The sequence below is a fragment of the Mycobacterium sp. NGS24 genome (assembly GCF_059813065.1).
On the sequence record NZ_JCALDW010000011.1, the window covers coordinates 1 to 57,671 of the forward strand.

Below are 57,671 nucleotides of genomic sequence, written 5' to 3' on the forward strand. Positions count from 1 at the left end.
GCCGTCGGTGTTGCGCCACGGCCTGCCCGCCCAACTCGACGCCGTGGTGGCCAAAGGGATGGCCAAAAACCCCGACGACCGCTACGACACCACCAAGGAATTGACCGCCGCAGCCCGCGCGGCCATCACCGGCCCTCCTACCGGACCGCAACCCGTGATGACTCCGCAACCGATTCCGCCCGGGCCGGGCGGGGTGGATCCGAGATTCGCCCCCGCTGCCGGGCCGTGGCACGGCGCCCCCGCGGCCGCGCCGTGGCCACCACCCGGGCCCCGACAGCAACCCGTGGCGTTCGCCGCCGGCGGTCAGGTTGGTCGGTGGCAGCGGCACGCGGTCGCTGTCACCGCGGGTTGCGCCGTTGTCGCCGTCGCGATCGCGGTGCCGATCATCTTCGTGGCCACCGGGTCCTCCGAAGCGGCGGGACCGGCGTTGCTGTCGGTGCAGCAGGTCAACAACGTCATGGGTGAAAAGAACTATCGGCTCATCGACTCGGCACGCAAACTCACCGAGCCCGGCTTCACCGTCACGCCGCAACAGTGCGGAGCAATTCAGTCGATCGATATGAAAGCGGCATTCGCTGCCGTCGGCATCAACACGGCCGATTCCCAGACGTTGCACGCCACCGGAAACGACATCCGGGGCAGCGTGGATCAATATCTGGCGAACGCGCCATCGGTGTCGGCGGCGAATCGCTTTCTGCAACAACGACTGCAGGCCTGGCGCAGCTGCAACAACCTCGATTACTCGGCCGGTGGCGTCAAGATGAAAGCGACGATCGTCGCGGACGGACGCACCAAAATATCCGCGCAATACCATTTCGTCGACGACAGCAGCTTCCTGTGTCAACAGAACGTGGCCACGTCCGACACCGCCATTGCGACCGTCATCGTCTGTGACAACCGGGCCGGCGTCGAGTCGAAGGCAGACACCCTCGTTTCCAAAATCCTGGCGGCATCATGAATCGCAAACTGCTGACATGCGCGCTGATCGCGGTCGCCGCTGTCGCGATCATCGTCACCACCGTCGTCCTGCGGGCCGGTAACAGCCGGGCCAAGCCATCGACCGAGCAACCGTTGGCCCCGGCGCTCACCGTCTCAACGCTGACCGAGGCAGAGATCCGGTCGGCGGTCGGCGACAACTCGTTCGTGACCTCGAGTCGGTTCAGCCGGCTGTCGAAGGATCCGGTCCGGGTGAATCCCGCCACCTGTATCGGAATTTCCATGATCGTGCCGCCCGATTCCCTGACCGGCATCGACTGGGTGGCGCTCAGGGGCGCGGTGGGATCGTCCCCGCAAGGTGAACGGACGCATTACGTCGCGCAGGGAATGGTCGCCCTCGGCACCGAAGACAAGGCCAAGACATATCTCCGGACGGCGACGCAGTCGTGGCAGAAATGCAACGGCCAGTCATACACCGTCGACGCCAGCGGCACCGTCGGCCATTGGCTGATGAAGTCGATGAAACAGACCGACACCACCCTGACCGCGGCCATTTCGCAGGAGAATTCGCGATACACCTGCCAGCACGTGCTGACATACCAAACGCAGTATGTCGTCGACGTGGTGGCGTGCGGTTACGACACCGTCGACCAGGCTCAGGTTGTCGCCAACCGCATCACGAGCAAATTGAGCAGCAATCTCGCCAACCCGTGACGGCTAGCGGTTCTGGAATTGCGGCTTGCGCTTCTCGGCGAATGCGCGCGGGCCCTCTTTCGCGTCGTCGGAGAGAAACACCGAGACCCCGATCTGGGTGTCGATCTTGAAGGCTTCGTTTTCGTGCATGCCTTCGGTTTCGCGAATGGTGCGCAGGATTGCCTGGACCGCCAGCGGCCCGTTGTTCTCGATGATCTCGGCGAGTTCGAGGGCCTTGGTCAGCGCCTGGCCGTCCGGGACGACATGCCCGATCAGCCCCATCTCCCTGGCCTCGGCGGCGGTGATGTGCCGACCGGTCAGCAGCAGGTCGCAGGCCACCGTGTAGGGAATCTGGCGCACCAGTCGCACGGCCGAACCGCCCATCGGGTACAGACTCCACTTCGCCTCGGAGATGCCGAACTTCGCGCTCTCGCCGGCGATACGTATATCGGTGCCCTGCAAGATCTCGGTGCCGCCGGCGATCGCGGGTCCTTCGACGGCGGCGATCAACGGTTTGGTGAGTCGGCGCCCCTTGAGTAGCGCATCGATGCGCGACGGGTCGTAGCTGCCGTCCTTGAACGAATCCCCCGGCGGCTTCTGCGTCGCCGTTTTGAGGTCCATGCCTGCGCAGAAGTAGCCACCGGCGCCGGTCAGGATGGCGCACCGAATGTCGGGGTCGTTGTCCACCCGGTCCCAGGCCTCGACCATGATCCGCATCATTTCGGTGCTCAGAGCGTTGCGACGGGCCGGCCGATTCATCGTGACGATCAGCGTGTGACCGCGCTGCTCGACCAGCGCGTCGGCTTCCGAAGAACCGGATTCGTTTGCTGGGCTCTCGCTCACCGGGACCGCCTTTCGCGCGACATCGGGCATCAGCTTGTCAAGAAATGTAACACGTTCTAATTTGGTGGCCGTGGCCCTGAATATTGCTGACCTCGCCGAGCACGCCATCGACGCTGTGCCGGACCGCGTAGCGCTCATCTCCGGTGACGAGCAGTTGACCTACGCCGAACTGGAAGAGAAGGCCAACCGCCTCGGGCACTACCTGATCGACCAGGGTGTGCAGAAGGGCGACAAGGTGGGCCTGTACTGCCGCAACCGCATCGAGATCGTCATCGCGATGCTGGGCATCATCAAGGCGGGCGCGATCCTGGTCAACGTCAACTTCCGCTATGTCGAGGGCGAACTACGCTACCTGTTCGAGAACTCCGACATGGTGGCGCTGGTGCACGAGCGGCAGTACGCCGACCGGGTCGCCAACGTGCTGCCCGACACCCCCGACGTCAAGACGATCCTGGTGGTCGAGGACGGCTCCGACAACGACTATCAGCGCTACGGCGGCGTCGAGTTCTACGCCGCGCTGGAGCAGGGGTCCCCCGAGCGCGACTTCGACGAGCGCAGCGCCGACGACATCTACCTGCTCTACACCGGCGGCACCACCGGCTTCCCCAAGGGCGTGATGTGGCGGCACGAGGACATCTACCGCGTGCTGTTCGGCGGCACCGACTTCGCCACCGGCGAATTCATCAAGGACGAGTACGACCTGGCCAAAGCGGCCGCCGCGAACCCGCCGATGGTCCGCTACCCGATCCCGCCGATGATTCACGGCGCCACCCAGTCGGCCACCTGGATGTCGCTGTTCTCGGGCCAAACCACCGTGCTGGCACCGGAATTCAACGCCGACGAGGTATGGCGGACGATCCACCAGCACAAAGTCAACCTGCTGTTCTTCACCGGTGACGCGATGGCGCGCCCGTTGCTCGACGCGCTGTTGGCACACCAGGACGCCGGCAACGAGTACGACCTGTCGTCGCTGTTCCTGCTCGCGTCGACGGCCGCGCTGTTCTCACCGAGCATCAAGGAGAAGTTCCTCGAGCTGCTGCCCAATCGCGTCATCACCGACTCCATCGGGTCGTCGGAGACCGGTTTCGGCGGCACCAGCATCGTCGCCAAGGACGCGCCGCACAGCGGCGGTCCCCGGGTCACCATCGACCACCGCACGGTGGTCCTGGACGAGGACGGCAACGAGGTCAAGCCCGGCTCGGGCGTGCGCGGCTTCCTCGCCAAGAGAGGCAACATCCCGCTCGGCTACTACAAGGACGAGAAGAAGACCGCCGAGACGTTCCGGACCATCAACGGGGTCCGCTACGCGATCCCCGGCGACTGGGCGCTGGTCGAGGAGGACGGCAGCGTCACCATGCTGGGACGCGGTTCGGTGTCGATCAACAGTGGCGGGGAGAAGATCTACCCCGAGGAGGTCGAGGCCGCCTTGAAAGGCCACCCCGACGTGTTCGACGCGCTGGTGGTCGGGGTGCCCGACCCGCGCTACGGCCAGCACGTCGCCGCCGTGGTGCAGGCCCGGCAGGGGGCGCGGCCGACCCTGGCGGAGCTGGACAGCTTCGTGCGGTCGGAGATCGCGGGATACAAAGTGCCGCGCAGCCTTTGGTTCGTCGACGAGGTGAAGCGCTCGCCCGCGGGCAAGCCGGACTACCGCTGGGCCAAGGAGCAGACCGAGGCCCGGCCGGCCGACGACGTGCATGCCGCGCACGTAACCGCCTGACCAGCCGGCGATCAGCCCGGGGCGCCCACCGTGCCCCGGGGGCCGGTGTTCCCGGCGTCGCCGTCGATGCCGTCGACTCCCGGCGCACCCAGATGAGCAGGATTGGCGGCGGTGCCCGGGGCATTGCCCGCGCCGCCGTCCCCGCCCGCTCCGCCGAGCCCACCGAAGCCGGCGCCGCCGCCCGAGCCGCCGGCGGCCTGACCGTTGGGACCGATTCCGCCGGCCCCGCCCTGCCCGCCGTTCCCGCCCCGGCCGCCGTCGGCGCCGTTTCCGCCATCGCCGCCGTTTCCGCCGTTGCCGCTGTAGGCATTGGATGCGGCGGGACCACCCTTGCCGCCGTCACCGCCGGCGCCACCGGCCGCGCCTACTCCTCCGGTGCCGCCGTCGCCGCCCAGGCCGCCGACGCCACCGACCGCGCCGGTGAGATCGCCGACGGTGCCGGCGTTGCCCCCGGTGCCGCCCGCGCCGCCGTCGCCGCCGGTGCCGCCGGTGCTGGTCAGTCCGCCGGCGTCGCCGCCGCGGCCACCGGTTCCGCCGTTACCGCCGGGCTCGTAGGCGCTGTAGCTGAGCCCGCCGTTTCCACCGTTTCCGCCGCGTCCGCCCGTCCCCCCGGCGCCACCGTCGCCGCCGTCGCCCGCGTGGTAGTAGAAGTCGATATCCCAGGCGTTCGGACTGAGGACTTCTCCGCCGTCGCCGCCGTTTCCACCGTTTCCGCCGGCACCGCCCCGGCCGCCGTCGCCGCCCTGGCCGCCCTGGCTGGGAAAGTTGTTGTTGACGGTACGGTCGGCGTCGCCGCCGCGCCCGCCGTTTCCGCCGTTCGCGCCGGTGCCGCCGTCGCCGCCGTTGCCGCCGTCGCCACCGACGGCAACGATCATGTTGCCACTGGTGCCGGTGCCGCCACTGCCACCGTTGCCGCCTTGCTGGCCGGTCGTCACGCCGTTTGCGCCACTCTCACCGTTCGCCCCCCAGGGGATGCCGTCGGCACCGTCGGCACCGTCGGCGGCGTTGTCGATGTGTATCGGCGGGGGATTGGTGCCCTCACCGCCGGTACCGCCCGACCCGCCCTGGCCGCCGGCCCCGCCGTTGCCGACGGTGCCGGCCTTGCCTTCGACGCCGCCGCCGGCGCCGCCCGCGCCGGCCAAGCCACCGTTGCCGCCGTCCCCGCCGATCCCGCCGCGGCCGCCGTCACCGCCGGTGACGTGCACCGCCGCTCCGGTGCTGGTTCCGCCGGTGCCGCCGGTGCCGCCATCGCCGGCCTTGCCGCCGTTGCCTCCGGTGCCGCCACCCACACCGCCGACACCGTCGCCACCGTCGCCGCCATCACCACCGTTACCGCCCTGGCCGCCGGTGCCACCGGTGCCGCCGGTGCCGCCGTCAGTGCTGTCGGTACCGCGGTAGCCGACAGCGCCCCGACCCCCGTTTCCGCCGTTTCCGCCGAGACCACCCTTGCCAACAGCCCCGGCGGTGCCGTCCGGGCCTGCGTCACCGCCGGCGCCGGCGTCGCCGCCGCGGCCGCCGTCGCCACCGTCGCCGCCGTGCGCGCCGTCGGTGGTGCCGGCCCCGGCCCGGGCGCCTGCACCGCCCTTGCCACCCGAACCGCCCTCCCCGCCGCGGCCGCCGCCGGAGCCGGCAGCGCCGCCCTTGCCAGCGTTGCCACCGTCACCCCCGTCGCCGCCGTCGCCGCCGGGCTGACCGCCGGCGCCGCCGTTGTTGCCGCCGACACCGTCACCGCCTTGGCCGCCGTTGCCGCCGGCCCCGCCGTTGCCGCCGCCCGCGCCACCCCGGCCGCCGGTTCCGCCGTCGCCCCCGGCAAACCCGGAGGCACCCGCTGCGCCCGGCGTGCTGGTCGACGTGCCGCCGAGGCCGCCGCCGCCGCCGTCGCCACCCCTGCCGCCGTCGGCGCCGCCGCCTCGTAGTCCGTGTTCGCCGGTGTCGCCGCCGGTTCCGCCGCTGCCGACTGTGCCGCCGCTCCCGCCGTCGCCCGCATCGCCGCCTGCGCCCCCGTTGCCGGCGTCACCCCCGATGCCCGTGTCGTTGGCGACGCCCGACCCGCCGTTGCCGCCATAGCCGCCGTTGCCGCCCTGACCGCCTTTACCGCCGCTGCCGTTCGTACCCCCGGCGCCCGAGTTGCCGCCCTGGCCACCTCCACCGCCCTTGCCGCCGGCGAAGCCGTCGGTGCCGTCTGCGCCGGTATTCGACGCCGCGCTGATGCCGTTGCCGCCGGTCCCGCCCGTGCCCCCGGTCCCGCCGGTACCACCGGTGCCGGCATCGCCTCGGGCGCCGTCGGCACCCCCGTGCCCGCCGCTGCCCGCGCCACCGCCTGCACCGCCTTGACCAGCGTCTCCGCCGGTGCCACCGGTGCCACCCTGGTGGCCGACCCCGCTGGAGTTGTCGGCGCCCGATCCGCCCTGTCCACCGGTGCCGCCCTGCCCGCCGGTGCCGCCCTGGCCGCCGCTGCCGTTGGTTCCGCCCGCGCCGGTCTTACCGCCTGCCCCGCCCTCACCACCGGTACCGCCGACGAAACCGGTGTCGCCCGTGGCGCCGCTGCCCGCAGCCGCGTCGGCACCCTTGCTGCCGGTGCCGCCGTCCCCGCCCCGACCACCGGTGCCGCCGGTGCCGGCGTTGCCGGCCACCCCGCCCTGCCCGCCGGTTCCCGCCGCACCACCGAGCCCGGCATCGCCGCCCGCCCCGCCCTTTCCTCCGGTGGCGCCGTCGTTGCCGGCGACGGTCGCACCACCGGTGCCACCCTTGCCACCCGTGCCACCGTTTCCGCCGACGCCACCCGAACCGTTGATTCCGCCGTCGACCGCGTTGCCACCCTGGCCACCGTCGCCCCCGGGGCCCCCGGCGAACCCGTCGCCGCCGGTGAGCCCGGCGGCGGATTTGGTACCGGCTAAGCCGCTGCCACCAGCACCCCCGGCGCCTCCGGTGCCACCGGTGCCGGTGCTGCCTGCGTGGCCGGCCACACCGAACAATCCGCCTGCCTCCCCGCCGGCACCGCCGTGACCGGACACCCCGCCCACACCGCCCTGGCCTCCGGTGCCCCCGATGCCACCCAGACCGGCGACCGCGCCGTCCGCACCAGTTCCGCCGGCGCCCCCGGTGCCGCCCGCTCCGGCCGCCCCGCCGGTACCGCCCGGGCCCAGCAGCAGGGCGCCGTGACCGCCGGCGCCGCCGTCTCCGCCGATACCACCGGTGCCGCCGACCGCTGCGGTGGCGCCGGCACCGCCGGTGCCACCCACACCTCCAGCACCGCCGGCACCACCGCGGGCCAGCAGTCCGCCCGCACCGCCGACTCCACCACGCCCGCCGTCGCCACCGGTACCACCACCCTCGGATCCCGGGTCGCCCGCGCCGCCGGTCCCGCCGGCCCCGCCGGCGCCGAACAGCCATTCCGCGCGCCCGCCTGCCCCGCCCGTGCCGCCACCGGAACCACCGGTGCCACCGGCGCCGCCACCACCCCACAGCAGTCCGCCGTTGCCGCCGGCGCCACCCGTGCCACCGCCGGATCCACCGGTGCCGCCGGCACCTCCGACGCCGAGCAGCCAGCCCCCGCTGCCACCGGCGCCGCCGTGGCTGCCGGCACCGCCGGTACCGCCCGTACCGCCCCGGCCCAGTAGTCCAGCCGACCCGCCGTTGCCGCCGGCCTGCCCGGCGGCCCCGGCCGCACCGTTACCGCCGTCACCGAACAACCAGCCGCCGTCGCCGCCGCTGCCACCGGGCGTGGTGGCGTCGGCCCCGTTGCCGAACAGCGGCCGGCCGAAGATGGCCGGCGGGGTGATCGCGGCAGCCGATGCGGACTCGGTGCCCGAGTAGGCCACGGCCGCCGCGCTGAGCGCACCGGCGAATTCCTGCTGGAACGCGGCCACCTGCGTGCTGACCGCCTGGTAGGCGGTGCCGTGCGCACCGAACAACGCACCGATCTGCGCCGACACCTCGTCGGCCGCCGCTGCGGCCAGCTGGGTGGTGGCCTGCGCGGCGGCAGCGTTCGCGTGCTGCAGGGCCGACCGGATCTCGGCCAAGTTTTCTGTCGCAGTGGCGATCAGATCGGGTGCGGCGGAAAGGAACGTCATCACGCGACTCCGGCATTGTGCACGACTATTCGAGAATCGACGTTTCCGTCAATTGTCTCGGAAATCTATCGCGATTTCGCCGGGCACGTAGTGGTTTCGGCGAGAGAACCAGTTCGTCGGACTCAACTCCGGGCCGGTGTCTACAGTCGCGTCGTGAGCGACTTCGTCAAGAGCCGGGTGGGCGCGCCGGACCGTTTCTTCGCGTGGGAGGCCGCCGGTCTGGGTTGGCTCGCCGACGTCGACGGCGGCGTGCCGTGCGCGCGGGTGGTGTCCGTGGACGCGACCAGCCTCACCCTGCAACGACTCGAATCGGTGCGGCCCAGCGGCGCGGCGGCGCGGGAGTTCGGCAGCAGGCTGGCCGTCACCCACGACGCCGGAGCGGCGGCCTTCGGCGTCGGGCCCGACGGCTGGGACGGCCCGGGATTTTTCGGGCCACTGTCCCAGCCGCTGCCGATGTCGCTGCGCGGGCACCGCAGTTGGGGTCTTTGCTACGCCGACGAACGGCTGGCCCCGATGGCCGAGCTGGCCGGCGGCCAACTCGATGGCAGCACCCGTGACGCCGTCGATGCGGTCGTGCGGCGTTGTCGTGCAGGCGACTTCGACGACGACGACCCGCCCGCCCGGCTGCACGGCGATCTGTGGAGTGGCAACGTGATGTGGACACCGGCCGGTGTGGTGTTGATCGACCCCGCCGCGCACGGCGGCCACCGTGAGACCGACCTGGCGATGCTTGCGCTGTTCGGCTGTCCGCATCTGGACGCGGTGATCGCCGGGTACCAGCACGTGCGACCGCTGCGACCCGGATGGCGCAGTCGAGTGCGGCTGCATCAACTGTTCCCGCTGCTGGCGCACGTGGTGCTGTTCGGCGGCGGTTATCTGAGTCAAACGCACGCGGCTGCACGCGAGGCGTTGCAGGCGTGACCTGTTGCCGCTCCGCGGCCGGCATCGTCAGCGAGTTAGAGTCAACGCGCGATGGCGATCGACGTGTGGATGCAGCATCCGACTCAGCGGTTCCTGCGCAACGAGATGCTGGCCTCGCTGCGACGCTGGACCGGGGGGTCGATCCCAGATGCCGAGATACCCATCGCGGCCACGGTGGCCTCGATGGACGCCGGCGGCGTGCAGCTCGGCCTGCTGAGCGCGTGGACCGGACCGGGTGGGTTAGATCTGGTCTCCAATGACGAGGTAGCCCAATGGGTTTCGCTGTACCCGGATAGGCTGGCCGGGTTGGCGGCGGTGGACCTGGACCGTCCGATGCGGGCCGTACGAGAACTGCGTCGCCGCGTCGCCGACGGCTTCGTCGGGCTGCGGGTGGTGCCGTGGCTGTGGAACGCACCGCCCACCGACCGGCGCTACTATCCACTGTTCGCCCAGTGCGTCGAGTCCGGCGTGCCGTTCTGCACCCAGGTCGGACACACGGGTCCGTTGCAGCCGTCGGAGACCGGTCGACCCATTCCATATGTCGACCAGGTGGCACTGGACTTCCCGGAACTGGTCATCGTGTGCGGCCACGTCGGCTATCCGTGGACCGAGGAAATGGTCGCCGTGGCCCGCAAGCACGAGAACGTCTACATCGACACCTCCGCCTACACGGTGCGTCGCCTTCCCGACGAACTCGTCCGATTCATGAAAACCGGTACGGGGCAACGCAAAGTGTTGTTCGGCACCAACTATCCGATGATCTCCCATTCGCACGCCCTCGCCGGCATCGACCAACTCGGACTCAGCGACGAGGCGCGGCGCGACTTCCTGCACGGCAATGCCGAGCGGGTCTTCAGGCTGCAACGAAAGGCGGACAGATGAACGGAGCCCAGGCACTGATCAACACCCTGGTCGACGGTGGCGTCGACGTGTGCTTCTCGAACCCGGGCACCTCGGAGATGCACTTCGTCGCCGCCCTGGACACCGTGGACCGAATGCGGGGCGTACTAACCCTTTTCGAGGGTGTGGCCACCGGCGCCGCCGACGGTTACGCGCGCATCACCGGTCGGCCCGCCGCCGTACTGCTGCATCTGGGACCCGGACTGGGCAACGGGTTGGCCAACCTGCACAACGCGCGGCGCGCCCGCGTCCCGATGGTGGTGGTCGTCGGCGACCACGCCACGTACCACAAGAAGTACGACGCCCCACTGGAATCCGACATCGACGCCGTCGCCGGCACCGTCTCGGGCTGGGTGCGCCGCACCACCGACGTCGCCGAAGTGGGGGCCGACACCGCCGATGCCATCGCCGCCTGCGTGTCCGGCTCGATGTCCTCGGCGCTGATCCTGCCCGCCGACGTGTCCTGGTCCGACGGCGGCCGGCCGGCCAAGACGGTCGCTTCCTCGTTCTCCGGCGGGCACGTCGACAACGGTTCGGTGGCTGAGGTTCTGCGCTCGGATGAACCCACCACCATCCTGATCGGCGGCGACGCCACCCGCGGGCCGGGGCTGGCCGCGGCCGCGCGGATCGCCGCAGCCACCGGTGCCCGCCTGCTGTGCGAGACCTTCCCCACGCGGCTCGAACGCGGTGCCGGCGTTCCGGCCGTCGAACGTCTGGGGTACTTCGCCGAAGCCGCGGCCGCCCAACTCGAGGGCAGCAAGCATCTGATACTGGCCGGGGCCAGGTCGCCGGTCTCGTTCTTCGCTTACCCGGACCTGCCCAGCGACCTCGTGCCGCCGGGTTGTCAAGTCCATCGGCTCGCTGAATTCGGTTGCGCTGGAATAGCTTTGGTTGCCCTGGCCGAGGAGTTGGCGCCGGGAACCGAGGTGCCGGTGGCGGTGGCGTCGCGTCCGGAGCTACCGTGCGGGCCGTTGACGGCGGCATCGGCGGCCGACGTGATCGGAGCGCTGCTGCCCGAGCGCGCGATCGTCGTCGACGAATCCAACACCTCAGGTCTGTTGCTGCCCGCCGCCACCGCCGGCGCCCCGGCGCATGACTGGCTCACACTGACCGGCGGCGCGATCGGCTACGGCATCCCGACCGCGGTGGGCGCCGCCGTCGCGGCACCGGACCGTCCGGTGCTGTGTCTGGAGTCGGATGGTTCTGCGATGTACACGATTTCGGGATTGTGGACCCAGGCCCGGGAGAACCTCGACGTCACCACCGTCATCTACAACAACGGCAAGTACGACATCCTGCGCCTGGAACTGCAACGTGTCGGCGCCGGGTCGGCGCCCGGCCCCAAAGCCCTCGACCTGCTCGACATATCACGTCCCACAATGGATTTCGTGCAGATCGCGCAAGGCATGGGCGTGCCGGCGCGACGGGCCGGCACCGCCGAAGAACTGGCTGACGCGCTGCGCGACGCCTTCGCCGAACCCGGGCCACACCTGATCGACGCCGTGGTGCCGTCGCTGCTGGGATAGCCGTGCTCAGGTGACCTGACCGTCCTGGCCCGGGTTGCCGGGCGACCCGCCCGAGCCGTTGATGTTGCCACCGCTGATACCGCCGTCGCCACCCTCGCCGCCGTCGCCACCGTTGCCGCCGGGCGAGCCGACGCCGTTGCCGCCGTCGCCCCCTCTGCCGCCGTCGCCGCCGTCGCCGCCTCGGTCGTACTGCGAACCACCGCCCTCGCCGCCCTCGCCGCCGGTGCCACCGGGGCCTCCCCTTCCGCCGGTGCCGCCCGGGCTGGGGTTGCCGCCGTTTCCACCCCGGCCGCCCTGGCCGCCCGTGCCCCCGTCGCCACCGTCATACCCATTCGCCCCGTAGCCGCCCGTGCCACCGGTCCCACCGAGGCCGCCTTTACCCGCGTCGCCACCATCGCCGGGCGCCCCGCTGCCCAGGCCGGCGTCACCGCCGTCGCCGCCATCGCCGCCGTAGCCGCCGGGCGAGGCTGATCCACCCGTGCCATCGGCACCTGGGAAGCCGATCCCACCGGTCCCGCCTGCACCGCCTACCCCACCGTTGCCGTTGGTGCCGCCCAGCGCGGCCGATCCCCCGCCGCCGCCGTCTCCACCGCGACCACCCACGTCGGCGTCATGACCGTTGCCGCCTCTACCTCCGGTCCCGCCTTCTCCGCCGACACCGGCGTTGCCGTTGGTGCCGCCGGTATTGGCCAGCCCGCCGGCACCGGCGTCGCCGCCTTCGCCGCCCCGACCACCCGCGGCAGCCACGCCGGCACCCGCGTCACCGCCGCGGCCGCCTTCCCCGCCCTTGCCACCGTTGCCACCGAGACCGCTGGCCGCGCTACCCTGCGCGCCGGTGTTCAGGCCACCGATGCCGCCATTCCCGCCGCCACCGCCGTCGCCACCGACTCCGCCCGGAATGGTCGGGAAGCCGTTACTGCCGCGACCGCCGTCGCCACCGTCACCGCCAGTGCCCGCGCCGCCACCGAGAGCGGCCGCACCGACGCCGGTACCGGCATTGCCGCCCTGGCCACCTTCCCCGCCGCTCCCACCGTTTCCGCCGGGAACACCGATCGGGGCCTCCGGCGCGTCACCCCCGTCGCCTCCGTCACCGCCGCGCCCGCCCTCGCCGCCGTTACCGTTGGCGCCGCCGATACCGGCCCGGCCGCCGTCGCCGCCGCGCCCCCCGGTACCGCCGTTCTGGCCGCCGTCACCGTTGCCGTCGGCTGCGTTCGCTCCGTTGCCGCCGTCGCCGCCGCGGCCGCCGTCACCGGCGGTTCCGTCGTAACCCTGCGCTCCGCCGACATTGGCGTCCCCGCCCGCTCCCGCATTCCCGCCGGTCCCGCCCGTGCCACCGGACCCGGCGGCACCCAGGGGCCCCGATCCGCCCTTGCCACCGGTACCGCCCAGGCCACCGTCGCCGCCGTTGCCACTGTTGACACTGCTGACACCGTCGGTGTTGAGGCCGCCTCGACCGCCCTGGCCGCCGTCGCCGCCGTTGCCGCCGAAGCCACCTTCGGAGTAGGCGTCTCCGGCTCCGCCCCGGGCGCCGCCACCACCGTTGCCGCCCTCGCCGCCTAGTCCGCCGCTGCCGCTGGCGCCGTTGCCGGTGCCGGCGTTCCCGCCGTCGCCACCATTGCCGCCGTTGCCGCCATACCCTCCGACGCCGCCCGAAGTGACGACTCCATCCGCGCCGATTCTGCCGTCGCCGCCGTCGCCGCCATGGCCACCGGCGCCGCCGTCGCCGTTGGTGCCGCCGACGCCGGCGTTGCCGCCGTTGCCGCCCAGGCCGCCGTTCCCGCCGTAAAAGCCGCTCTAGCCCAGGTTGGGACCGTCGTTGCCTTCTCCGCCCTTCCCCCCGCTGCCTCCGTTGCCTCCCGTGCCGGCGTTACCCTCAGTACCGCCGAGGTTGGCGACGCCGCCCGCGCCTGCGTCGCCGCCATACCCGCCATCACCACCCGAACCCCCGTTAGTGGTGCTGCCGGCCCCACCCGTGCCGCCGTCACCGCCGCGGCCACCGTTACCGCCGGTTCCGCTTGCGACACTGGTCGGGCTGCCGGACGCGGGGTTGTTCAAGCCGCCGACTCCACCTCGGCCGCCCTGACCGCCGTTGCCGCCCAACCCGCCGGATTGAGTCGGGGCACCGTTGCCACCCCGGCCACCCTCGCCACCGTCGCCGCCGGTTCCGGCTGCGCCGCCACTGGCGACCGCGCCGAGTCCCGAGCCGGCATTTCCGCCGTAGCCCCCTTCTCCGCCGTTGCCACCCTGACCGCCGGTACCGCTGAATCCGTTGGCAGCCGCTTTGCCGGCACCACCGTGGCCGCCGTCGCCGCCGCTGCCGCCGGCACCATTGGTACCGCCTGCGCCGGCATAACCGCCATTACCCCCCAGGCCGCCGCCACCGCCCCCGTAGCCCGCCTGGCCCGCAGCAGAGCCCGCAGCACCGACTCCACCATCGCCACCGTCGCCACCCTTGCCCCCGATCCCGGCGCTGCCTTCGGCACCGCCGACATTGGCGAAGCCGCCCTGCCCGGCGTCACCGCCGTTACCGCCGGTTCCACCCAACCCCGCGGTGTCGAGGGTGCCGGTGCCGCCGGTACCGCCCTCGCCGCCTTGACCGCCGTTCCCACCGGTTCCGCTGCCGGTGCTGCTGAGGGCACCGGTGTCGAGGCCGCCCCGGCCGCCCTGACCGCCCTGGCCGCCGTCGCCGCCTTGGCCGCCACCCTGGTTGAGGCTGCCGTTACCACCGCGGCCGCCACCGCCACCGTTGCCGCCGGTGCCGGCCGCGCCGCCGACCGCCCCTGCACCCACTCCGTCGCCACCGTCGCCACCGTCGCCGCCGGCACCGCCGTCGCCGCCTTCGCCGCCCTGTCCGCCGAAGCCGGCGGCTGCGGCCTTCCCGGCACCGCCATTACCGCCGGTGCCGCCGGTGCCGCCAACTCCATTGGTGCCACCGGCACCCGCAGCACCGCCGTCGCCACCCCGGCCGCCCTCTCCGCCCTGGTAGCCGGCCTGACCGGCACCGCTGCCGCCGACTCCGACGCCACCGTTACCGCCGCCGCCGCCTTTGCCGCCGGTCCCTGCTTTGCCCTCGATGCCGCCGACGTTGGCCGCACCGCCCGCGCCGGCGTCGCCACCCTCGCCACCGACGCCGCCCGAGCCCGCGGTGCCGATGGTGCCGGTCCCGCCGGTCCCACCGTCTCCGCCCTGTCCGCCGGTGCCGCCGGTTCCGCTGACGGCGCTGCTGGCAGAGCCGGTATCCAGGCCACCGGTGCCACCCTGTCCGCCGCGGCCGCCCGCGCCACCCTGGCCGCCACCCTGGTTGAGGCTGCCGTTACCACCGCGGCCACCTTCGCCGGCGTCGCCGCCGGCACCTGCCGCGCCCCCGCGTGCGGCCGCGCCGGTGCCGTCACCCGCGTTCCCGCCATCGCCTCCGTCACCGCCGTCGCCCCCTTGGCCGCCGGTGCCGCCGAACCCGTTGGGGGCAGCCTTCCCAGCACCGCCTCCTCCGCCGCGACCGCCTTCTCCGCCGGCGCCGTTGACACCGCCCGCGCCCGCCGCGCCGCCGTCCCCGCCCTGTCCACCTTCGCCGCCGGTGAAGCCGCCCTGACTGGCGCCGAGGCCTGCGGCGCCGGCACCGCCGTCACCACCCCGACCGCCCTTGCCGCCGGTGCCGTCGTTGCCGACGGTGCCACCCGTGCCGCCGGATCCGGCGTTACCGCCTGCACCTGCATCACCACCGTCACCACCGGTGCCACCATCGCCACCGATCGTGGTCAAGCTGGCCGCGCCCTTGCCCCCCGTGCCGCCGGTACCACCGGTACCGCCCTTGCCGCCGGAACCATTGACGCCGCCCGGGCCGGAATCGCCGCCCACACCGCCGGCGCCACCCGCACCACCGGCAAAGCCCGCGACACCGTTGGCGCCGGTGCCCGCAACCGCGGACGCGCCGGTGCTGCCGTCGCCGCCGTTGCCGCCCTCGCCACCCAGACCACCGACACCGGCGGCACCTGCTGCACCCGAGGCACTGAACAACTGGCCGGCACCACCGGCCCCGCCCTGGCCGGCGTTTCCGCCGGTCCCGCCGGTCCCGCCGGTGCCGCCGATCCCGCCGAGACCGGCCACACTGCCGGCGCCCCCGTCACCGCCGTGCCCTCCGATACCACCGGAACCGCCGAGACCGCCGTGGCCACCCGCGCCGAGGAACAGCGCACCCTGGCCACCGGCGCCCCCGCTGCCGCCGGCGCCGCCGGTGCCACCGCTGTTCCCGACCGCCGCACCCGTGCTGCCCGCACCGCCGGCCCCACCGCTGCCGCCGTTGCCGCCGGCCCCACCGCCGGCGAACAGGCCACCGGCGCCGCCGGCACCGCCGGTGCCACCGGCGCCACCGCTGCCGCTGCCGGTCGCATCGGTGCCGGCACCACCGTCGCCGCCGGCTCCACCGGCACCCCACAGCAACTCGGCGCGGCCACCCGCCCCGCCGGTGCCGCCGCCGAACCCGCCGGTGCCGCCGGTGCCACCGCCACCCCAGATCCAGCCGCCGCTGCCGCCCGCTCCGCCGGTGCCACCCCCGCTGCCCCCGAGGCCACCCGCGCCGCCCACACCGAACAGCAGCCCGGCCGCGCCGCCGGCGCCACCGGTCGCGCCGCCCGCTCCGCCGGCACCCCCGACCCCGCCGTTGCCCCAGAGTCCCGCCGCGCCCCCGGCGCCGCCGGCCTGCCCGGCGGCCCCGGCGGCCCCGTTGCCACCGTTGCCGTAGAGGATCCCACCGGCGCCGCCGGACCCACCCGGCGTTGTGGCGTTGGCGCCGTTGCCGATCAACGACCGTCCCAGCAGGGTTTGGGTCGGTGAGTTGATGACTGCCCACACGGCTTGCTCGGCGTTGAACGTCTCGGCCGTCGCATAGCTCCCGGAGCCGGCGCTGAGCGCAGCGACGAATTGTGCGTGAAAGGCACCCAACTGGTCGCTGATCGCCAGGTAGTCCCGGCCGTAAGCGCCGAACAGCGCTGCGATGCGGGTGGACACCTCGTCGGTGGCCGCGGCCAGGATCTGCGTGGTGGACGACGCGGCCGCCAGGTTGGCGGCTTCGAGCGTGGACCCGACCTTGGTCAGTTCGCCGGCAGCCGCAGCCACCATGTCCGGCGCAATGGAGACGAATGGCATGCGGCGGTTCCCCTTGACTCGACGCGCCGCCAGCAACGCCTGGATACGGCGCACACATTTACGCGGGGGATGGTATTACGCGCCTGCCCAAAAAGGATGAAGTTCGGAACATTTGAAGTTCCAGTGGATTTGGAGCAGATGCTCAACGAAGCCGAATTGTCGAAAGTTATTTCGCACCGCATCACTACTCTGTTTCAGTAAACCCAGCCAGCGGCCGGCCGGCCAGGCCATTGCGGTGCGACTGCCGGGTGCGGGTCAAGCCGCCGAGCTCAGGTGCCCGCGCCATGGCACCGGAGCTCAGTGACGGATCGGGAAGACCGGATCGCCGCAGTCGACGCCCTCGGCCGAGAGCTGTCGTTTGAGCACCTTGAAGGTGACCGTGCCCGGCAACCCGGCGCTGATCCGCACGTACGACGGCCACTGCTTGGGTCCGAGGTCGGGTTGGTCGGCCAGGAAGGCGCGGAACGCGGCCGTGTCGAACTGTGCACCGTCGACCAGCACCAGCGCGGCCATCACCCGGTCGCCGACCACCGGATCGGGCACCGGGTACACCGCGGCTTCGCGTACCTGCGGGTGTCGCAGCAGGACCCGTTCGATCGGCGCGGTGCCCAGGTTTTCGCCGTCCACCCGCATCCAGTCGCCGAGTCGGCCGGCGAAGTAGGCGTAGCCGGCCTCGTCACGGTAGGCGAGGTCGCCGCTGTGGTAGATGCCGCCGGCCATCCGTTCGGCCTCGGCGGCCGCGTCGTTGTAGTAGCCCTCGAAGCGTCCCGGCCCGGCGGTGTTGACCACCTCGCCGACCACGCCCGGCGGGCACGGCTCGCCGGTCTCGGGATCGACGATCTCGATACCGGCCGGCAGCGGGCCCAGCGATCCGGCGGGGGTGTCGGGTGTCCGGGCGATCGCCACGCCACCCTCGGTGGAACCGAACCCGTCCTGCACCCGGCAACCGAACCGGGCGGCGAAGCGGTCGATGTCGGAGGGGACACCCTCGTTGCCGTACACCGCCCGCAACGGATTGTCGGCGTCGTCGGGTTGCTCGGGCGTGGCGAGCACGTAGGACAGGGGCTTGCCCACATAGTTGGCGTAGGTCGCGCCGTAGCGGCGGACGTCCGGCAGGAACTGCGACGCGGAGAACTTGCGCCGCAACGCCAGCGAGCCCCGGCAGGCCGCGGCCACCGCCCAGCCGACCAGCACCGCGTTGGAGTGGAACAACGGCATCGACACGTAGCAGACGTCGTCGCGGCCCAGGCCGAAGCGCTGCGCCATCGTCGAACCGGCAACCGCCACCTTGCCGTGGCTGCACTTCACCGCCTTTGGCTCGCCGCTGGTTCCCGAGGTGAAGATCAGCATGAAAAGGTCTGTGGGACAAGCAGATTGGAAATCAGACTGGGCGTCCCGGTGTGCGGCCAGCTCGGCGGCCCACGAATCGGAGTCGACGTCGACGTAATCGATGTCGTCGAGGGTGTGCGCCGATCCGGAGTCGGCCAGCACCAGCTGACAGTCGGCGTGGTCGATGTCGCGGGCCAGTGCGGCACCGCGGCGTACCGGGTTCAGTCCCACCGGGACGATGCCCGACATCCCCGCGGCCACCAGCATCGCGGAGAAGAACGGGGTGTTCTGCAGCAGCACACCGACGTGCGGCGGCCGGGCCGGATCCAGCCGGGCCCGCACCGCGGCCGCGATCGCCGCGCCGTGCCGCAGGTGATCGCGCCAACTGGTGAAGGAATCCTCGAAGTAGACGCCGCGGTCGCCGATCTCGGTCAGCGGCACCAGCAGGTCGGTGACGGTGGGATCGCTCACGGCACTAGGCCGGCGTCTCCGCCAGCTCACGGCCGATCAGACGCAGCTGCCCGGTCGCCCCACCCAGCGCGAACTCGGCCTCCTTGGCGGCCAGGAAGTAACGATGGACGGGGTGGTCGGTGTCCACCCCGACACCGCCGTGCACGTGCACGATGGTGTGCGCCACCCGGTGTCCGGCGTCGGCGGCCCAGAACGCGGCGGACGCCACGTCGATCTCGGCCGGAATGTCCTCGGCCACCTTCCACGCGGCCTGGGTCAACGTCAGTCGCAGTCCCTTGACGTCGATGTAACCGTCGGCCAGGCGCTGACCGACAGCCTGGAAGCTGCCGATCGGGCGGTCGAACTGCTCTCGGGTCCGGGCGTATTCGGCCGTCAGCTGCAGGCCGCGCTCCAGCACCCCGAGCTGGTAGGCGCTGCGGCCCAGGGCCGCGATGGTGCGCAACCAGGCCACCACGACACCGTCGCCCACTTTGCGGTCCGCCGGCACCTCGGTGCCGTCCAGGGACAGCTGCCCGACGCTGCCCAGGCCCGTGGTCTGCAACGGTGTCACCGTCACCCCCGGATCATCCGCGGCAACCAGGAATACCGCTGTGCCGGAATCGGTTTCGGCGGGCACCAGGAAGGCGTCGGCGACCGGCGCGAAACCGACCTGGGTGCGGGTGCCGGTCAATCGGTACCCCTCGCCGGACCCGGCGGCGCGCACCGGTCCCTCGCCCATCTCACCGGCCAGCGCCACCGTCAGGATCTTCTCGCCGCGCACCGCGGCAGCGCCCCAACTGCGCTGCAGCTCCTCGGAACCGAAGCGGGCCAGCGCACCGGACGCCAGCACGATCGAGTCCAGGTATGGCACGGCGGCCAGCTGGTGTCCGAGCGCGACCAGGATCGCGACCTGCTCGAGCACCCCGAACCCGTCGCCACCCACCTGGGTGGCGGCCGCGCTGGTCAGAATGTCGCTGTCGATCAGCTTGCGCCACAGCTCGCGGTCGAAGCGTTGCTCGAGGCCGTCGAGTTCCCGCTGACGTGCCGGCGTGCACACCGCGTCCACAATGCTGTCGACCAGGCCTCCGAGGTCCTGGGCCGCTTCGGTCGTCGAGAAATCCATGAAAAGGTCCGTCCTGTCAGAGGATTCAGCGGTTGGCCCGGGGCAGGCCGAGAGCGACCATGCCGATGATGTCGCGCTGGACTTCGTTGGTGCCGCCGCCGAAGGTCAGGATCAGGCAGGCCCGGTGCATGCGCTCGACTCGGCCCCGCAGCAGCGCTCCGGGGGAGTCCTGACGCAGGGTGGCCCCGGTGCCCAGCACCTCCATCAGCAGCCGGTAGGCCTCGGTCGCCAGCTCGGTCCCGTACACCTTGGCCGCCGACGCGTCCGCCGGATTCAGCGACTCGGCATCGGCCGAGGCCAGCTCCCAGTTGATCAGCTTGAGCACCTCGGCCTTGGCGTGCACCCGGGCCAGGTTGATCTGCACCCACTCCGAATCGATCAGCCGCGCGCCGCCGTCGTCCTTGGTGTTCTGCGCCCATTCACGAACCTCGCGCAGGGCCACGATGATCGGTTGTGCCGACACCAGTGCGACGCGCTCGTGATTGAGCTGATTGGTCACCAGCTTCCAGCCGGCGTTCTCCTCGCCGACCAGGTTGGTCACCGGCACCCGCACGTCGGTGTAGTAGGTGGCGCTGGTGTCGGGGCCGGCCATGGTGTGCACCGGCGTCCAGGAGAAACCCTCGGCTGTGGTCGGCACCACCACCATCGAGATGCCGCGGTGCTTCTTGGCTTCGGGATTGGTGCGCACCGCAAGCCAGACCCAGTCCGCGTAGGCGATCAGGCTGGTCCACATCTTTTGACCGTTGATCACGTAGTCGTCGCCGTCGCGCACCGCGGTGGTGCGCAGGTTGGCCAGGTCGGTGCCGGCGCCGGGCTCGGAGTAGCCGATCGAGAAGTGCAGCTCACCGGCGGCGATCTTGGGCAGGAAGAATTTCTTCTGCTCGTCGGTGCCGAACGCCATGATCGTCGGCGCCACGCTGTTGATCGTCAGGAACGGCACCGGGGCACCCGCGATGGCGGCTTCGTCGGTGAAGATCAACGAGTCCATCGGCGCGCGGTCCTGACCGCCGTACTCCCTGGGCCAGTTCAGCGTGAGCCAGCCGTCCTTGCCCATCTGCGCCACGGTCTCGCGGTACACATTGCCGGTGCCGTATTCGCCCTGCACCGAACTCAGTGCCTCGCGGCGCTCCGGGGTCATCAGCCCAGCGAAGTACGAGCGCAGCTCGCGACGCAGCTCCTCCTGTTCAGGGGTGTAACTGATCTGCATTCCCGCTGCCTCCGATCGAGCGACCGTGCCCAAAGAAAGTCTCAGTGCAGCCGCCGTCTTCGACACCAGCGGATACCCATCCGTCATCCCGGTTGTAACACGTTCTAGTCTGGGAATCCAGCGACCTTTCTGCAGATGTGCCGGGGCCTTATGGTGGTGCAAGATGAAGACCGAGTTCGGATTTACGCGTATTCCCTAACTCCCAGCCCAGGTTCAAGGAGGATGCCGTGCGAGTGAAAGTTGACCGTGACCGGTGCGAAGGTAATGCCGTGTGCTTAGGGATAGCACCGGACATCTTCGACCTGGACGACGAGGACTACGCCGTGGTGAAGACCGATCCCATCCCCGACGGCCAGGAGGATCTGGCCGAGCAGTCGATCGCCGAATGTCCGCGCGCCGCCCTGGTACGAGAAGACTAGAGGTATTCATAAATTGAGTAGCAGCACGAATGCGACCGATCTCTCCGGAAAGGTCGCGGTGGTCACCGGTGCCGCCGCCGGCCTGGGCCGCGCCGAGGCGATAGGTTTGGCTCGGTTGGGCGCCACCGTCGTCGTCAACGACATCGCCGCCGCCCTGGATGCCTCCGACGTCCTCGACGAGATCGGCACCGCCGGATCCAAGGCGGTGGCCGTAGCCGGTGACGTCAGTGCGCGCTCGACCGCCGACGAACTCGTCACCACCGCAGACGGACTGGGCGGGCTCGACATCGTCGTCAACAACGCCGGCATCACCCGCGACCGGATGCTGTTCAACATGACCGACGAGGATTGGGACCAGGTCATCGCCGTGCACCTGCGCGGCCACTTCCTGCTCACCCGCAACGCGGCCACCTACTGGCGGGCCAAGGCCAAGGAAGCGGGCGGCTCGGTCTACGGCCGGATCGTCAACACCTCCTCCGAGGCGGGCCTGGTCGGACCGGTCGGGCAGGCCAACTACGGCGCCGCCAAGGCGGGCATCATCGCGCTGACGTTGAGCGCGGCGCGCGCGCTGGGCCGCTACGGGGTGTGCGCCAACGCGATCGCCCCCCGCGCTCGCACCGCGATGACGGCCGACGTGTTCGGCGCGGCGCCCGACGACGGCGAGGTCGACCCTCTCTCACCCGACCACGTGGTGACCCTGGTCGGGTTCCTGTCGTCGCCGGCGGCCGCCGAAGTCAACGGCCAGGTCTTCATCGTCTACGGCCCGCGGGTGACGCTGGTCGCCGCCCCGACCGTCGAGCACCAGTTCGACGCCGGGGCCGACGCCTGGGATCCCGCCGAACTCAGTGCCGCGATGCAGGGCTACTTCTCCGGTCGTGACCCGGAACTCAACTTCGCCGCCACCGCGCTGATGGACTGACCACCGGTCATCTCCCGGCAACCGCGTGACGGGCCGTAGCCAGACGTCGAAATCACGCGTTTTCGCTGATGGAGGTGGAGTACCAGCTGTGCATCTTCGCCGCAAAATATTTGGGGGTTAATCGACACTCGGAACTTGTTCTAGTTAGTATGAGCCCGCTCACACCAGGCAACGAGTCATCCAACGGTGTGTTCCGGTCAAGAAAATGTCGCCGCGAGCCGCAGATTGGGGGACCCGTTTTTGTTGCAGCGAATTGCCGTACCAGCCCGGGCCGTCGGTGGCTTTTTCGAGATGTCGATAGAGACCGCACGGGCCGCCTTCCGGCGGCCGTTTCAGTTTCGGGAGTTCCTGGATCAGACCTGGATGGTCGCGCGCGTCTCCCTGGTGCCGACGTTGCTGGTGTCCATCCCGTTCACCGTGCTGGTCGCCTTCACCCTGAACATTCTGTTGCGTGAGATCGGCGCCGCCGACTTGTCCGGTGCCGGAACGGCTTTCGGCACCATCACCCAGCTGGGACCGGTCGTCACGGTGCTGGTGGTGGCGGGTGCCGGCGCCACCGCGATCTGCGCGGACCTGGGCGCACGCACCATCCGCGAAGAGATCGACGCGATGCGGGTGCTCGGCATCGACCCGATCCAGCGCCTCGTGGTTCCCCGGGTGTTGGCCTCGACGCTGGTTGCGCTGCTGCTCAACGGCCTGGTGTGCATCATCGGGCTGTCCGGCGGCTATGCCTTCTCCGTCTTCCTGCAGGGGGTCAATCCGGGCGCGTTCATCAATGGACTGACCGTGCTGACCGGCCTGCGCGAATTGATCCTGGCCGAAGTCAAAGCGTTGCTGTTCGGCGTGATGGCCGGGTTGGTCGGGTGCTATCGCGGCCTGACCGTCAAAGGCGGCCCCAAGGGCGTCGGCAACGCCGTCAACGAAACCGTCGTCTACGCATTCATCTGCCTGTTCGTCATCAACGTGGTCATGACGGCCATCGGTGTCCGAATCTCAGCGAAATAGGGACGAGGTAACGGTGGGGGTCAGGCGAGCGATGGTGAGTATGCGATGAGCTACGACGTCACCTTTCGCCTGCGCAATTTCTTCTCGAGGTTCGCCGAACCGGTCGACAACTTCGGCGAGCAGGCGTTGTTCTACGGCGAAACCTTCCGCTACGTGCCCAACGCGCTCACCCGCTACCGCAAGGAGACCATCCGCCTGGTCGCCGAGATGACGCTGGGGGCGGGCGCACTGGTGATGATCGGCGGCACGGTCGGCGTCGCGGCCTTCCTCACCCTGGCCTCCGGCGGGGTGATCGCGGTGCAGGGTTATTCATCGCTGGGCAACATCGGCATCGAGGCGCTCACCGGGTTCCTCTCGGCCTTCCTCAACGTGCGCGTCGTCGCGCCGGTCATCGCCGGAATCGCGCTGGCGGCCACCATCGGTGCCGGGGCGACGGCTCAACTCGGTGCCATGCGGGTGTCCGAGGAGATCGACGCCGTCGAGTGCATGGCGGTGCACTCGGTGTCCTACCTGGTGTCCACCCGGCTGATCGCCGGTCTGGTCGCGATCGTCCCGCTGTACTCGTTGTCGGTGCTGGCCGCGTTCTTCGCGGCCCGGTTCACCACGGTGTTCGTCAACGGCCAGTCCGCCGGCCTGTACGACCACTACTTCAATACCTTCCTGATCCCGTCCGACCTGCTGTGGTCGTTCCTGCAGGCGATCGTGATGTCGATCGCGGTGATGCTGGTGCACACCTATTACGGGTACAACGCCAGCGGCGGATCGGTCGGCGTCGGCATCGCCGTCGGGCAGGCGGTGCGTACCTCGCTGATCGTCGTCGTGGTGATCACCCTGTTCATCTCACTCGCCGTGTACGGTGCGTCCGGCAACTTCAATCTGTCGGGGTAACGGGCATGTCAGACACTGGATCGCGACGCACAGCCGGCCGGGTGGCCGCAGCGGTGCTGGGCGGGTTGCTGGTGGCCTCGGCGGTGTTGACCTATCTGTCCTATTCAGCCGCCTTCACCTCCACCGACACGGTCACCGTCTCGTCCAAGCGGGCCGGGCTGGTGATGGAGCCCGGGGCCAAGGTCAAGTTCCGCGGGATCCAGATCGGCAAGGTCGAGGACATCACCTACAGCGGTGAGCAGGCGCGGTTGAAGCTGGCCATCTACAGCGACGACATGCACTACATTCCGTCCAACTCGACGGTGCAGATCGCCGGCAACACGATCTTCGGCGCGAAGTCGGTGGAATTCATTCCGCCCGCCGGCGACAAAGCCGGGCCCCCGTTGCGCAACGGTGCGCAGGTGGAGGCCTCGGCGGTGCAGCTGGAAGTCAACACGCTGTTCCAATCGCTGCTCAACCTGCTGCGCAAGGTCGACCCGATCGAGTTGAACGGAACGTTGAGCGCGCTCTCCGAGGGCCTGCGCGGCCACGGCGATGACTTCGGGGCATTGCTCACCGGGCTCAACACCCTCACCCGCCAAGCGAATCCGAAACTGCCCGCATTGCAGGAGGATTTCCGCCAGGCGTCCGTCGCGCTGGGCTACTACGGTGACGCGGCACCCGACCTGGACACCGTCGTCGGCAACCTGCCGACGATCAACCGGACCGTGGTGGATCAGCAGCAAAACCTCAACACCACGTTGCTGGCCACGATCGGGCTGGCCAACAACGGCTACGACACGCTGGCCCCGGCCGAACAGAACCTGATCGACACGGTCAACCGGCTGCGCGCCCCGCTCAAAGTGGCCGCCGACTACTCGCCGGAGTTCGGCTGCCTGCTGGCCGGAATCGACCGCGGCATCAAGGAATTCGCACCGCTGATCGGGGTGCGTAAGGCGGGCCTGTTCACCTCGTCGAGCTTCGTGATCGGCGCCCCCGCTTACACGTACCCGGAGAGCCTGCCGCTGGTGAACGCCTCCGGCGGCCCGAACTGCCGCGGCCTGCCCAACATCCCGACCAAACAGACCGGCGGCTCGTTCTACCGGGCGCCGTTCCTGGTCACCGACAACGCGCTGATCCCCTACGAGCCCTACACCGAGTTCCAGTTCGACGCGCCCTCTACGCTGCAGTTCCTCTTCCACGGCGCCTTCGCGGAACGGGACGACTTCTGATGGCCAGCGGGGCAATGCCGTCGCACCGGTCGATGGTGATCAAGGTCAGCATCTTCACGGTGGTCATGTTGCTGGTCAGTGCGGCGCTGGTGGTGGTGTTCGGTGACTTCCGGTTCGGTTCGGAGAGCACGTATCACGCCACCTTCATCGACGCGTCGAAGCTCAAGGGTGGTCAGAAGGTCCGCATCGCCGGTGTTCCGGTCGGCGCGGTCTCGGGGGTCAAACTCAACCGCGACAACACCGTCGACGTGGAGTTCGGCGTCGACTCGCGCTACACGCTGTACTCGTCCAGCCGTGCGGTGATCCGGTACGAGAACCTGGTCGGCGACAGGTTCTTGGAGATCACCTCCGGGCCCGGCGAGCTGCGCAAGCTACCGGCCGGCGGAACCATCAACTCTGCGCACACCCAGCCCGCCCTGGATCTCGACGCACTGCTCGGCGGACTCAAGCCGGTGCTCAAAGGGTTGGACGCGGACAAGATCAACGCGATCAGCGGCGCGGTCATCGAACTGCTGCAGGGGCAGGGCGGAGCATTGTCCAGCGTGCTCGCCGACACCAGTGCCTTCTCTTCGACGCTGGGCAAGCGCGACCAGCTGATCGGCGACGTGATCACCAACCTGAACACCGTGCTGGGCACCATCGACCAGCGCAGCGCCCAGTTCTCGACCAGCGTCGACCAACTGCAGCAGCTGATCGACGGACTCGCCAAGAACCGGGACCCGATAGCCGGTGCGATCCCGCCGTTGTCGTCGACGGTGACGGATTTGACCGACCTGCTGCGGAATTCGCGCCGGCCGCTGCAGGGCGTACTGGAAAACGCCCGGCCGTTCGCCACCGAGTTGGACACCCGCAAAGCCGAAATCAACAACGACATCGAGCAATTGGGCGAGGACTACCTGCGGCTGGCCGCACTCGGCACGTACGGTTCGTTCTTCAACATCTATTTCTGCTCGGTCACCATCAAGATCAACGGGCCGGCCGGTTCGGACATCCGGCTCGGCCTGGGCGGCCAGGTCGATTCGAGCAAGGGGAGGTGCGCCTTTGCCAAGTAGCAAGCCGAGCAGCCAACGTGACCGTGATCCGCTGCGTACCGGCGTCATCGGCCTCACGGTGGTGATCTGCGTCGTCCTGATCGCCTTCGGCTACGCCGGGTTGCCCTTCTGGCCGCAAGGCAAGACCTACGCCGCTTATTTCAGCGACGCGGCCGGTATCACCTCAGGCAACAATGTGCTGGTTTCGGGCGTCAAGGTGGGCAAGGTCTCCGACGTCAGCCTGGCCGGGGACACCGCCAAGGTCACCTTCACCGTGGACCGGCACGTCGAAGTCGGCGACCAGTCGCTGGCCGCCATCCGCACCGACACCATCCTCGGTGAGCGGTCGATCTCGGTGAGCCCGGGCGGCCGCGGCCACGCGACGGTCATCCCGCTGAGCCGCACCACCACGCCCTACACGTTGGCCGGCGCGCTGGAGGATCTCGGCCAGAACGCCACCAATCTGAACAAGCCGCAGTTCGAGCACGCGTTGCAGGTGCTGACGAACACCCTGCACGACGCGACGCCGGGCCTGCGCGGCGCTCTGGACGGCGTCACCACGCTGTCCCGCACGCTGAATTCCCGCGACGAGGCGCTGCAAGGTTTGCTCACCCACGCCAAGTCGGTGACCGCGGTGCTGTCCGATCGCGCCGGGCAGGTCAGGCAGCTGGTCGACGACGGCAACCAACTGTTCGCGGCCCTCGACGAACGCCGTGCCGCGCTGGGTTCGCTGATCTCCGGTATCCAGGGCGTTTCCGCGCAGCTCTCCGGCTTCGTCAACGACAACCGCAGGGAGTTCGGCCCGGCGTTGTCCAAGATCAACGATGTGATGGCCAACCTCAACGAGCGGCGGGACTACATCACCGAGGCCCTCAAACGACTGCCCACCTACGCCACCACGCTGGGGGAGGTGGTGGGCTCCGGACCCGGCTTCAACGTCAACGTCTTCGGCGCGATCCCCGCGCCACTGGTCGCGGCGATGTTCGACTTCGTCTTCCAGCCGGGCAAGCTGCCCGACAGCCTCGCCGACTACCTGCGCGGCATGATCCAGGAGCGCTGGACGATCAGGCCGAAGTCGCCATGACCACCGCGAAGCGATTCGGCAGCAAAGGCCTGCGGACCGTCACCGTCGTGGCCCTGGTGGCGGCGCTGTTGGGCGGCGCCTACGTGCTGTTCTCTGCCGGCGGCGGTGGGCGCAAGCTGACCGCCCACTTCACCTCCGCCGTCGGGCTTTACCCCGGGGACCAGGTACGCATCCTGGGCGTTCCGGTCGGCGAGATCGAGTCGATCGAGCCGCGGGCCTCCGACGTGCTGATCACGATGACCGTCGGCGACGACGTCAAGATCCCCAAGGACGCCAAGGCCCTGATCATGTCGCCGAACCTGGTGGCGGCGCGGTTCATCCAGCTCACCCCGGCCTACACCGGCGGCGCGGTGCTGCCCGACGGCGCGAGCATCGACTTGTCGCGCACCGGGGTCCCGGTGGAGTGGGATGAGGTGAAGAAGTCGCTGACCGACCTGTCGGTGTCGCTCAGCCCGGCGGCGGGCGAAATGCAGGGCCCGCTGGGCGCGGCGATCAACCAGGCGGCCAACACCCTCGACGGCAACGGGCAGTCGTTCCACAGCGCGCTGCTCGAGCTCGCACAGGTGGCCGGGCGCCTGGGGGATTCGCGCAGCGACATCTTCGGCACCGTCAAGAACCTGCAGATCCTGGTCGACGCGCTCTCGCAGAGCAACGAGCAGATCGTGCAATTCGCCGGCCATGTGGCGTCGGTGTCGCAGGTGCTGGCTGACAGTACCCGCGATCTCGACCAGACCCTGGGCACTCTCAACCAGGCGCTCACCGACGTCCGCGGTTTCCTGCAGGAGAACAATTCGACACTGATCGAAACGGTCGATCAGCTCAAGGACTTCACCCAGACCCTGAACGACCAGAGCGACAACATCGAGCAGGTGCTGCACGTCGCGGGTCCCGGCATCACCAACTTCTACAACATCTACGACCCTGCGCAGGGCACCCTGAACGGGCTGCTCTCGCTGCCGAACTTCATGAACCCGGTGCAGTTCATCTGCGGTGGTTCCTTCGACACCGCGGGCGGCCCGTCGGCTCCCGACTACTACCGGCGCGCCGAGATCTGCCGCGAGCGGCTGGGACCGGTGCTTCGCCGGCTGACCGTCAACTACCCGCCGATCATGTTCCACCCGATCAATACCATCACCGCCTACAAGGGCCAGATGATCTACGACACCCCGGCGACGCAGGCTAAAGCCCAGATGCCGATTCCGGAGCTGACCTGGATTCCGGCCAAGGGTGCCGGGCAGCAACCCGCGCCCGGCAATACCACCGACCTGCAGGGCCTGTTCGTCCCGACGGCTCCGGGGCCGGCCTCGCCGCCGGGATACGGCCCGGCGCCGGGTCCCGCCACAGCGCCCGCCCCGGGTCCGTTGCCCGGTCCCGCCGGGCCGCTGCCCGCCGAGCAGGGAGCCGGCAGATGAGGCGAATCTGGTTGCGCGCGGGTGTTTGTGCGCTCGGTAGCACGCTGCTCGCCGGCTGTTCCTTCGGCGGACTGAACTCGCTGTCGATGCCCGGGACCGCGGGCCACGGCGGTGGTGCGTACTCCATTACCGTCGAACTCAAGGATGTGGCGACACTGCCGCAGAACTCGCCGGTGATGGTCGACGACGTCACCGTCGGCAGTGTGGCCGGCATCGCCGCCGAGCAACGTGCCGACGGATCCTTCTATGCCGCAGTGAAACTGGCGCTGGACAAGAACGTGGTGTTGCCCGCCAACGCCATTGCGCGGGTCTCCCAGACGTCGCTGCTGGGTTCGCTGCACATCGAACTCGCCCCGCCGGTCGGTAAGCCCGCCTCGCCGAACAAGCTGCGGGACGGGTCGCGCATCATCGAGGCCAACACCGGCCGCTTCCCCACCACCGAGGAGGTCTTCTCGGCGCTGGGCGTGGTGGTCAACAAGGGCAATGTGGGTGCGCTGGAAGAGATCACCGACGAGACGTATCAGGCGGTGGCCGGTCGGCAGGGACAGTTCGTCGACCTGGTGCCGCGCCTGGCCGAGTTGACGTCCGGGCTCAACCGGCAGGTCAACGACATCATCGGCGCCATGGAGGGGTTGGACCGGTTCTCGGCGATCCTGGCGCGCGACAAGGACAATCTGGGCCGGGCGCTGGACACGCTGCCCGAAGCGGTCCGGGTGCTCAACAAGAATCGCGACCACATCGTCGAAGCGTTCAGTTCGCTGCGTCGGCTGGCCAACGTCACCTCGCACGTGCTGTCCCAGACCAAGGTCGACTTCGCCGCCGACCTCAAGGATCTGTATTCGGCGCTCAAGGCGCTCAACGACAACCGCAAGAACTTCGTGACGTCGCTGCAGATCATGCTGACGTTCCCGTTCCCGAACTTCGGCATCAAGCAGGCGGTGCGCGGTGACTACCTCAACGTGTTCACCACGTTCGACCTGACCCTGCGCCGGCTGGGGGAGACGTTCTTCACCACCAGCTACGCGCTCGACCCGAACATGATGCACATGGACGAGGTGCTCACTCCGCCCGACTTCCTGATGGGCTCGCTGGCCAACCTGTCCGGACAGGCGGCCGACCCGTTCAAGATTCCGCCCGGCACGGCAGCACAGTAGAGGCGGGACGATGATAGACAGACTCACCAAGATCCAGCTGTCGATTTTCGCGATCATCACGGTCATCACCCTGGCCGTGATGGCGATCTTCTATCTGCGGTTGCCGGCCACCTTCGGCATCGGAACCTACCGTGTGAGTGCCGATTTCGTGGCCGGCGGGGGTCTGTACAAGAACGCCAACGTCACCTTCCGCGGCGTGGCGGTCGGCCGGGTCGAATCCGTCGGGCTGAACAAGAGTGGCGTCACCGCCCAGATGCGGCTCAACAGCGGAACCCCGATTCCGGCGAACGTCACCGCCACCGTGAAAAGCGTGTCGGCGATCGGCGAGCAGTACATCGACCTGGTGCCGCCGGCGAACCCGTCGCCGGGCAAGCTGCGCAACGGCGCCAAGATCGACCGGGCCAACACCCAGATCGGGCAGGACGTCGCCGATTTGCTGAAGCGGGCGGAGACACTGGTCAACAGCCTGGGTGACACCCGGTTGCGCGAAGTCCTGCACGAGGCGTTCGTGGCGACCAACGGCACCGGCCCGGAATTGGCCCGGTTGGTCGAGTCGGCACGGTTGCTGGTGGACGAGGCCAACGCCGACTACCCGCAGGTCTCGCAGCTGATCGACCAGGCCGGGCCGTTCCTGCAAGCCCAGGTCCGCGCCGGCGCCGACATCAGGACCCTGGCCGACGGGCTGGCACGGGTGACCTCCCAGGTGCGGGTCGCCGACCCTCGGCTGCGCGACACGCTGGCCACCGCCCCGGGCGCGATCGACCAGGCCAACGAGACGTTCAGCGGCATCCGCCCGTCGTTCCCGGCGCTGGCGGCCAACATGGCGAATCTCGGCCGGGTCGGCGTGATCTACCACAAGTCGATCGAGCAACTCCTGGTGGTCTTCCCGGCGCTGTTCGCGGCCATCACCACCGCGGCTGGTGGCGCGCCGCAGGACGAGGGCGCGAAGCTGGACTTCAAGCTCGACCTCAACGACCCGCCGCCGTGCAGCACCGGTTTCATCCCCGCGCCGCTGATGCGCACCCCGGCCGACGAGACGGTGCGCGAGGTCCCGCGCGACATGTACTGCAAGGCAGCGCAGAACGACCCCACCACCGTGCGCGGCGCCCGCAACTACCCGTGCCAGGAGTTCCCCGGCAAGCGGGCACCCACGGTCCAGTTGTGCCGTGACCCGCAAGGGTTCGTGCCGATCGGCAGCAACCCGTGGCGCGGCCCGCCGGTCCCGTACGGCACTCCGGTCACCAACGGGTTGAACATCCTGCCGCCCAACCACTTCCCGTACATTCCGCCGGGAGCGGACCCCGATCCGGGCATCCCGATCGCGGGCCCACCGCCGCCCGGGGTGGTGCCGGGCCCGGGTCCGGCTCCGCATCAGCCGGCGTTCAACCATCCGCCGCCCAATGACAGCGGGCCACCGCCGGGCAACCCGTCGTACATGCCGCCGGGTGTGCCGCCGGTGCCGCCGCAGCTGCCGTACCCGAAGTACCTCGAGCCGCCGGGTCCGCCGCTGGGCACCGGCCCGGCGCCCGGTCCCGAGCCGCAGGCCGCCGGTCCGGCGTACACGACGTACGACCCGGCTACCGGACGGTTCGCCGACCCGGCCGGTGGCACTGGTATCTTCGCGTCCGGCGTGAGCGGCACGTCCACCGCCGAGAATTGGGTGGACCTGATGCTGGCGCCCAAAGCGTTCTGACGAGCAAGATTCAGTGGTTCCGGTGGTGACAGAAACACAGTCGACGACCCCGCGCGTACGCCGCAAGGCGTCGCGGGCGGCGGGACCGCCCACGGCCGAAACGAACGGCAAGAGCCCCGCCCGAGCGATGCCGCGGTTGAGGCGACGACACCGCGGACGGTCCAACTCGACAAACGCACCGCAAAGGCCAGACCGCCGCGGCGACGGCAGCCGCACCGGCGGTTGGTCGGCTGGATTTCGCTGGCGGCCGCGATGGTGACAATCGCCGGGCTGACGGCGGTGGTCACCGTCCTGCTGCTCCAGCACCGGCACGCCGACGCACGTCAGGCCCGCGAGCAGCGTTTCGTCGACGCCGGCAAGCAGACCGTGGTCAACATGTACAGCTACACGCCGGACACCATCGACGAGTCGGTCAACCGGTTCGTCAACGGCACCAGCGGGCCGCTGCGCAGCAAATTCGGCACCGAGAGCATCGAGTTCCTCAAATCGCTGTACCGCAAGACCAACGCGACTTCGGAGGCCGTCGTCAACGGTGCCGCCCTGGAGGGCATCGACCCGGTCAGCAACAACGCGTCGGTGCTGGTGGCGGTGCGGGTGACGGTCGCCGACATCGACGGCGTGAACAAGCCGTCCGAGCCCTACCGGCTGCGGGTCATCGTGCACGAGGACGACGCCGGCCGGATGACCGGTTACGACCTGATGTACCCCAACGGGGGTAACTGATGCGCTGGTTGCGGTGGCTGTTCACCGCCGCCGCCAGCCTGGCGATCGCGCTGGTGGTGGGGCTGTCGGCGGCCGGGGGCTGGATGTACTGGGACCGGGTGGAGGCACGCGGCGAACAGGCGGCGCGCGATACCCTGCCGAAGCTGGCCGAGAAGGAGATCCCGCAGGTCTTCGGCTACGAATTTCAGACCGTCGAGCGCACCCTGACCGAAGCCTTTCCGCTGCTGACGCCCGCGTATTTGCAGGAGTTCCGCAAGGGCGTCAACGAGCAGATCATCCCCGAGGCCAAGAAACGCGAGGTCGTGGTACAGGCCAGCGTGTCCGGCGTGGGAGTGATGTCGGCCAACCGGAATTCGGCGGCGGTCATGGTCTACATGAACCGCATCGTGACCGACAAGACCCGCCAGCCCATCTACGAGGGCAGCCGGCTCCGGGTGGAATTCCAGCGCATCGACGGCAAGTGGCTGATCGCCAAGATCGCGCCTATCTGAGCTCGACTAGAAGCACATCGCGTATTCGTTGCAGTTCAACGGATACCGCTCGACCGGGCTGGGCGGCGGGCCGATCAAGGCCAGGGAGAACGGCTGCTTGGTCATCCCCGGCTGCAGGCCGCACACCGCGTCGTTGAGGATGGTGTGGGTGCCCGACATCGTCTCGTCGCTGAACGCATAGGTTTCGTGGGTTTCGGCGAATCCACCGCCCGGACACGAAATGCCCTCTGATTTCTTGACATCCAGGGTCCACAGCATGCTGCTCATCCGGGCCCGGCCGCTGAAGTTCTGCAGATGTTCGGCCCGGGTGTTGTTGGCCGGGGTCGTGCTGACCACGTTCAGCGCGCAGTTCATGGCGAAGACGATCGGGTCCGAATAGTCGTTCATATTGCGGGTTCCCGACGGTTGAACGCACAACGCGCTGATGGCCCAGACGGCGCCGGACACACCGGCCTGGTTGAAGGCGTAGCTGCCGTCGGCCGGCGGTCCGATCGCATGGGCCGGCGTGTCGGAATCCAGCGCCATCCCCACAGCGACGGCCGTGCTCACGACGGCGCTGACGGCCAGTCCGCGACGGATCTTCACGAAACTCTCCCTATCGGTGCTCGTTCCCACGCCGAGCGCTGCACCTGAGTATCACAGCGTTTCGGCGGCAGCACCATGGTTCAGTCGGAGCCGTTCGGACGCCCATCGGCCAGCGCGTCCAAAAAGGCCCGCGCCCAACGGTCCACGTCATGGGCGAGCACCTGGCGGCGCAGCGCGCGCATCCGGCGCCGGCCCTCTTCGTCGGACTGGGTGAGCGCGGCCTCGATCGCATCCTTGACACCTTCGAGGTCGTGCGGGTTGACCTGGTAAGCCTGACGCAGTTCTGCTGCGGCGCCGGTGAATTCGGACAGCACCAGGGCCCCGCCCAGGTCGCCGCGGCAGGCGACGTACTCCTTGGCCACCAGATTCATGCCGTCGCGCAGCGGGGTGACCAGCATGACGTCGCTGGCCACGAAGTACGCGACGAGTTCGTCGCGCGGGACCGGCCGGTGCAGGTAGTGCACCACCGGGTGACCGACCTCGGCGTACTCGCCGTTGATGTGCCCGACCTGCCGCTCGATGTCGTTGCGCAGGATCTGGTAGCTCTCGACCCGCTCCCGGCTGGGGGTGGCCAGCTGGACCAGCACGGTGTCGTCCCGTTTGGCGCGCCCCTCGTCGAGCAGCTCGTTGAACGCTTTGAGCCGCACGTCGATGCCCTTGGTGTAGTCGAGGCGGTCGACACCGAGCAGGATCTTGCGCGGGTTGCCCAACTCGGCGCGGATCTCCCGGGCCCGGCGGCGGATGTTGCGGTCGCGGCCCGCCCGATCCAGCTCACTGGAGTCGATCGAGATGGGGAAGGCGCCCACCCGGACCTTGCGGTCGTCGAGCTGCACTTCGCCGAAGCGGGAGCGCACCCCCACGGCTCCCCGCGAGGTCTCGACACCGACCAGCCGCCGGGACAGGATCAGGAAGTTCTGGGCACCGCCGGCCAGGTGGAAGCCCACCAGGTCGGCCCCCAGCAACCCCTCGATGATCTCGGTACGCCACGGCAACTGCATGAAGAGCTCGACCGGCGGGAACGGGATGTGCAGGAAGAATCCGATGGTCAGGTCCGGCCGCAACTCGCGCAGCATCTTCGGCACCAGCTGCAGCTGGTAGTCCTGCACCCAGACGGTGCCACCCTGGGCGGCGGCGCGCGAAGCCGCCTCGGCGAACCGGCGGTTGACATCGACATACCGCTCCCACCACTCGCGGTGGTAGGCCGGCTTGACGATCACATCGTGATAGAGCGGCCACAGCGTGGCGTTGGAGAACCCTTCGTAGTACTGCGCGACATCCGCGGCGCTGAGCCGGACCGGATACAGCTGCAGGTCGTCCTGGGCGATCGGCGCGTCTTGCTGTGCGACGTCGTCGTCAACGACCCCGGGCCAGCCGATCCAGGCCCCGCGCCGCTTGCGCAGCAGCGGCTCCAGGGCCGTGACCAGGCCGCCGGGGCTGCGTTTCCAGTTGACGGTGCCGTCGGGGAGCCGTTCCTGATCGACCGGCAGACGGTTGGCGACGACGACGAAGTCAGAGTCCCCGCCACCCTTGGGAGCCATTAGTTGTCGAGTTTCGCCGGCCCGATACCCAGCATGGACAGAAAGACCCGGCACTCGTCGGCGTCGTTGGCGTATGCGGCGACAACGCGTCGAGCCTGGCTGGCCGTGCTGTCGGCCAGCGGTTCCACGTCGCCGATGTCACCGTGGTCGGTCTTGGTAGGCATTACTCAACTGTAAGGGAAGCCGGGTCGCCGGCGCTTTCTAGTCCGGCACCCGGGTCGGCGTGCTCACCGGGGCGCGCCGCCCCAGCTACGGCCCGCTTACAGACCGTCCGTAATGTGTAAAGACCTAGCCCGTGACAAGTGAGGTGGGCGCATGACACTCTCCGATCAGGACAGCGCCGAGGCGCAGGAGTACCAGGCCCCGGAAATGGTGGCCTACGAGACCCTCGACGAGGGTCGCATCGCACGCATCTGGTTGAACCGACCGGCCGAGCACAACGCCCAGAACCGCACCCTGCTGGTGCAGTTGGACGAGGCTTTCCGGCGCGCCGAGGCCGACGACACCGTCCGGGTGGTGATCCTGGCCGCCCGGGGCCGCAACTTCTCCGCCGGCCACGATCTGGGTTCGGAGGCCGCGCTGCTGGAGCGAAAGCCCGGCCCGGCCCAGCACCCGACGTTCCAGTCGCACGGCGCCACCTTGACGCCGATCGTGGAGAAGCTCTACCACCAGGAGTGGCACTTCTTCTTCGAGAACACCGCCCGCTGGCGCGATCTGCGCAAAATCACCATCGCGCAGGTGCAGGGCAACGCGATCTCGGCGGGGCTGATGCTGATCTGGGCCTGCGACCTGATCGTCGCGGCCGACAACGCGAAGTTCAGCGACGTGGTCGCGGTGCGGCTGGGCATGCCGGGCGTCGAATATTATGCGCATCCCTGGGAGTTCGGGGCGCGCAAGGCCAAAGAGCTGCTGTTGACCGGTGATTCGCTGGACGCCGACGAGGCCTACCGGTTGGGCATGGTGTCCAAGGTGTTCCCGGTGGACGAGCTGGAGGACAAGACGCTGGAGTTCGCGCGCCGCATCGCCGAGCGACCGACGATGGCCGCGCTGCTGGTCAAAGCTTCGGTGAACGCCGCGTCGGACGCGATGGGGTTCACCGAGGCGCTGCGGCACGCGTTCCACGTCCACGAGCTAGGGCACGCGCACTGGGCGGCCCACAACGAGAACAGATTCCCGGTCGGGCTGCCCCCGGACGTCGAGGACTGGCGTACCGCCAGGCCGACCAAGATCGCCCGTCGCGACGAGCCCTGACCGAGAGAGGGTCTTTCCGTGCAGCTTTCGTTTGACGACCGGACGTATCTGGTCACCGGTGGTGGTAGCGGGATCGGCAAGGCGGTGGCGACCGGGCTCGTCGACGCCGGCGCGTCGGTCATGATCGTGGGCCGCAGCTCCGACCGGCTGGCGCAGGCCGTCGAGGAGATCGAGGGGCTGCAGCTGCCCGGCTCGATCCGCTACGAACCCGTCGACGTCACCAACGAGGACGAGGTCACCCGAGCGGTCGACGCGACGACCGCCTGGCACGGCCGGTTGCACGGCGTCGTGCACAGTGCGGGGGGATCGCTGACCATCGGACCGCTCACCCACACCGACTCCGACGCCTGGCGGCGCACCGTCGACCTCAACGTCAACGGCACCATGTACGTGCTCAAGCACGCCGCCCGCGAACTGGTGCGCGGCGGCGGCGGGTCATTCGTGGCGATCTCCTCGATCGCGGCCAGCAACACCCACCGCTGGTTCGGGCCGTACGGGGTCACCAAGTCGGCCATCGACCACATGATGCAGCTGGCCGCCGACGAACTCGGGGCGTCGTGGGTGCGGGCCAACAGCATCCGTCCGGGTCTGATCCGCACCGACCTGGTCGACGCCAGCGTGATCCAGTCGCCGGAGATCAGCGGCGACTATGCGCTGTGCACGCCGCTGCCGCGGGTGGGTGAAGTCGAGGATGTGGCCAATCTGGCCATGTTCCTACTCAGCGATGCCGCCAGTTTCATCACCGGCCAGTGCATCAACGTCGACGGCGGCCACATGGTGCGCCGCGGCCCGGACTATTCGTCGATGATGGAGCAGATGTTCGGTGCCGACGCGCTGCGCGGCGTGGTCTGAGCAAGCCGTGCAGCGACTCGTTGGCCAGCGGATCCTGGTGACCGGCGCGGCGTCGGGGATCGGTCGGGCGACCGCGCTGCGCTTACTGGACGAAGGTGCCCGGGTGGTGGGGGCCGACGTTGCCGCCGACGCGTTGACCGCCGTCGGGGAACGGGCCGGTGACCGGTTCACCGCGCTGCCGATGGACGTGGCCGACGAGCAGGCGGTGATCGACGGGGTGCGGACGGCGGTCGGCACCCTCGGCGGCCTGGACTCCGTGGTGAACGCCGCCGGCATGCTGCGTGCCGCCCACACCCGGCAGACCAGCCTTCAGTTGTGGAATCAGATCATCACCGTGAACCTGACCGGCACCTTCCTGGTGGTCCGCGAAGCGTTGCCCGCGCTGCTGGACAACGCGCGCAGCACGGTGGTGAACTTCAGTTCCACTTCGGCGACCTTCGCGCATCCCTACATGGCGGCCTACGCCGCCAGCAAAGGCGGGGTGCAGGCGTTCACCCACTCGCTGGCGCTGGAGTACGCCGGCGCCGGTCTGCGGGCGGTATGCGTGGCGCCGGGCAGCATCAAGTCCGGAATCACCGACGCCACCGGCGGATACATCCCCAAAGACGCGAACTGGTCGCTGTTCGGCAGGCTGATGCCGATCCTGCCCACTACCGAAACGTCCAGCGGCACCGGGATGGCGGACCCGTCGGTGATCGCCGGTGTCATCGCGATGCTGGTCTCCGAGGACGGCGCGTTCATCACCGGGACCGAGATCCGCATCGACGGCGGAACCCACGCCTGACGCGGCTCAGTTGACGCAGGGCACGCCGCCGCCGTCGATCGGCTTGCCGCGATCGGGCGTGGGATACGGCGTGAAGTTGCCGTTGTAGTAATAGCCGCTGGTCGATGTCGTGGTCGTGGTGGTGCTGGTGCTCGTGGTGGTGGTTTCTTCGGCGGCGGGCAGCGAGAAGTTGGTGTCGACAGTCACCCGGATATGTCCGGCCGCAATGTTCGGGCTCGGCTGTAGCGGAGCGTCGACGCCGAGCAGCGTGGCCAGGTTCTGCGCGTCGGCTTCCGCACCCGGACCGTATTGGACCGTGGTGGACGTCGGGTCGCCTGACTCGCGGTCGCGGACCTGTCCCGCGGTGAAACCGCGCTTTTTCAGCGCGGCGGATAGTTGGCTGGCCATGCCGCCGATGCTGCCGGCGTTGACCACGTCGACGACGGTCGCCGGGTTCGGTTTGCTGCTGGTGGTGGTCGCCGGGGTCGGGGCGGCAACCGTTCCGAACGCCGCCGCGATCTCGGCCTTGATCGCGGCCGGATCGATGATGTTGACGTCCTGGCCGTCGATGTTGTCGTAACGCACCACCGGCAGCGTGCGGAACTCGACGTTCCCACCGGCGAGTTCGCCCATCCGGCGGAACAGGCCCTCGTCCCAGCCCGCCGACAGCACGACGTCTTTGCGGGCCACGGCCATCAGGCTGTTGAGGCGGTTCAGGTCGGTGAAGGTGCCCGTACTCTGCAGGTCCCGCATGACCGAGGACAAGAAGGCCTGTTGGCGGTGGGTGCGGTCCAGGTCGCCGTTCTCCAGACCGTGCCGTTGCCGGACGAACGACAGCGCCTGGGAGGCGTCCAGGCGCTGACGCCCGGCCGGGAAGTCGGCGCCGGAGTAGGAGTCATAGACGGGATGGTTCAGGCATACCTCGACGCCGCCCAGCGTTTGGGCCAGGTCATAGAAGCCGGCGAGGTTGATCTCGGCGAAGTAGTCGATCGGAACGCCGGTCAGGCTGCGCACCGCGCGCAGCGTGGCGGCCCGGCCGGCTTCGCGGCCCCGGGCTTCCAGCTCGCGCTGGGTGAGCGAGCCCTGATTGGCCAGCTGGTTGGCGATGTACTGCTTGGTGAGCCCGTACGCCTCTTTGATCTTGATGTGGTTGTAGCCCGGGACGCCGTTGAAGGGCACCCAGTCGTCTCGTGGGATCGAGAAGGCGACGACCTTACCGTCGGCGCCGACGTGCACGAGGATCAGCGTGTTGGTGTTGTAGCCGCCCTGGTCGGAGTCGCCGGCGTGCAGGTGCTTCAAGATCGACCAGGGCAGGTCGTTGCCCTCCTGGTCTTTGCGGGAGTCCAGCCCGATCAGCAGGATGTTCATGGTGTTTCCGCTGGACCGCGGGTCCTCGGCGGTCAACGCCTGCGAAATGGTGATGCCGCCGAGCGCGCCGTGCGCGACCCAGTAGCCGGCCCCGGTCATCCCGACCGCCACTGCCGAGGCCAGGGTCATGAAGACCCGCGACAGCCGCTTGGCCAGTCGCGACGGCCGCCGAGCAGCGCGGCGGTCTGATCGGAGGCGGTGGTTACCGCCGGAGCGCGCCACTACCGTCCTCGGCCAACCACCCACCAACCGGCCGGCGCCCGGCCGGCGGTTTGCGGTGCAGTCGTTTCAGGCATGACGTCCAGTATGCGACAGATTGCTGCGGAGCCCATGCTCCACGGGTAACGATGTGGGCAGACTCACCTGGTGAGCAGGTCAGACACCCTTTCGGGGGAGTTTCGCGCGATATCCCGGAGCTCAGCAGTACTGATAGTCGATGTGCCAGCGGCCGTTGACGTAGTCGGCCACGAAGTGACCGCCCAGGGCCGGGTTGGCGTCGTTGATCATGCCTGCGCCCCCGGCGTTGGGGGTGAATCCGGGCGGATCCCAGGTGACGGACCGCGGGTTGGCCGGTGCATCGGGGGTGCAGCCGGCCTGTTTGGCGACGTAGCCGTCGGTGATCCGGCGTTCCGCGGTGGCCTGGTCGCCACCGTCCGGCGCCGGATCGGCCAGGCACAGATAGTTGGCGCCGCAGTAGTTCTCGCTGACGTTCACCAGCGCCACATCGGTCACAGGTACCGCGGCGAGGGAGCCGCCGAGCATCATCGCCACTACGACCAGTCCCGCTATTCGAGCGTTCATCGGACCCTCTCGATCTCCTCACCGGAGCTGTAATACAACGGGATGTCCATACCCGTCACTATCTCGAATACCACTATCCCGAACGGTTCGACTTCGTAGTAGTAGTGCACGTCGCCGCGGGCGTCGACCGTGGTGGCGCAGGTCCGGTCCGGCGCACCGCAGCGCTGCTTGACCGGCATGGCCAGCGCCGCGACCACGACCACGGTGCAGATCCCGATCACCAACGGCGCTTTCATCGAAAAGTGCGTCTCATTTCGTCGTCCGTGCACTTCATCGGGAGTCTAGTGACTTGGGCGCGGGTAGGTTGCACTGCTATGAGCGCCCCCATACCGGTCGACGCGGCACCGGTACCCGGTACGTCACCCACCCGCGTCGAGGTGCTGGGCAACATCGGGCCCAACTGGTTCGCCTCGGTGATGGGCACCGGAATCGTGGCCATCGCGGGCGCCACGCTGCCGGTCCAGGTGCCGGGGCTGCGTGGTTTCACCCACGGCGTCTGGATACTGGCCGCGGCTCTGCTGGCAGTGCTGGTCGTCCTGGTGGGTGGCCATTGGCTGCGCAATCCCACCGTCGCCCGTACCCATGCCCGCAATCCGCAGATGGCGCATTTCTACGGTGCCGCGCCGATGGCGATGATGACGGTCGGCGCGGGTGCGGTGCTGGTGTCGGGGGATCTGCTCGGCGAACGCATCGCGGTGGACCTGGACTGGGTGCTGTGGACGGTCGGCACCGTCGGTGGGCTGTTCACCGCGGTGAGCATCCCGTTCCTGATGTTCACCCAGTTGCGCGTGGAACCTGACGCGGCGTTCGGGGGCTGGCTGATGCCGGTGGTGCCGCCGATGGTGTCGGCCGCGACGGGCGCGCTGCTGCTGCCGCACCTGCCGCCCGGAACAGGCCGCGAGACGATGCTGTTCGGCTGTTACGCCATGTTCGGTATGTCGTTGCTGGCCTCGCTGAACATCATCGCGATGATCTGGAGCAGGTTGGTGCTCTACGGCACCTCGGGTTCGGCGCGGGTGCCGACACTGTGGATCGTGCTGGGTCCGCTGGGGCAATCCATCACCGCGGCGGGCCTGCTCGCGTCGGCTGCTGAGACCGGCGCGGTGGATCATCGGCTGGCGGCAGCCATGACCGCGTTCGCCGTCATCTTCGGGGTCCCGGTGTGGGGTTTCGCGGTGCTGTGGATAGCGCTGGCCACCTCGCTCACCGTCCGCACGTTGCTGCGCGGCATGCCGTTCGCCCTGACCTGGTGGAGCCTGACCTTCCCCGTCGGCACGTTCGTCACGGGCACGGCACAGCTGGCGTCGCACACCCACCTGCCGGCGTTCACGGTGGCCGCAACCGTCGCCTACGCCGGCCTGCTGCTGACCTGGGTCCTGGTGACCGTCCGGACCGCGCGCGCCAGCCTGCGGGGCAATCTGCTCAAGCTGGCGCCCAGCGCGGACCCGGTCAAGGCCAGCAAGGACTGATCGCAGGCGTTGCCCGTCGGTGCGCCTCGGCGTTTGGTGAGTCACCCGGCACGGCTCAATGCGAAGATTGCTGCCCGTGACAGGAAATCTGGTTTCGTTGCTGACCAAGCTGATACCGCTGGCTCTGGTCATCGCGGTATCGCCGTTGACGATCATTCCTGCGGTGCTGGTGCTGCACGCACCGCGGCCCCGGCCGACGGCGATTGCGTTCCTGGCCGGGTGGGTGCTCGGGTTGGCCGCGCTGACCGGCATCTTCGTCGCCGGATCCGGTTTGTTCGCGGGCCTGCACCAGGCGACGCCGCAGTGGGCGTCCTGGTTGCGGGTGGTGTTGGGCACCGTGCTGATCCTGTTCGGCGGCTATCGGTGGCTGACCCGGCATCGGGAATCCGACACCCCGCGCTGGATGCGCGCTTTCGACACCATCACCCCTGGGCGCGCGGGCATCGTCGCGGTGGTGTTGACGGTGGTCCGCCTCGAGGTGTCGCTGTTGTGCCTGGCCGGCGGCTTGGCCATCGGAACCAGTGGGCTCGCGGCAGGCGGGAAGTTTTTGTTCGCCGCGATCTTCGTCGTCCTGTCGGCATCGACGGTCGCGATCCCGATCGTCGGTTATCTGAGCGCCGGGGACCGCCTCGACGACAAGCTCGACCGGCTCAAGGACTGGATGGAGAAAAACCACGCCGCCATGCTCGCCGTCGTGCTGCTGCTGATCGGCGCGATGGTGCTCCACAACGGAATCAGCGCCCTGTGATGTGACCCCCTGCGGCCCCGGCCGGGACCAGCTATCCCGCGTCCCACTTTTCGTGCTTAGCTAAGTGGCAAAGCCGGGCGTCGCCGCCCGCACGGCTCTAATCTTTTTCTTGAATAGCATCGATAACTTTCGCTTGAGGGGGCGGAGTGCAGGGCACGACCTTCGGCCGCTACCAGTTCATCGAGTTGCTGGGACGCGGCGGCATGGGTGAGGTGTGGCGCGCCTACGACACCGAGACCCAGCGTGTCGTCGCCGTGAAGGTACTGCCGGCCAACCTGGCCAACGACCCCACCTTCGAACAGCGGTTCCGCCGCGAGGCCCTGGCGGCGGCCGGCCTCAACGACCCGCACGTGGTGCCGATCCACCACTTCGGGGAGATCGAGGGCCGGCTCTATGTCGATATGCGTCTCGTGGTGGGCCGGGACCTGCAGGCGATCATCGCCGACGGCGCACTGGAGCCGGAACGCGCGGTCAACATCATCGAGCAGATCGCGTCGGCGTTGCGCTCGGCGCACCGCATCGGGTTGGTGCACCGCGACGTCAAGCCCTCCAACATCCTGGTCACCGAGGACGACTTCGCCTACCTGATCGACTTCGGCATCGCCCGTGCGGCGGGCGATTCGCACATGACCGGTACCGGCAACGTGATCGGCACCTGGGCCTATATGGCGCCGGAGCGGGTGACCAGCGGCCAGACCGACCCGCGCGGCGACACCTACGCCTTGGGATGTGTGCTGCACGAGTGCCTGACCGGCGAACAGCCGTTCCCCGGCGGCAGCCTCGAGCAGCAGATCGGCGGTCACCTGAGCCTGCCGCCGCCGCGGCCGTCGGCGCTGCGCCGCGGCATACCCGAGGAACTCGACAACGTCGTCGCGACGGCGATGGCGAAGAGCCCCGACCAGCGCTACCCGACGGTCACCGACATGGCCGCGGCCGCCCGGGAAGCGGTCACCGGCACCCGGCCCATTCCGATGCGCCGGCCCGAACCGGTTCAGCAACGCACCCAACTCGCGCCGCCGCCGAACCGGCCGCCGCAGCAGAAACCCCCGATGCGCCCCGGCTCCGGCTACCCGGACCAGGGGCAGCGGCGCCCGCCCCCGGACCCACGCCGGCCTCCCGGCGGGCCGGGCCAGTACCGGCCGAACGTCGACCCGAACCAGTACCGCGCGCCCGTCGAACCCAACCAGCAGCGGCCCCTACCTGACCGCAATGTGCAGCGCCCGACCACCGACCCGAACCTGCGTCGGCCCCTCACCGATCCCACCCAGCGCCGCCCGGCCGCCGATGTGAATCAGCAGTCGCCGTCAAGCGCCGACGAACCGACGCTGTACCGACCGGCCAGCGGCGATCCGCAAACTCCGGCGCCGTGGCCGGCGGCCGAGGAGAACACGCCCAAGCCGCCGGCGAAACGCCGCCGCAAGCCGCTGATCCTGGCGGGGGCGGGGGCACTGCTGACCGTCGTCGCGGTGGTCGCGGCGGTCGTGTTGACCAGCGGCGGTGGTGGCAGTAGCGGGAGCCGGCCGACCGCGGAGCACTCCAGCGGTGCGCAACCCGGCGAGCTGACCAACAGCGGGCCGTTCACCGGCACCTACACCGCCGACTTCGGCCCGAAAGTGTCGCTCGCGGGCAAAGAGGTGCCGAATTCCGAGCCGCCCGGCCAGGAGACCTGGTTGCTGCGCTCGGCATGCAACGGGTCGGGAACCGAGTGCGTCGCCACCGCGCAGCGCAGCGACGGCACCTACAACCACACACCGAAGCTGATTTTCGACGATGTCCGGGGACGCTGGATAGCCGTCGCGCTCGAGGGCGGCAAGTGCAACGACAAGAGCATCGAAAAATGGAACTACGTCTGGCTGCAGCCGCACGCCGACGGCACCATGGTCGGGGAATGGATCACCGACTCGCTGGATTGCTACAGCAAGCGCACCGTCACCTTCACCCGCAGCGGCGACGCGGATGTCGCCGGCCTGTCCGACCCCGCGGAGCAGCCCGCCCGGGTGTTGTCCCCCGCGCAGGCGCTGCACGGCTTTTACCATCTGCTGACGACCTACACCGGACCCAATGCGCCCAAGCCGCAAGAAGCCGACTACAACGTGGACACCATCTGCCTGCGCACCGGGGACCGGTGCAACAGTCGGTTCGTCCGCAACGGCAGCAGCGGGACCCAGCTCCTGCTGTTCGCCGACAACGTCTGGACCCGCGACGACGAGTACGACGCGGCCTGTCCGGCCGGGGGCACCTCGCACGTCAGGATCAAGGGCACCTTCCCGCTGCCCGAGCCGGCCCAGGATCCGATATCGGTGCTCACCGGCAGCGGCACCAAGGACGAATCCGGCAGTTCCTGCAAGGGCGGGCCGTATGACATGACGTTCACCCGCACCGGCGGCTGAGGGCCGCCGGTTTTGAAATTCCACCGGCGCGGGTAGGCCAATCGAGGCCGACAGAGGTATCCGCACGGGATGCCGTGAGGAGAGGCATTGATATGCGCGCTGAAGAAGGCGACGAATCAGTCAAGGACTACGCCATCGAGGGCGAGCAGACGCTGGACAAGATCAAAGACGCGCAGCGTGCGGGTGCCAACCCGCTGACCCGGATCGGGTTGTGGTTGCGCGACCGGTTGCCCGGGGGGCCGCGCACCTGACGCCTCGCCCGTTTCCGGGCACTGTCGGGCGGGTATGAGACCGCTGGTCTCGTTTCGAGACTGTCAGTCTTGTTTTGCTCCTGTCCAACAAAAGAAAGCGGGCCGATGACCGGTTTCGCAGTCCGGACCCGCAAACGGTCCGATCAGTCAGGGTCCGACACCTTCGCCGATGGATCCCGCGCCCGGCGCGGCTGGACGCTGTTCATCGCCTGTGCCGGTGTCGCCCTCGTGATCGCGTCCATGGTGTCGCTGAATACCGCGCTCAGTGACATAGCCATCGCCACCGCGGCGACGCAGACGCAGCTGACCTGGATCGTGGACAGCTACACGCTGCTGCTCGCCTGCCTGCTACTGCCGGCCGGGGCGATCGGCGACCGGTACGGACGCCGCAGTGCCCTGCTGGTGGGAGTGGCCATCTTCGCGATCGCATCGGCAGCGCCCCTGGTCTTCCACAGTCCCATGCAGATCATCGCCGCGCGCGGCCTCGCCGGTGCGGGGGCGGCGTTCGTGATGCCGGCGACGTTGTCGCTGCTGACGGTGGCCTACCCGCCGGAAGCTCGCACCAAAGCGGTCGGCATCTGGGCCGGGGTCGCCGGCACCGCGGGTCTGTTCGGGTTGGTCGGGACCGGACTGCTGATCGAGTTCTTCGACTGGCGGTCGATCTTCTGGACGCTCGCGATCGGCGGACTGGTGGTTTTCGCGGCGACACTGACCATCGCGGAATCACGCGATGTCGATTCCCCGCGGCTCGACGTTCCCGGTGCGGTGACCATCGGGGCGGCGGTGGCGGTCTTCGTGTTCGGCATCCTGCAGGCGCCGGCACACGGGTGGAGCGACCCGCGCGTCTTCGGCTGTCTGATCGCAGGCTCGGTGCTTGCGGTGGTGTTCGGGTTCGTTGAATTACGGCGGCCGCAACCGCTGCTGGACATCCGGTTGTTCGGCAATCCCAACTTCGGCACCGGCGCCGCGGCCATCACGGTGGTGTTCATGGCCACTTTCGCGCTGTTCTTCCTGGTCGTCCAGTACCTACAGCAGGTCAAGGGATACTCGGCGCTGGTCGCGGCAATTGCGTTGAGCCCCATGGGTTTCCCGTTGCTGACGCTGTCCGCGTTATCGTCCTGGTACGTGCCCAAGCTCGGCCTGCGGGTGGTGGTGTTCGCGAGCATGGTGCTGGTCTCGGTCGGCTTCCTGTGCATGTGCACTCTGGATGTCGACTCGTCCTACGCCGAAGTGTGCTGGCCCCTGATGGTGATCGCCACTGGATTCGGATTGTGCACGGCGCCAACGACATCGGCGATCATGACGGCCGCACCCGATCAGAAGCAGGGGGTGGCATCGGCGGTCAACGACGCGACCCGCGAGGTCGGCGGGGCCTTGGGCATCGCGTTGGCCGGGTCCATCCTCGCCGGCAGTTACAGCCACCACATCGCCGCCGCCCTCGGCAACTATCCCGAGCCGGTGCGCGGACCCGTCACCGACTCGTTGTCCAAGGCGCTGGCTGTCGCGAATCATCTTGGGCCGCAAGGGATGCAGCTCGCTGAACGCAGCAAGGAAGCGTTCGTGACGGCATCCAGCGCGTCCTACGGGGTGATGGCGCTCATCGTCGCCATCGCCGCGGTCATCATTCCGCTGTTCGCGCCCGGGCGTGACGGCGAGCCGCTGGCGATCGTGCGGCGGCTGCGTGATCGCCGGGTCCGCGCTCGGCAGGAGCGTCCTACCATTCCCTGATGGCGACGGTAGCTGAACCTTTCAGCACCCGCGGACCGGGCGGCGTGCGGATCGTCTGGGACCGGCTGGGTGATCCGCAGGCGCGCGCGGTGGTGTTCCTGCACGGCGGTGGGCAGACCCGGCGCTCGTGGGGGCGGGCGGCGGCAGCGGTCGCCCAACGCGGGTTCCAGGCTGTCACGGTGGATCTGCGCGGTCACGGCGAATCGGATTGGTCCGACGAGGGCGACTACCGCGTGGTCACCTTCGCCGCCGACGTCGCCGAAGTGTTGCGTGACCTACCGCCGGACCCGGTGCTGGTCGGGGCTTCGCTCGGCGGGTTCACCTCGATGCTGTTGGCAGGGGAGGTGTCGCCGGGTATCGCCAGCGCGGTGGTTCTGGTCGACATCGTGCCGAACATGGAGCAATCGGGCGCCGACCGGATCCACGCCTTCATGTCCGAGCGGGTGGAAACGGGCTTCGGGTCGCTCGAAGAGGTCGCCGATGCGATCGCCGAGTACAACCCGCACCGGCCTCGACCCACCGACCTGGACGGGTTGACCACCAATCTGCGCCGCCGCGGCGACCGGTGGTACTGGCACTGGGATCCGCAGTTCATCAGCGGCACCGCGGCGTTCCCGCCCTTCGAGGTGACCGACCCCGACCGGATGCACGCGGCCATCGAAGTGATTCTGCGAAACGGCTTGCCTGTCTTGCTTGTTCGAGGCCAGGTCAGCGATCTGGTCAGTCAGGAACGCGCCGCTGAATTCCTGGCGCGTTTCCCGCAGGTCGAGTTCACCGATGTCCGCGGCGCCGGTCATATGGTTGCCGGCGACCGGAACGACATCTTCGCCGACGCCGTGCTGGATTTCCTCGGCCGCCACGTCGGCCCTGGCTGAGGGCTGGTCGGCCAAATCTGTGCGCGGTATGAATTGGTTTGCGGAGGCGATCTGGCGGGTACCCGCGCGCAGCGCTTGGTTGGGGCCGACACCAGTGACAAGGAGAGCAGTGGTGAAGCGTCAGTTCTGGATCGGTGTGACGAGTGTGGCAGTCGTGATCGCGGCGGGTACCGGTTGTTCGAGCGACAAGGACAAGTCCACCGCCGGCCAGCCCAGTGGGGCGCAGCCGGCGCCGGCCGGCCCGGTGATCATCGTCGACGGCAAGAACCTGAACATCACCGGCGCCGTGACCTGCACAGTGGCCGGGCCCAACACCAACATCGGCATCGGCGATGCGTCCGCCGGGATCGGTGCGGTGGTCAGCAACGCCAACCCGCCGATCGTGCACGCGGTCGGACTGGGCAGCGTCGACGGGATCACGCTCGGCTTCTCCGACGCAGCGCCCAACCAGGCCACCAACGCGGGGGCGGCGAAGAAGGACAAGACCTACGCCATCAAAGGCACCGCGTCGGGCGTCGACATGACCAACCCGCAGCAACCGCAGCCGGTGACCAAGTCGTTCGAAATGAGCGTGACCTGCCCGTAGCGCGGGCGGACGAACCCAGGAGGGGACGCAGCTATGACTATCAAACGGGTCGTCGGCGCGGCGGCTGTCGCGACAGGTCTGGGGATATCCGCGATCATGCTGGACGCGGGGCTCGCCAACTCCGCCCCGGACACCCCGACGCCGGGAACCGGAACCAATACCCCGGCCCCGCAGACCACGGTGCCGCGGCCGCAGACCACGGCACCGCAAAGTCAGGCGCCGCAAACCTCCGCGACGGCTCCGGCGAGTAGCGCGCCGCCGACTGCCCAGACCACCACGGCGCCGGCCACCCCGACGACCACGCAGGCCACCACGCCGACGGTGACGACCACCTCGCCGAGCGCCGCCACCACCTCCACCACCCCGTCGACCACCACGTCCAGTTCGTCGACCAGTACGACGCCGAGCGGGCAGACGACCACGTCGAGCGGGCAGACGACCACGTCGAGCGGGCAGACCACCACGACTCCGGCCGGACAGTCCAGCACCTCGACGACTCCCGGTCCGGGCATCACGATCGTCATCAACGCCCCGGCCACCCAGCCGCCGCACCCGCCGTTCATTCCGCGCGGACCGCTGGAGCAGCCCAACAACCAGGTGGGTGGTCCCATCAACACGCTGGCCGGCATCCTGTTCCCCGGCCGCGGCGCGCCACCTCCGCCGCCGCAACGCGGCTTCGGCTACAACAACGGCCCCCCGCCCGGCCAGCAGCCACCCAACTGGCAGGGTCCGCCACCTCCCGGTGGATGGAATGGCCCGCCGCCCCCCGGTGGATGGAACCGTCCGTACGAGGGACCTCCGGCGCGTGACCTCGGCTACGGGCAGCGCGATTTCGGCCCGTTCGCGTACAACAACTTCACCGCGCTGCCGGTCTTCAACTGGCAGTACGGCGGCTGGGGTTACTGGTTCTTCGGGACCTGGATCCCGCTGTACTAGCCTCGGAGTTCGCGCAGCCCAATCCTGTTGTCCGGCAGGGTGGCTCGGGCGCGCCATCAAGCGCAGCCCGCTGATTTCGGCGCCTGCTGCCGCCGCAACCGGACGCCGCCGCGAAAAAGAGTCCGGGTCAACGGCACTCAAGTGGACTACGGTCACATGCGAGGAGCCTGATCACCAGGTGGTGCCGGCAAAGGAGAGCTATGAGCAGAACGGCCAGGCGGCTGGGTCCGCAAGACATGTTGTTCCTCTACGCCGAGACCCCGAGCACCATGATGCATGTCGGTGGGCTGATGCCCTTCACGCCGCCGCCGGATGCGCCGCGTGATTTCTTGCGGCAGTTGGTCGACGAGAGCAAGGCCAACGAGGTGGTGGAGCCGTGGAATCTGAAACTCAGCCATCCCGATCTGCTGCGCAGCCCGATCCAATCCTGGGTGTGCGACGAGAAGTTCGACCTGGACTACCACGTCCGGCGTTCGGCACTGGCCAGCCCGGGCGATGAACGCGAACTCGGAATCCTGGTGTCCCGCTTGCACAGTAACGCCCTGGACATGCGTCGGCCGCCGTGGGAGATGCACTTCATCGAGGGCCTCGAGGGCGGCCGGTTCGCGATCTACATCAAGATGCATCACGCGCTGGTCGACGGGTACACCGGCCAGAAGATGCTGGCGCGCAGCCTGTCGACCGATCCCCATGACACCGAACATCCGTTGTTCTTCAATGTCGCCGCCCCCAAGCGGGTCTCCGCCGACAAGCCGGAAGGCGGCGGTGGGATCGCCACCAACGTGCTGGGCAGTATCGGGGGTGTGTTGAGCAGCCTGGGCGGCGTGGTCAGCGGCATGGGCAGCGCCATCGGCTCGGTCGCGGGTGCGGGCAGGTCCACGCTGGATCTGACCAAGGCGCTCGTCAACACCCAGATCCGCACCGACAACGAGTACCGCAACCTGATCGGCTCAGTGCAGGCGCCGCACTGCGTCCTGAACACCCGGATCAGCCGCAACCGCCGCTTCGCCACCCAGCACTATCAGTTGGACCGACTCAAATCCATTGGCGTCGCGAATGATGCGACGATCAACGACGTCGCGCTGGCACTCGTGGGCGCCAGCCTGCGGCGGTTTCTGGACGAGTTGGGCGAACTCCCCGCCAAGTCGTTGATCGCGATGCTGCCGGTCAATGTCCGGCCCAAGGACGACGAGGGTGGCGGCAATGCCGTCGCCGCCATCCTGGGGTCGCTGGGCACCGACGTGGCCGATCCCCTCGAGCGGCTGCAGGTGGTCAAGACCACGACCCGAATGGCCAAGGCGGAGTTGTCCAAAATGAACAAGGACGCCATCCTGGCCTACACGACAGCTTTGATGGCGCCGTTCACCATGCAGGTGGCCAGCTCGCTCGCCGGGGTGCGAACGCCGTTGCCGTACGCGTTCAACCTGTGCGTCAGCAACGTGCCCGGACCGCAGGACGTGCTGTATCTGCGCGGTAGCCGGATGGAGGCGTCCTTCCCCGTCTCGCTGGTGGCGCACAGTCAGGCGCTGAACGTCACGCTGCAGAGCTATGCGGGCACGTTGAACTTCGGATTCATCGGGTGTCGCGACACCCTGCCGCACCTGCAGCGGCTGGCGGTCTACACTGGCGAAGCGCTCGACGAATTGGAGGCCGCTTCCTAGGGCGGCGGATGACCACCATGGAGGGGCGATTCGTCCGGTTCGGCCGCGATGCCGGACTGGCGACCGTCGAACTGATCAACTCGAAACCGCTGAATATCATTGGCAGCGCGGCTAATTCAGAATTGGCCGACGTGTTCGACGCCATCGGTCAGGACGCCGAGGTGCGGGTGGTCGTGTTCCGCGGATCGGGGGACCGGGCGTTCATCGGCGGTGCCGATATCAACGAAATGGTCGCCCTCGAACCGGCCGGTGCCGAGGTGTTCATCCGTGGACTCGCGGGGCTGTGCGAAGCGATTCGGCGCTGCCCCGTCCCGGTCATCGCTCGGCTCTCGGGCTGGTGCCTGGGTGGGGGTCTGGAGGTCGCGATGTCGTGCGATCTACGAATTGCCGAGTCCGGCGCCAGATTCGGAATGCCAGAGGTTGCCGTCGGCATCCCGTCGGTGATTCACGCGGCGCTGATGCCGGCGCTGATCGGGGCGTCGCGCGCCGCGTGGTTGTTGCTGACCGGCGAGACCATCGATGCGGGCACGGCCGCGGACTGGGGCCTGGTACACGAAGTCGTCGCGCCCGACGCGCTGGACGCCCGCATCGGCGAGCTCGCGGCACGGCTCGTCGGATTTGGTCCACACGCGGTTCGCCAGCAGAAGCGGCTGCTCAACAAGTGGTTCGACATGACGGTGCACGAGGCGATCGAGGACAGCGTCGAACAGTTCGGTCACGCCTTCCTGACCGGCGAACCGCAGCAGCACATGCAGGCGTTCCTGTCCCGCAGGAGCGGAGAGCGCTGACCCGCCCACCAATTCTGGTGATAACGCCGTGATTGCCCGGCCTGCGCGCCATGATGATCACTACGCGATACCAATGGGGGTAGGGCGATGTCATTTGTGCTGGTTGCGCCGGGCATGCTGCAGACCGCGGCGACATCGACCGAGATCGCCGCGCCACCTACCCCCGTGCACGTGGCGGCGCTGCCGTCCACCGCGGTAGCCGCAGCAGCCGCCGACGAAGTCTCAACCGCCATCGCCGAGTTGTTCGGCACGCACGCCCGGCAATTCCAGGCGGCAGCGGCCCAAGCGGCGACCTATCACGAGCAGTTCGTCAGCGCGTTGAACGGTGCGGCTGCCGCCTATGCAAATGCTGAAGCGGCCATCGTCGTCACGTTGCGCGTGGCCGCGGCCGACGGGTTTCAGATCGCGATTTACGGGCCGATTCATGCGGCCGGTCAGGCGTGGATCGCCAGCCCCGTCGGTCAGGCGTTGGATCCGATCGTCAATGTCCCCAGCAGCATGCTGCTGGGGCGTCCGCTGATCGGCAATGGTGCGCCCGGAACGGCGACGGCGCCCACCGGGGGTGCGGGGGGTCTGCTGTTCGGTGACGGCGGCCCCGGCTTCAGTCCGGCCAGTGGCGCCGGAGGCAGCGGCGGCAACGCCGGGTTGATCGGCAACGGCGGTCCCGGCGGTACCGGCTCCGGTGGCGGACCGGGTGGTGCCGGCGGTTCCGGCGGCTGGCTGCTGGGCAATGGCGGCATGGGCGGTCCCGGCGGGACGGATGGTGCCGGCGGACAGGCGTTCTTCTTCGGCAACGGCGGCCCCGGCGCCACCACCGGTCGTGCGGGACTGTTCATCGGCACCGGTTCGTACGGCGATGCGGGTGGTGGCGGCCAACAGATTGTCATCGATTTCGTCCGGCATGCCCAGTCGGTGGCCAACGCACAGGGTTGGATCGACACCGCCGTGCCTGGCGTGAACCTGACCCCTGCGGGCGTGCAGCAGGCGACCAACGTGGCAGGGACGCTGTCGCCGAGTACGCAATACTCCGGGGTCTTCGCGTCGCAGTTACTCAGGGTGCAGCAGACTGCGACCGAACTGACCTCCGCCTACGGTGTATTGCCCGGGCTCAACGAGATCCACGCGGGAATCTTCGAAGGTTTGCCGCAGATCAGTCCCGCCGGTCTGCTCTACCTGGTCGGACCGATCGCCTGGACCCTGGGATTCCCGCTTTTCCCTATGCTGGCCCCCGGATCCACGGACTTCAACGGCATCGTTTTCAGTTGTAACTTCGACAGCTCGCTACAGGCGATCTACGGCGGTGCGCTGGCGAATCCGGTGCCGGGCGACACCTCCGTCGCGTATTCCAGCGCTTTCACCATCGGCGTCGGCACGCTGATGAACGTCGACAACCCCAATCCGCTACTCCTGCTGACACATTCGTTGCCCAACACCGCAATAGTGCAGGTGACCGGCAACCCGGCCGGCGGCTGGACGATGAACAGCTGGGACGGCATCCCGATCGGCCCGGCGAACTTACCCACCGCCTTGTTCGTCGACTGGCGCAACTTCATCACCGCCCCGCAATACGCGGTCTGGGACGTCGGGCTGTCGTTGCTTTCCGGGGATCCGGCGGCGGTTGTCACCGCGGTTCGCGACGGCATCGACGAGATCGCCACGGCCACCGTCCAATTCCCGGCCGCGGTGGCCGAGGACGTGATCGCCGCGCTGCGCGGTGACATCGTGGCCCTGCCCGGCCTGGCCCTCTGACCGACAGGTGTAACCGTTCCGCGGTTTCAGCTGGCTGCCGGTACCGACTGCAGGTGCCGGCGCGTGCGTCGCCGGCTGATGCGCTGCATCACGGCGCGAGAGCGCGGGCCGCCGCTGCGCGAGTCAGCCGATGCCGACCAGTCCGCGAGCGACACGGCCGCAGTCGTTGCAGCACCGGCGTATTCGCCGTCCGCGCCGATGAAGTCGTCGATCAGACTCGCCACCACGTCCGTTCGTTCGGTCTGCGGGTGGTGGTAGACGCCGTCGAGGATGTGCAGTCGGCTGTGTGGCATAGCCTGGTGGGCCGCGTAGGCGTGCGAGACGGGGATCACCCGATCTTTGTCGCCGCTGATGATCATCACCGGCACGTTCGCGTTGAGGTGCAACTTGTTCAGCGCGCACACGAACTGGCCGCGCCGGTCGACGACAGCGCGCAGGGTGCGCAGCAAAGCCCGCCGGTTCTCGGGGTTGGAGAGCGCCGCGTGGGCTTCCCAGTGCTCGTCCAGGCGCGTCTTGTGCTCGTCGTTGGACCCCAGGGCCGTCACGGCTTTGCGCACCGCGATCATCGGCCGCGACGCCGCCGCCTGCAACAGAATCTCGGACCCGGGCAGTGAAATCAGCCGCAACGTGCGGTTCACTTCGGCGCCGAGTCCACCGCTGCTGATCAGGATCAGCCGCTCGCAGTAGTCACGGTGCTGGTGGGTGAACTGCATTGCGATTCCACCGCCCAGGGAGTGGCCCACCACGGTGACGCGGGGGATGCCCAACGCGTCCAGGAAGTCCCGCAACCACACCGCGTACGCGCCCAAGGAGTAGTCGCCGCGTGGCTTGTCGGTCTGTCCGTGGCCCAGCAGGTCCGGCGCGATGACCCGGAATCGCTTGGACAACGCGGGAATGATGGCGCGCCAGTTGTTCGAGCTGCCGCCGATGCCGTGGATCAGCAGCAGCACCTCGCCAGCGCCTTCGTCGCGGTAGGCGACGCGGTCACCGTGTAGGTCGATCGTGCGAACTTCGCTCATTTTGGCCTGCTTGGTCACTTCGGTGTGAACGGACATGGATGTTGCTGATGAAGTGAGTCTGCGGAGCAGGCCTTGCAGGTTTCTTGGGAACTTCTAAACGCGACCCGATCTGGGGATTGACGCCTGATGCCGGGTCGGGGTCAATCCCGGATGCGGGTGAAGACCTGATCGTAGGGACCGCCTTTGCAGGCACTGCCCGACGCGTCTTCCATCCCGTGCCCGGACAGCGTGGGGATCGGATCGCCGGCCCCCTTCGGCAGCGGGAACACCCCCGTCACCCGGACGTGGCTGGTCCCACCGGCCGGACAGGGAACGTCTTCCTCGGAATTTTCCGTCCACGCGTTGTTGGCGAAGATGAACAGCTGATGGTCGGACAAATCCGTCAGCACGAACCGGCTCAGACAGCGGTCCCCGGCGCGCATGCAGAAGGTGTCCACGCTGAAGTCCTGGTCTGCGGGCCTGGCCTGGCCGGCCGCGGTGGTGAATTTCGAGCGGTAGAACCCGCGCAACCCCAGGGCGGGAGAATTCACCCGGGCCGGCAGGGCGGACGGGTCGGGCAGGCCGGAGACGTCGGCATCGCCGGTTCTGGTGAACGTCACACTTCTCTTGCTGTAGCACTTCACCGAGTCGTCGATCCACTCACCGGCCATGCTGCCGTCCGGGCGGGGTAGCAGATAGACCCAGTGCCACTCTTCGATGTCTTCGTTACCGCACCGTTCGGTGTCCAGTGCAACGGCGATCCAGCGTCCTTTGATGTCGTCGAACACCAGGCTCGTCGGGTGCTTGAAACTGCCGGAGCTTCGTGACCCGGTGGCCACGCACCCCTTGGCGCCGCAGACCGACCGCAGTTTCCACGTCTCATTGCCCGGCGGGTCCTGGCCGGCCTCAGGTTTGCCGTCCAGGCCGATGCTCTGACCGAAGGCCAGGGTGTAGGTGCCGGTCAGCGGGCCGCTGTTCGGTCCGCTCGCCGCGGTCGTGGTTCCGCTGCCGCCCTTGTCCCCGGAGCCACTCAGCGCGAAGGCTGCGACCAGCCCGATGACCAGGACCGCCGCTGCGATGCTGCCGATCAGCATCATGCGACGGCGTTTGGGATCGGCCTTCGCGCTCTGCCCGCCACCGGAGGCAGCCGGGCCGGAGGGCGGCACGGATGGGCTCGAAGGACCCGTCGGGCCACCGTGCCCGTACTGCCCGCCGGGCGCATCGGTGCCCCCGGTCGGGTATTGACGGTACTGGGTTGCGTCGGTGTTCGAGACGGCCCGGTTCTGAGCCGGCTGGTGGTAGTTGCGTGGCTGGTTCGGGGGTCCCTGCGGTATCGGCAGGCGCTGCGTTTCCGACTGACCGGGGTCGGTGTTGCGCGGGGCGGGGGGCAGCACCGTGGGCTGGGTGATCGCCGCCTTGGCCGCTGCGGCCATCTCGATCGGACTCGAATACCGCTGGTCGGGGTTCTTGGCCATCCCGATCGCGATGACGCCGTCGAGCTGCAGCGGTAGACCTTGTCGCAGCGCAGACGGTCGCGGTGCCGGCAGGCCCAGGTGGCCGCCGATCTGCTGCTCGATGCTCGAGCCGGGATACGGCTGGCTGCCGGTGAGGCATTCATGCAGGACGCATGCCAGGGCGTAAGTGTCGCTGCGCGGGTCGGTCTGTCCTTGGCTCAGCCGTTCCGGCGCCATGTAGGCCCAGGTGCCGATCACGCTGCCGGTGTTGGTCATCCGCGATTCCCCGGCCGCGCTGGCGATGCCGAAGTCGATCAGATACGCGAAATCGTTCGGGGTGACCAGGATGTTGGACGGCTTGACGTCGCGATGCACCAGCCCGATCTGGTGTGCGTCGTACAGCGCCGAGGCGATCTGCTCGACGATCAGCACCGCCCGCGCCGGGTCCATCACCCCGTCGGCGATGATGCTCTGCAGGTCGCGGCCCTTGATCAGGCGCATGTCGACGTAGAGGCGACCGTCGATCTCGCCGAAGTGGTGAATCGGTATGACGTGCGGGTCGTTGAGCCCGGCGGCGGCCAACGCTTCCCGGCGGAACCGCTGCACGAAGGTCGGATCGGCGGCCAGGTTGTCGGACAGGACCTTGACGGCGACCACGCGCGAGGTCTCCGTGTCGTAGGCCCGCCAGACCTCACCCATCCCACCCCGGCCAATGAGCTCGATCAACCGATAGCGGCCGAACGGCGTCCCATCCTGGTCCACAAACCCCCCTATGCAGGTGTCGCCAAAACCGTTGACCCACTGATCTAACGGCAATGTCAAGCCCTGGACAGCGGGGCGATAGCGAACTCAAACAAAAATCATAGATTTTGCATACGCTAATCCGATTGCCAAACCCGCCGAAATGTGATCCACCGGCGGCTACGCGGTGCTGCCACCGAAGGGTTATCCAGGCTCGGGCGATGTTACCCAGTGGGATCGGGTCCAGGAAATCTTCTGCGCTAGCGGTGAATATGTATGCCACACATGTGCACATGGTGTACGTCCGGATCCGCCGCAAGTGGCCCCGCTCGCGCGAGCGGAGACGGCAGAGCCCCCTGTCAGGATTGAACTGACGACCGCTCGCTTACAAGGCGAGTGCTCTACCACTGAGCTAAGGAGGCCGGTGAAGCCGGTCAAGCCTAACCGGTGACTAGTCGGGGTCGACGATTCGTGTGGTGCGCACCGACCGCGCTGACGAGCGCGGACGCCGACCCGGCAGCGGGATGCGGTCGGCAATGGTGCTCAATGGGTTGACCACCATCGTCAGCGAGATGACGGCCTCCTGCAGCGTCGCGATGGCCGGTTCCAGCGCTTCCATCCCGGGCGCGAGCCGGGCCAGGGTGTCGGCCACATCGGCCAGTTGCTCCAGCGGACCGTTCTTGGCGGTCAGCGTGTCGATGAGGCCGCCCTCGGCGAGCAGCTTGTCGGCCAGTCCGTCTTCGGCCAGCACCCGCTCGATCATTCCGTCCGCGCCCATCAGCTGGTCGGCCAGCCCGCCGGGTTGCAGCGCGCGGTGCAGTCCGCCGCCCTCGGCGGTCAGGCGGTCGATCAGCCCACCCTCCGAGGTCAGCAGGTCGACGACGCCGCCGGGTCGCAGCATCCGGTCCATCGGGCCGTTGGGCGCGATGGCGCGGCCCAGCGGCATGTCGTCGTCCAGCAACCGGGCCAGGCGGTTGGCTCGGGCCAGCGCATCGTCGATACCCAGCATGTTGGCCATCGCATTGGGCCCACCGGTGCTGCCGGTCTCGCCCAGCGCTCGCTTGGCAACGCCCACCGCGGCGCCGGCAAGCGTCAGGCTCGCCTCCGCGGCAGCCAGCCCGGCGCGGGCGGGGGCGGTCGCGATTCCCATCACGGCTTTGACGAGGTTCATCCTGCGAGTCTATTCGCGATGCGTGCTGATATCGCCGTGTGGGGGCTACGCGGAAACGCCATCTGCTGGCAGACTGCT

At 69.0% G+C, this 57,671-nt stretch carries 49 protein-coding genes, 1 tRNA gene and 1 pseudogene; 34 read left to right on the forward strand and 17 right to left on the reverse strand.

What is annotated here, in order from left to right:
• Positions 1-958, forward strand: a 958-nt coding sequence (locus AC5Y6Y_RS15490; RefSeq protein WP_499919080.1) for a sensor domain-containing protein, incomplete at its 5' end; no start/stop codon positions are given.
• A complete protein-coding gene (locus tag AC5Y6Y_RS15495; protein ID WP_473140156.1) occupies positions 955-1,650 on the forward strand; it encodes a sensor domain-containing protein in 696 nt (231 codons plus the stop codon). The genes AC5Y6Y_RS15490 and AC5Y6Y_RS15495, both read left to right, overlap by 4 nt.
• Positions 1,651-1,653: 3 nt before the next feature.
• On the opposite strand, the gene AC5Y6Y_RS15500 is transcribed toward AC5Y6Y_RS15495, so the two are convergent.
• Positions 1,654-2,472, reverse strand: coding sequence for a crotonase/enoyl-CoA hydratase family protein (locus AC5Y6Y_RS15500; protein WP_463828370.1), 819 nt, complete (start codon positions 2,470-2,472; stop codon positions 1,654-1,656).
• A 64-nt stretch (positions 2,473-2,536) separates the two neighbouring features.
• Here AC5Y6Y_RS15500 and AC5Y6Y_RS15505 point away from each other — a divergent pair, with 64 nt between their 5' ends.
• On the forward strand, positions 2,537-4,189 hold the full coding sequence (locus tag AC5Y6Y_RS15505) for an acyl-CoA synthetase (RefSeq protein ID WP_473140157.1): 1,653 nt from the start codon (positions 2,537-2,539) through the stop codon (positions 4,187-4,189).
• Between the two features lie 11 nt (positions 4,190-4,200).
• On the opposite strand, the gene AC5Y6Y_RS15510 is transcribed toward AC5Y6Y_RS15505, so the two are convergent.
• Positions 4,201-8,262, reverse strand: a complete 4,062-nt coding sequence (locus AC5Y6Y_RS15510; protein ID WP_473140158.1) for a PE family protein — start codon at positions 8,260-8,262, stop codon at positions 4,201-4,203.
• Between the two features lie 153 nt (positions 8,263-8,415).
• Between AC5Y6Y_RS15510 and AC5Y6Y_RS15515 the strand changes: the two genes are divergently transcribed.
• From AC5Y6Y_RS15515 to AC5Y6Y_RS15525, 3 genes are read left to right on the forward strand one after another with little or no spacing between them, the layout of a single operon-like run.
• Positions 8,416-9,183, forward strand: a complete 768-nt coding sequence (locus AC5Y6Y_RS15515; protein ID WP_463828373.1) for a fructosamine kinase family protein — start codon at positions 8,416-8,418, stop codon at positions 9,181-9,183.
• Between the two features lie 51 nt (positions 9,184-9,234).
• Positions 9,235-10,065, forward strand: a complete 831-nt coding sequence (locus AC5Y6Y_RS15520; protein ID WP_473140159.1) for an amidohydrolase family protein — start codon at positions 9,235-9,237, stop codon at positions 10,063-10,065.
• Positions 10,062-11,609, forward strand: a complete 1,548-nt coding sequence (locus tag AC5Y6Y_RS15525) for an acetolactate synthase large subunit (RefSeq protein ID WP_473140160.1) — start codon at positions 10,062-10,064, stop codon at positions 11,607-11,609. Before AC5Y6Y_RS15520 ends, AC5Y6Y_RS15525 begins: the two co-directional genes overlap by 4 nt.
• 6 nt (positions 11,610-11,615) lie before the next feature.
• Here AC5Y6Y_RS15525 and AC5Y6Y_RS15530 read toward each other — a convergent pair whose 3' ends face one another.
• Positions 11,616-12,212 carry a hypothetical protein gene (locus AC5Y6Y_RS15530; RefSeq protein WP_499930114.1) on the reverse strand — a complete coding sequence of 199 codons (597 nt, stop codon included), beginning with the start codon at positions 12,210-12,212 and terminating at the stop codon, positions 11,616-11,618.
• 9 nt (positions 12,213-12,221) lie between these two features.
• On the opposite strand from AC5Y6Y_RS15530, the gene AC5Y6Y_RS15535 reads away from it, so the two are divergent.
• Both AC5Y6Y_RS15535 and AC5Y6Y_RS15540 read left to right on the forward strand, forming a co-directional pair.
• Positions 12,222-13,169, forward strand: a complete 948-nt coding sequence (locus AC5Y6Y_RS15535) for a hypothetical protein (RefSeq protein WP_499930115.1) — start codon at positions 12,222-12,224, stop codon at positions 13,167-13,169.
• Between the two features lie 94 nt (positions 13,170-13,263).
• On the forward strand, positions 13,264-13,395 hold the full coding sequence (locus AC5Y6Y_RS15540; protein ID WP_499930116.1) for a hypothetical protein: 132 nt from the start codon (positions 13,264-13,266) through the stop codon (positions 13,393-13,395).
• A gap of 8 nt (positions 13,396-13,403) precedes the next feature.
• On the opposite strand, the gene AC5Y6Y_RS15545 is transcribed toward AC5Y6Y_RS15540, so the two are convergent.
• The 4 genes from AC5Y6Y_RS15545 to AC5Y6Y_RS15560 all read right to left on the reverse strand — a co-directional run bounded on the left by AC5Y6Y_RS15545 (position 13,404) and on the right by AC5Y6Y_RS15560 (position 20,860).
• Positions 13,404-16,751 (reverse strand): PE family protein, encoded by a 3,348-nt coding sequence (locus AC5Y6Y_RS15545; RefSeq protein WP_499930117.1) that lies wholly within the window; start codon positions 16,749-16,751, stop codon positions 13,404-13,406.
• A 297-nt stretch (positions 16,752-17,048) separates the two neighbouring features.
• Positions 17,049-18,551 (reverse strand): long-chain-fatty-acid--CoA ligase FadD17, encoded by a 1,503-nt coding sequence (gene fadD17, locus AC5Y6Y_RS15550; RefSeq protein WP_499919076.1) that lies wholly within the window; start codon positions 18,549-18,551, stop codon positions 17,049-17,051.
• Between the two features lie 4 nt (positions 18,552-18,555).
• Positions 18,556-19,653, reverse strand: coding sequence for an acyl-CoA dehydrogenase family protein (locus tag AC5Y6Y_RS15555; RefSeq protein ID WP_473140162.1), 1,098 nt, complete (start codon positions 19,651-19,653; stop codon positions 18,556-18,558).
• Between the two features lie 25 nt (positions 19,654-19,678).
• Positions 19,679-20,860, reverse strand: coding sequence for an acyl-CoA dehydrogenase (locus tag AC5Y6Y_RS15560; protein ID WP_463828379.1), 1,182 nt, complete (start codon positions 20,858-20,860; stop codon positions 19,679-19,681).
• A 227-nt stretch (positions 20,861-21,087) separates the two neighbouring features.
• On the opposite strand from AC5Y6Y_RS15560, the gene AC5Y6Y_RS15565 reads away from it, so the two are divergent.
• The 12 genes and pseudogenes from AC5Y6Y_RS15565 to AC5Y6Y_RS15620 all read left to right on the forward strand — a co-directional run bounded on the left by AC5Y6Y_RS15565 (position 21,088) and on the right by AC5Y6Y_RS15620 (position 32,890).
• A complete protein-coding gene (locus tag AC5Y6Y_RS15565) occupies positions 21,088-21,279 on the forward strand; it encodes a ferredoxin (protein WP_463828380.1) in 192 nt (63 codons plus the stop codon).
• 13 nt (positions 21,280-21,292) lie between these two features.
• Positions 21,293-22,198 (forward strand): 3-oxoacyl-ACP reductase, encoded by a 906-nt coding sequence (locus AC5Y6Y_RS15570; protein WP_463828381.1) that lies wholly within the window; start codon positions 21,293-21,295, stop codon positions 22,196-22,198.
• Between the two features lie 240 nt (positions 22,199-22,438).
• Entirely contained in the window at positions 22,439-23,203 is a 765-nt protein-coding gene (locus AC5Y6Y_RS15575) for an MlaE family ABC transporter permease (protein ID WP_463828382.1), read from the forward strand.
• Positions 23,204-23,248: 45 nt separating this feature from the next.
• Positions 23,249-24,091, forward strand: coding sequence for an MlaE family ABC transporter permease (locus tag AC5Y6Y_RS15580; protein WP_463828383.1), 843 nt, complete (start codon positions 23,249-23,251; stop codon positions 24,089-24,091).
• 5 nt (positions 24,092-24,096) lie between these two features.
• Positions 24,097-25,302 (forward strand): MCE family protein, encoded by a 1,206-nt coding sequence (locus AC5Y6Y_RS15585; protein ID WP_473140163.1) that lies wholly within the window; start codon positions 24,097-24,099, stop codon positions 25,300-25,302.
• Positions 25,302-26,354: an MCE family protein gene (locus AC5Y6Y_RS15590; RefSeq protein ID WP_463828384.1), complete on the forward strand. Its 1,053-nt coding sequence runs from the start codon at positions 25,302-25,304 to the stop codon at positions 26,352-26,354. The genes AC5Y6Y_RS15585 and AC5Y6Y_RS15590 overlap by 1 nt, the downstream gene beginning before the upstream one ends.
• The gene (locus tag AC5Y6Y_RS15595) at positions 26,344-27,417 is read left to right on the forward strand and encodes a virulence factor Mce family protein (protein ID WP_463828385.1); all 1,074 of its coding nucleotides are present in this window, start codon (positions 26,344-26,346) and stop codon (positions 27,415-27,417) included. The genes AC5Y6Y_RS15590 and AC5Y6Y_RS15595 overlap by 11 nt, the downstream gene beginning before the upstream one ends.
• A complete protein-coding gene (locus tag AC5Y6Y_RS15600; RefSeq protein WP_463828386.1) occupies positions 27,414-28,829 on the forward strand; it encodes a virulence factor Mce family protein in 1,416 nt (471 codons plus the stop codon). Before AC5Y6Y_RS15595 ends, AC5Y6Y_RS15600 begins: the two co-directional genes overlap by 4 nt.
• Positions 28,826-29,983, forward strand: a complete 1,158-nt coding sequence (locus AC5Y6Y_RS15605; RefSeq protein ID WP_463828387.1) for an MCE family protein — start codon at positions 28,826-28,828, stop codon at positions 29,981-29,983. The genes AC5Y6Y_RS15600 and AC5Y6Y_RS15605 overlap by 4 nt, the downstream gene beginning before the upstream one ends.
• Positions 29,984-29,993: 10 nt before the next feature.
• Positions 29,994-31,676, forward strand: coding sequence for a virulence factor Mce family protein (locus AC5Y6Y_RS15610; protein ID WP_463828388.1), 1,683 nt, complete (start codon positions 29,994-29,996; stop codon positions 31,674-31,676).
• 13 nt (positions 31,677-31,689) lie between these two features.
• A pseudogene (locus tag AC5Y6Y_RS15615) lies at positions 31,690-32,399 on the forward strand (Rv1363c family protein).
• Positions 32,399-32,890 (forward strand): mammalian cell entry protein, encoded by a 492-nt coding sequence (locus tag AC5Y6Y_RS15620; protein WP_463828390.1) that lies wholly within the window; start codon positions 32,399-32,401, stop codon positions 32,888-32,890. The pseudogene AC5Y6Y_RS15615 and the gene AC5Y6Y_RS15620 overlap by 1 nt, the downstream one beginning before the upstream one ends.
• A gap of 6 nt (positions 32,891-32,896) precedes the next feature.
• Here AC5Y6Y_RS15620 and AC5Y6Y_RS15625 read toward each other — a convergent pair whose 3' ends face one another.
• The 3 genes from AC5Y6Y_RS15625 to AC5Y6Y_RS15635 all read right to left on the reverse strand — a co-directional run bounded on the left by AC5Y6Y_RS15625 (position 32,897) and on the right by AC5Y6Y_RS15635 (position 35,177).
• The gene (locus AC5Y6Y_RS15625) at positions 32,897-33,475 is read right to left on the reverse strand and encodes a hypothetical protein (RefSeq protein WP_463828391.1); all 579 of its coding nucleotides are present in this window, start codon (positions 33,473-33,475) and stop codon (positions 32,897-32,899) included.
• 80 nt (positions 33,476-33,555) lie between these two features.
• Complete coding sequence (locus tag AC5Y6Y_RS15630) at positions 33,556-35,013, reverse strand: alpha,alpha-trehalose-phosphate synthase (UDP-forming) (RefSeq protein WP_473140164.1); 1,458 nt, start codon at positions 35,011-35,013, stop codon at positions 33,556-33,558.
• Positions 35,013-35,177 (reverse strand): hypothetical protein, encoded by a 165-nt coding sequence (locus AC5Y6Y_RS15635; protein WP_463828393.1) that lies wholly within the window; start codon positions 35,175-35,177, stop codon positions 35,013-35,015. The genes AC5Y6Y_RS15630 and AC5Y6Y_RS15635 overlap by 1 nt, the downstream gene beginning before the upstream one ends.
• A gap of 151 nt (positions 35,178-35,328) precedes the next feature.
• Between AC5Y6Y_RS15635 and AC5Y6Y_RS15640 the strand changes: the two genes are divergently transcribed.
• Genes AC5Y6Y_RS15640 through AC5Y6Y_RS15650 form a run of 3 tightly spaced genes read left to right on the forward strand, consistent with a single transcriptional unit; the run spans position 35,329 to position 37,900 of the window.
• Positions 35,329-36,264 carry an enoyl-CoA hydratase gene (locus AC5Y6Y_RS15640; RefSeq protein WP_463828394.1) on the forward strand — a complete coding sequence of 312 codons (936 nt, stop codon included), beginning with the start codon at positions 35,329-35,331 and terminating at the stop codon, positions 36,262-36,264.
• A gap of 18 nt (positions 36,265-36,282) precedes the next feature.
• Entirely contained in the window at positions 36,283-37,116 is an 834-nt protein-coding gene (locus tag AC5Y6Y_RS15645; protein ID WP_463828395.1) for an SDR family oxidoreductase, read from the forward strand.
• A 7-nt stretch (positions 37,117-37,123) separates the two neighbouring features.
• Complete coding sequence (locus AC5Y6Y_RS15650) at positions 37,124-37,900, forward strand: SDR family NAD(P)-dependent oxidoreductase (RefSeq protein WP_463828396.1); 777 nt, start codon at positions 37,124-37,126, stop codon at positions 37,898-37,900.
• A gap of 6 nt (positions 37,901-37,906) precedes the next feature.
• On the opposite strand, the gene AC5Y6Y_RS15655 is transcribed toward AC5Y6Y_RS15650, so the two are convergent.
• From AC5Y6Y_RS15655 to AC5Y6Y_RS15665, 3 genes are all read right to left on the reverse strand, one after another.
• A complete protein-coding gene (locus tag AC5Y6Y_RS15655; RefSeq protein ID WP_473140165.1) occupies positions 37,907-39,469 on the reverse strand; it encodes an LCP family protein in 1,563 nt (520 codons plus the stop codon).
• Between the two features lie 195 nt (positions 39,470-39,664).
• A complete protein-coding gene (locus tag AC5Y6Y_RS15660; protein ID WP_473140166.1) occupies positions 39,665-40,048 on the reverse strand; it encodes an integrase in 384 nt (127 codons plus the stop codon).
• Entirely contained in the window at positions 40,045-40,284 is a 240-nt protein-coding gene (locus AC5Y6Y_RS15665) for a hypothetical protein (RefSeq protein ID WP_473140167.1), read from the reverse strand. The genes AC5Y6Y_RS15660 and AC5Y6Y_RS15665 overlap by 4 nt, the downstream gene beginning before the upstream one ends.
• 78 nt (positions 40,285-40,362) lie before the next feature.
• On the opposite strand from AC5Y6Y_RS15665, the gene AC5Y6Y_RS15670 reads away from it, so the two are divergent.
• The 11 genes from AC5Y6Y_RS15670 (at position 40,363) to AC5Y6Y_RS15720 (ending at position 53,229) form a co-directional block, all read left to right on the forward strand.
• Positions 40,363-41,517, forward strand: a complete 1,155-nt coding sequence (locus AC5Y6Y_RS15670; protein WP_499919070.1) for a TDT family transporter — start codon at positions 40,363-40,365, stop codon at positions 41,515-41,517.
• A 58-nt stretch (positions 41,518-41,575) separates the two neighbouring features.
• On the forward strand, positions 41,576-42,265 hold the full coding sequence (locus AC5Y6Y_RS15675; RefSeq protein ID WP_463828401.1) for a GAP family protein: 690 nt from the start codon (positions 41,576-41,578) through the stop codon (positions 42,263-42,265).
• A 146-nt stretch (positions 42,266-42,411) separates the two neighbouring features.
• Positions 42,412-44,655 (forward strand): serine/threonine-protein kinase, encoded by a 2,244-nt coding sequence (locus tag AC5Y6Y_RS15680; RefSeq protein WP_499919069.1) that lies wholly within the window; start codon positions 42,412-42,414, stop codon positions 44,653-44,655.
• A 92-nt stretch (positions 44,656-44,747) separates the two neighbouring features.
• Positions 44,748-44,906 carry a hypothetical protein gene (locus AC5Y6Y_RS15685; protein ID WP_499919068.1) on the forward strand — a complete coding sequence of 53 codons (159 nt, stop codon included), beginning with the start codon at positions 44,748-44,750 and terminating at the stop codon, positions 44,904-44,906.
• A gap of 105 nt (positions 44,907-45,011) precedes the next feature.
• Positions 45,012-46,634 (forward strand): MFS transporter, encoded by a 1,623-nt coding sequence (locus AC5Y6Y_RS15690; RefSeq protein ID WP_499919067.1) that lies wholly within the window; start codon positions 45,012-45,014, stop codon positions 46,632-46,634.
• Complete coding sequence (locus tag AC5Y6Y_RS15695) at positions 46,634-47,509, forward strand: alpha/beta fold hydrolase (RefSeq protein ID WP_499919066.1); 876 nt, start codon at positions 46,634-46,636, stop codon at positions 47,507-47,509. The genes AC5Y6Y_RS15690 and AC5Y6Y_RS15695 overlap by 1 nt, the downstream gene beginning before the upstream one ends.
• Before the next feature lie 112 nt (positions 47,510-47,621).
• A complete protein-coding gene (locus AC5Y6Y_RS15700; protein ID WP_499919065.1) occupies positions 47,622-48,095 on the forward strand; it encodes a lipoprotein LpqH in 474 nt (157 codons plus the stop codon).
• 96 nt (positions 48,096-48,191) lie between these two features.
• The gene (locus tag AC5Y6Y_RS15705) at positions 48,192-49,031 is read left to right on the forward strand and encodes an MAP_0585 family protein (RefSeq protein ID WP_499930121.1); all 840 of its coding nucleotides are present in this window, start codon (positions 48,192-48,194) and stop codon (positions 49,029-49,031) included.
• Between the two features lie 200 nt (positions 49,032-49,231).
• Positions 49,232-50,692, forward strand: coding sequence for a WS/DGAT/MGAT family O-acyltransferase (locus AC5Y6Y_RS15710; protein WP_499919062.1), 1,461 nt, complete (start codon positions 49,232-49,234; stop codon positions 50,690-50,692).
• An 8-nt stretch (positions 50,693-50,700) separates the two neighbouring features.
• A complete protein-coding gene (locus tag AC5Y6Y_RS15715) occupies positions 50,701-51,480 on the forward strand; it encodes an enoyl-CoA hydratase (protein WP_499919060.1) in 780 nt (259 codons plus the stop codon).
• Between the two features lie 87 nt (positions 51,481-51,567).
• The gene (locus tag AC5Y6Y_RS15720) at positions 51,568-53,229 is read left to right on the forward strand and encodes a PE domain-containing protein (protein WP_499930118.1); all 1,662 of its coding nucleotides are present in this window, start codon (positions 51,568-51,570) and stop codon (positions 53,227-53,229) included.
• A gap of 26 nt (positions 53,230-53,255) precedes the next feature.
• Here the strand turns inward: AC5Y6Y_RS15720 and AC5Y6Y_RS15725 are convergent, their stop codons facing one another.
• From AC5Y6Y_RS15725 to AC5Y6Y_RS15740, 4 genes are all read right to left on the reverse strand, one after another.
• The gene (locus tag AC5Y6Y_RS15725) at positions 53,256-54,248 is read right to left on the reverse strand and encodes an alpha/beta fold hydrolase (protein ID WP_463828409.1); all 993 of its coding nucleotides are present in this window, start codon (positions 54,246-54,248) and stop codon (positions 53,256-53,258) included.
• 140 nt (positions 54,249-54,388) lie between these two features.
• On the reverse strand, positions 54,389-56,443 hold the full coding sequence (locus AC5Y6Y_RS15730) for a serine/threonine-protein kinase (protein ID WP_463828410.1): 2,055 nt from the start codon (positions 56,441-56,443) through the stop codon (positions 54,389-54,391).
• Positions 56,444-56,772: 329 nt separating this feature from the next.
• Positions 56,773-56,844 (reverse strand) — tRNA-Thr (locus AC5Y6Y_RS15735).
• Positions 56,845-56,873: 29 nt separating this feature from the next.
• On the reverse strand, positions 56,874-57,593 hold the full coding sequence (locus tag AC5Y6Y_RS15740; RefSeq protein ID WP_499919057.1) for a hypothetical protein: 720 nt from the start codon (positions 57,591-57,593) through the stop codon (positions 56,874-56,876).
• Positions 57,594-57,671 lie beyond the last annotated feature (78 nt).

Coding starts and splice junctions, on each gene's coding strand:
- AC5Y6Y_RS15705 (WP_499930121.1), top strand. CDS start 48,192: ATGCTGGACGCGGGGCTCGCCAACTCCGCCCCGGACACCCCGACGCCG.
- AC5Y6Y_RS15610 (WP_463828388.1), top strand. CDS start 29,994: ATGATAGACAGACTCACCAAGATCCAGCTGTCGATTTTCGCGATCATC.
- AC5Y6Y_RS15605 (WP_463828387.1), top strand. CDS start 28,826: ATGAGGCGAATCTGGTTGCGCGCGGGTGTTTGTGCGCTCGGTAGCACG.
- AC5Y6Y_RS15560 (WP_463828379.1), bottom strand. CDS start 20,860: ATGCAGATCAGTTACACCCCTGAACAGGAGGAGCTGCGTCGCGAGCTG.
- AC5Y6Y_RS15555 (WP_473140162.1), bottom strand. CDS start 19,653: ATGGATTTCTCGACGACCGAAGCGGCCCAGGACCTCGGAGGCCTGGTC.
- AC5Y6Y_RS15525 (WP_473140160.1), top strand. CDS start 10,062: ATGAACGGAGCCCAGGCACTGATCAACACCCTGGTCGACGGTGGCGTC.
- AC5Y6Y_RS15675 (WP_463828401.1), top strand. CDS start 41,576: ATGCGAAGATTGCTGCCCGTGACAGGAAATCTGGTTTCGTTGCTGACC.
- AC5Y6Y_RS15665 (WP_473140167.1), bottom strand. CDS start 40,284: ATGAAAGCGCCGTTGGTGATCGGGATCTGCACCGTGGTCGTGGTCGCG.
- AC5Y6Y_RS15520 (WP_473140159.1), top strand. CDS start 9,235: ATGGCGATCGACGTGTGGATGCAGCATCCGACTCAGCGGTTCCTGCGC.
- AC5Y6Y_RS15720 (WP_499930118.1), top strand. CDS start 51,568: ATGTCATTTGTGCTGGTTGCGCCGGGCATGCTGCAGACCGCGGCGACA.
- AC5Y6Y_RS15580 (WP_463828383.1), top strand. CDS start 23,249: ATGAGCTACGACGTCACCTTTCGCCTGCGCAATTTCTTCTCGAGGTTC.
- AC5Y6Y_RS15545 (WP_499930117.1), bottom strand. CDS start 16,751: ATGCCATTCGTCTCCATTGCGCCGGACATGGTGGCTGCGGCTGCCGGC.
- AC5Y6Y_RS15740 (WP_499919057.1), bottom strand. CDS start 57,593: ATGAACCTCGTCAAAGCCGTGATGGGAATCGCGACCGCCCCCGCCCGC.
- AC5Y6Y_RS15590 (WP_463828384.1), top strand. CDS start 25,302: ATGGCCAGCGGGGCAATGCCGTCGCACCGGTCGATGGTGATCAAGGTC.
- AC5Y6Y_RS15630 (WP_473140164.1), bottom strand. CDS start 35,013: ATGGCTCCCAAGGGTGGCGGGGACTCTGACTTCGTCGTCGTCGCCAAC.
- AC5Y6Y_RS15710 (WP_499919062.1), top strand. CDS start 49,232: ATGAGCAGAACGGCCAGGCGGCTGGGTCCGCAAGACATGTTGTTCCTC.
- AC5Y6Y_RS15535 (WP_499930115.1), top strand. CDS start 12,222: ATGACCGTTGCCGCCTCTACCTCCGGTCCCGCCTTCTCCGCCGACACC.
- AC5Y6Y_RS15690 (WP_499919067.1), top strand. CDS start 45,012: ATGACCGGTTTCGCAGTCCGGACCCGCAAACGGTCCGATCAGTCAGGG.
- AC5Y6Y_RS15725 (WP_463828409.1), bottom strand. CDS start 54,248: ATGAGCGAAGTTCGCACGATCGACCTACACGGTGACCGCGTCGCCTAC.
- AC5Y6Y_RS15640 (WP_463828394.1), top strand. CDS start 35,329: ATGACACTCTCCGATCAGGACAGCGCCGAGGCGCAGGAGTACCAGGCC.
- AC5Y6Y_RS15635 (WP_463828393.1), bottom strand. CDS start 35,177: ATGCCTACCAAGACCGACCACGGTGACATCGGCGACGTGGAACCGCTG.
- AC5Y6Y_RS15600 (WP_463828386.1), top strand. CDS start 27,414: ATGACCACCGCGAAGCGATTCGGCAGCAAAGGCCTGCGGACCGTCACC.
- AC5Y6Y_RS15585 (WP_473140163.1), top strand. CDS start 24,097: ATGTCAGACACTGGATCGCGACGCACAGCCGGCCGGGTGGCCGCAGCG.
- AC5Y6Y_RS15620 (WP_463828390.1), top strand. CDS start 32,399: ATGCGCTGGTTGCGGTGGCTGTTCACCGCCGCCGCCAGCCTGGCGATC.
- AC5Y6Y_RS15715 (WP_499919060.1), top strand. CDS start 50,701: ATGACCACCATGGAGGGGCGATTCGTCCGGTTCGGCCGCGATGCCGGA.
- AC5Y6Y_RS15495 (WP_473140156.1), top strand. CDS start 955: ATGAATCGCAAACTGCTGACATGCGCGCTGATCGCGGTCGCCGCTGTC.
- AC5Y6Y_RS15685 (WP_499919068.1), top strand. CDS start 44,748: ATGCGCGCTGAAGAAGGCGACGAATCAGTCAAGGACTACGCCATCGAG.
- AC5Y6Y_RS15510 (WP_473140158.1), bottom strand. CDS start 8,262: ATGACGTTCCTTTCCGCCGCACCCGATCTGATCGCCACTGCGACAGAA.
- AC5Y6Y_RS15670 (WP_499919070.1), top strand. CDS start 40,363: ATGAGCGCCCCCATACCGGTCGACGCGGCACCGGTACCCGGTACGTCA.
- AC5Y6Y_RS15660 (WP_473140166.1), bottom strand. CDS start 40,048: ATGAACGCTCGAATAGCGGGACTGGTCGTAGTGGCGATGATGCTCGGC.
- AC5Y6Y_RS15695 (WP_499919066.1), top strand. CDS start 46,634: ATGGCGACGGTAGCTGAACCTTTCAGCACCCGCGGACCGGGCGGCGTG.